Source organism: Pseudactinotalea suaedae, assembly GCF_009733815.1.
GTDB lineage: Bacteria > Actinomycetota > Actinomycetes > Actinomycetales > Beutenbergiaceae > Pseudactinotalea > Pseudactinotalea suaedae.
Genome location: NZ_WNXY01000002.1, coordinates 1 through 57,671 on the forward strand (window position 1 = coordinate 1; position 57,671 = coordinate 57,671).

At 71.1% G+C, this 57,671-nt stretch carries 45 protein-coding genes, 1 tRNA gene and 2 pseudogenes (1 of these 48 running past the window's edge); 15 read left to right on the forward strand and 33 right to left on the reverse strand.

The features are described from left to right. Window positions 1–132: pseudogene (locus GPA04_RS03430) on the forward strand (IS481 family transposase); the annotation flags it as partial. Window positions 133–432: 300 nt separating this feature from the next. Here the strand turns inward: GPA04_RS03430 and GPA04_RS03435 are convergent. After that, a complete protein-coding gene (locus tag GPA04_RS03435; RefSeq protein WP_156222448.1) occupies window positions 433–795 on the reverse strand; it encodes a helix-turn-helix domain-containing protein in 363 nt (120 codons plus the stop codon). A gap of 311 nt (window positions 796–1,106) precedes the next feature. On the opposite strand from GPA04_RS03435, the gene GPA04_RS03440 reads away from it, so the two are divergent. The 3 genes from GPA04_RS03440 to GPA04_RS03450 are packed head-to-tail and all read left to right on the forward strand — an operon-like array spanning window position 1,107 to window position 5,337. Next, entirely contained in the window at window positions 1,107–2,117 is a 1,011-nt protein-coding gene (locus GPA04_RS03440; protein WP_156222450.1) for a nucleotidyltransferase domain-containing protein, read from the forward strand. After that, window positions 2,114–3,580 carry a ThiF family adenylyltransferase gene (locus GPA04_RS03445; RefSeq protein ID WP_156222452.1) on the forward strand — a complete coding sequence of 489 codons (1,467 nt, stop codon included), beginning with the start codon at window positions 2,114–2,116 and terminating at the stop codon, window positions 3,578–3,580. Before GPA04_RS03440 ends, GPA04_RS03445 begins: the two co-directional genes overlap by 4 nt. Beyond that, window positions 3,577–5,337 (forward strand): SAVED domain-containing protein, encoded by a 1,761-nt coding sequence (locus GPA04_RS03450; protein WP_156222454.1) that lies wholly within the window; start codon window positions 3,577–3,579, stop codon window positions 5,335–5,337. Before GPA04_RS03445 ends, GPA04_RS03450 begins: the two co-directional genes overlap by 4 nt. 66 nt (window positions 5,338–5,403) lie before the next feature. Here the strand turns inward: GPA04_RS03450 and GPA04_RS03455 are convergent, their stop codons facing one another. Then, a complete protein-coding gene (locus tag GPA04_RS03455; protein ID WP_241680578.1) occupies window positions 5,404–6,408 on the reverse strand; it encodes a tyrosine-type recombinase/integrase in 1,005 nt (334 codons plus the stop codon). Window positions 6,409–6,576: 168 nt separating this feature from the next. Next, window positions 6,577–7,470, reverse strand: coding sequence for a hypothetical protein (locus GPA04_RS03460; RefSeq protein WP_156222458.1), 894 nt, complete (start codon window positions 7,468–7,470; stop codon window positions 6,577–6,579). 1,108 nt (window positions 7,471–8,578) lie between these two features. Here GPA04_RS03460 and GPA04_RS03465 point away from each other — a divergent pair. From GPA04_RS03465 to GPA04_RS03480, 4 genes and pseudogenes are all read left to right on the forward strand, one after another. Then, window positions 8,579–8,722: a hypothetical protein gene (locus GPA04_RS03465; RefSeq protein ID WP_206674110.1), complete on the forward strand. Its 144-nt coding sequence runs from the start codon at window positions 8,579–8,581 to the stop codon at window positions 8,720–8,722. Further along, window positions 8,719–9,573, forward strand: a complete 855-nt coding sequence (locus GPA04_RS03470; protein ID WP_156222462.1) for an IS3 family transposase — start codon at window positions 8,719–8,721, stop codon at window positions 9,571–9,573. Before GPA04_RS03465 ends, GPA04_RS03470 begins: the two co-directional genes overlap by 4 nt. Before the next feature lie 73 nt (window positions 9,574–9,646). Next, window positions 9,647–10,360: pseudogene (locus GPA04_RS03475) on the forward strand (integrase core domain-containing protein); the annotation flags it as partial. A gap of 154 nt (window positions 10,361–10,514) precedes the next feature. Continuing rightward, entirely contained in the window at window positions 10,515–11,720 is a 1,206-nt protein-coding gene (locus tag GPA04_RS03480; RefSeq protein WP_156222464.1) for an integrase core domain-containing protein, read from the forward strand. A gap of 56 nt (window positions 11,721–11,776) precedes the next feature. On the opposite strand, the gene GPA04_RS03485 is transcribed toward GPA04_RS03480, so the two are convergent. Next, window positions 11,777–11,850: transfer RNA gene (locus GPA04_RS03485), tRNA-Pro, on the reverse strand. A gap of 454 nt (window positions 11,851–12,304) precedes the next feature. Between GPA04_RS03485 and GPA04_RS03490 the strand changes: the two genes are divergently transcribed. From GPA04_RS03490 to GPA04_RS03505, 4 genes are read left to right on the forward strand one after another with little or no spacing between them, the layout of a single operon-like run. Beyond that, entirely contained in the window at window positions 12,305–13,837 is a 1,533-nt protein-coding gene (locus GPA04_RS03490) for a S8/S53 family peptidase (protein WP_156222466.1), read from the forward strand. After that, entirely contained in the window at window positions 13,834–14,418 is a 585-nt protein-coding gene (locus GPA04_RS03495; protein ID WP_241680580.1) for an RNA polymerase sigma factor, read from the forward strand. Before GPA04_RS03490 ends, GPA04_RS03495 begins: the two co-directional genes overlap by 4 nt. Further along, window positions 14,415–14,900 (forward strand): hypothetical protein, encoded by a 486-nt coding sequence (locus GPA04_RS03500; RefSeq protein ID WP_156222469.1) that lies wholly within the window; start codon window positions 14,415–14,417, stop codon window positions 14,898–14,900. Before GPA04_RS03495 ends, GPA04_RS03500 begins: the two co-directional genes overlap by 4 nt. Window positions 14,901–14,945: 45 nt before the next feature. Next, window positions 14,946–17,486, forward strand: coding sequence for a CHAT domain-containing protein (locus tag GPA04_RS03505; RefSeq protein ID WP_156222471.1), 2,541 nt, complete (start codon window positions 14,946–14,948; stop codon window positions 17,484–17,486). Between the two features lie 24 nt (window positions 17,487–17,510). Here the strand turns inward: GPA04_RS03505 and GPA04_RS03510 are convergent, their stop codons facing one another. The 13 genes from GPA04_RS03510 to der form a co-directional block, all read right to left on the reverse strand. Then, window positions 17,511–18,443 (reverse strand): FHA domain-containing protein, encoded by a 933-nt coding sequence (locus tag GPA04_RS03510; RefSeq protein ID WP_156222473.1) that lies wholly within the window; start codon window positions 18,441–18,443, stop codon window positions 17,511–17,513. Then, window positions 18,440–19,717 (reverse strand): VWA domain-containing protein, encoded by a 1,278-nt coding sequence (locus GPA04_RS03515; RefSeq protein ID WP_156222475.1) that lies wholly within the window; start codon window positions 19,715–19,717, stop codon window positions 18,440–18,442. The genes GPA04_RS03510 and GPA04_RS03515 overlap by 4 nt, the downstream gene beginning before the upstream one ends. A gap of 57 nt (window positions 19,718–19,774) precedes the next feature. Then, on the reverse strand, window positions 19,775–21,064 hold the full coding sequence (locus GPA04_RS03520; protein WP_241680581.1) for a protein phosphatase 2C domain-containing protein: 1,290 nt from the start codon (window positions 21,062–21,064) through the stop codon (window positions 19,775–19,777). Beyond that, the gene (locus GPA04_RS03525; protein ID WP_156222477.1) at window positions 21,061–23,370 is read right to left on the reverse strand and encodes a serine/threonine-protein kinase; all 2,310 of its coding nucleotides are present in this window, start codon (window positions 23,368–23,370) and stop codon (window positions 21,061–21,063) included. The genes GPA04_RS03520 and GPA04_RS03525 overlap by 4 nt, the downstream gene beginning before the upstream one ends. After that, window positions 23,367–24,503 (reverse strand): hypothetical protein, encoded by a 1,137-nt coding sequence (locus GPA04_RS03530; RefSeq protein ID WP_241680582.1) that lies wholly within the window; start codon window positions 24,501–24,503, stop codon window positions 23,367–23,369. Before GPA04_RS03530 ends, GPA04_RS03525 begins: the two co-directional genes overlap by 4 nt. Then, window positions 24,500–25,495 carry a glutamate ABC transporter substrate-binding protein gene (locus GPA04_RS03535; RefSeq protein ID WP_156222479.1) on the reverse strand — a complete coding sequence of 332 codons (996 nt, stop codon included), beginning with the start codon at window positions 25,493–25,495 and terminating at the stop codon, window positions 24,500–24,502. The genes GPA04_RS03530 and GPA04_RS03535 overlap by 4 nt, the downstream gene beginning before the upstream one ends. Further along, entirely contained in the window at window positions 25,492–26,796 is a 1,305-nt protein-coding gene (locus tag GPA04_RS03540) for a GlnX family signal transduction membrane protein (RefSeq protein ID WP_156222481.1), read from the reverse strand. The genes GPA04_RS03535 and GPA04_RS03540 overlap by 4 nt, the downstream gene beginning before the upstream one ends. Then, window positions 26,793–28,448 carry an AAA family ATPase gene (locus tag GPA04_RS03545; RefSeq protein ID WP_156223071.1) on the reverse strand — a complete coding sequence of 552 codons (1,656 nt, stop codon included), beginning with the start codon at window positions 28,446–28,448 and terminating at the stop codon, window positions 26,793–26,795. Before GPA04_RS03545 ends, GPA04_RS03540 begins: the two co-directional genes overlap by 4 nt. 2 nt (window positions 28,449–28,450) lie before the next feature. Continuing rightward, complete coding sequence (locus GPA04_RS03550) at window positions 28,451–28,963, reverse strand: hypothetical protein (RefSeq protein ID WP_241680583.1); 513 nt, start codon at window positions 28,961–28,963, stop codon at window positions 28,451–28,453. Between the two features lie 17 nt (window positions 28,964–28,980). Then, window positions 28,981–30,228, reverse strand: coding sequence for a toxic anion resistance protein (locus GPA04_RS03555; RefSeq protein ID WP_156222483.1), 1,248 nt, complete (start codon window positions 30,226–30,228; stop codon window positions 28,981–28,983). Window positions 30,229–30,360: 132 nt separating this feature from the next. After that, window positions 30,361–31,848 carry an FGGY-family carbohydrate kinase gene (locus GPA04_RS03560; protein ID WP_156222485.1) on the reverse strand — a complete coding sequence of 496 codons (1,488 nt, stop codon included), beginning with the start codon at window positions 31,846–31,848 and terminating at the stop codon, window positions 30,361–30,363. A gap of 218 nt (window positions 31,849–32,066) precedes the next feature. After that, window positions 32,067–32,717, reverse strand: a complete 651-nt coding sequence (locus GPA04_RS03565; RefSeq protein ID WP_156222487.1) for a DNA-3-methyladenine glycosylase family protein — start codon at window positions 32,715–32,717, stop codon at window positions 32,067–32,069. After that, window positions 32,714–34,198: a ribosome biogenesis GTPase Der gene (der, locus tag GPA04_RS03570; protein ID WP_156223073.1), complete on the reverse strand. Its 1,485-nt coding sequence runs from the start codon at window positions 34,196–34,198 to the stop codon at window positions 32,714–32,716. The genes GPA04_RS03565 and der overlap by 4 nt, the downstream gene beginning before the upstream one ends. A 141-nt stretch (window positions 34,199–34,339) precedes the next feature. On the opposite strand from der, the gene GPA04_RS03575 reads away from it, so the two are divergent. Continuing rightward, window positions 34,340–35,062, forward strand: a complete 723-nt coding sequence (locus tag GPA04_RS03575) for a hypothetical protein (RefSeq protein ID WP_156222489.1) — start codon at window positions 34,340–34,342, stop codon at window positions 35,060–35,062. An 82-nt stretch (window positions 35,063–35,144) separates the two neighbouring features. On the opposite strand, the gene GPA04_RS03580 is transcribed toward GPA04_RS03575, so the two are convergent. Genes GPA04_RS03580 through GPA04_RS03610 form a run of 7 tightly spaced genes read right to left on the reverse strand, consistent with a single transcriptional unit; the run spans window position 35,145 to window position 42,809 of the window. Next, window positions 35,145–35,846: a lysophospholipid acyltransferase family protein gene (locus GPA04_RS03580; protein ID WP_156222491.1), complete on the reverse strand. Its 702-nt coding sequence runs from the start codon at window positions 35,844–35,846 to the stop codon at window positions 35,145–35,147. After that, the gene (cmk, locus tag GPA04_RS03585) at window positions 35,843–36,544 is read right to left on the reverse strand and encodes a (d)CMP kinase (RefSeq protein WP_156222493.1); all 702 of its coding nucleotides are present in this window, start codon (window positions 36,542–36,544) and stop codon (window positions 35,843–35,845) included. The genes GPA04_RS03580 and cmk overlap by 4 nt, the downstream gene beginning before the upstream one ends. Further along, complete coding sequence (locus GPA04_RS03590) at window positions 36,541–37,674, reverse strand: prephenate dehydrogenase (RefSeq protein WP_241680584.1); 1,134 nt, start codon at window positions 37,672–37,674, stop codon at window positions 36,541–36,543. Before GPA04_RS03590 ends, cmk begins: the two co-directional genes overlap by 4 nt. Before the next feature lie 11 nt (window positions 37,675–37,685). Continuing rightward, a complete protein-coding gene (locus GPA04_RS03595; RefSeq protein ID WP_156222495.1) occupies window positions 37,686–38,384 on the reverse strand; it encodes a thymidine kinase in 699 nt (232 codons plus the stop codon). Between the two features lie 4 nt (window positions 38,385–38,388). Then, on the reverse strand, window positions 38,389–39,549 hold the full coding sequence (locus GPA04_RS03600; protein WP_156222497.1) for an alkaline phosphatase family protein: 1,161 nt from the start codon (window positions 39,547–39,549) through the stop codon (window positions 38,389–38,391). Further along, window positions 39,546–40,130: a DUF5998 family protein gene (locus tag GPA04_RS03605; protein WP_156222499.1), complete on the reverse strand. Its 585-nt coding sequence runs from the start codon at window positions 40,128–40,130 to the stop codon at window positions 39,546–39,548. The genes GPA04_RS03600 and GPA04_RS03605 overlap by 4 nt, the downstream gene beginning before the upstream one ends. 21 nt (window positions 40,131–40,151) lie before the next feature. Then, the gene (locus tag GPA04_RS03610; protein WP_156222501.1) at window positions 40,152–42,809 is read right to left on the reverse strand and encodes a GNAT family N-acetyltransferase; all 2,658 of its coding nucleotides are present in this window, start codon (window positions 42,807–42,809) and stop codon (window positions 40,152–40,154) included. An 87-nt stretch (window positions 42,810–42,896) separates the two neighbouring features. Between GPA04_RS03610 and GPA04_RS03615 the strand changes: the two genes are divergently transcribed. After that, complete coding sequence (locus GPA04_RS03615; RefSeq protein WP_156222503.1) at window positions 42,897–45,359, forward strand: DNA gyrase/topoisomerase IV subunit A; 2,463 nt, start codon at window positions 42,897–42,899, stop codon at window positions 45,357–45,359. Here GPA04_RS03615 and GPA04_RS03620 read toward each other — a convergent pair. From GPA04_RS03620 to GPA04_RS03630, 3 genes are all read right to left on the reverse strand, one after another. Then, window positions 45,333–47,258 (reverse strand): ABC transporter ATP-binding protein, encoded by a 1,926-nt coding sequence (locus GPA04_RS03620; protein ID WP_156222505.1) that lies wholly within the window; start codon window positions 47,256–47,258, stop codon window positions 45,333–45,335. The genes GPA04_RS03615 and GPA04_RS03620 overlap by 27 nt on opposite strands. A gap of 79 nt (window positions 47,259–47,337) precedes the next feature. Next, the gene (locus GPA04_RS03625; RefSeq protein ID WP_156222507.1) at window positions 47,338–48,372 is read right to left on the reverse strand and encodes a GNAT family N-acetyltransferase; all 1,035 of its coding nucleotides are present in this window, start codon (window positions 48,370–48,372) and stop codon (window positions 47,338–47,340) included. A 109-nt stretch (window positions 48,373–48,481) separates the two neighbouring features. After that, complete coding sequence (locus tag GPA04_RS03630; RefSeq protein ID WP_241680585.1) at window positions 48,482–50,626, reverse strand: DNA gyrase/topoisomerase IV subunit B; 2,145 nt, start codon at window positions 50,624–50,626, stop codon at window positions 48,482–48,484. A 152-nt stretch (window positions 50,627–50,778) separates the two neighbouring features. On the opposite strand from GPA04_RS03630, the gene GPA04_RS03635 reads away from it, so the two are divergent. Further along, window positions 50,779–51,000, forward strand: a complete 222-nt coding sequence (locus GPA04_RS03635) for a DUF7455 domain-containing protein (RefSeq protein WP_156222511.1) — start codon at window positions 50,779–50,781, stop codon at window positions 50,998–51,000. A 454-nt stretch (window positions 51,001–51,454) separates the two neighbouring features. Here the strand turns inward: GPA04_RS03635 and GPA04_RS03640 are convergent, their stop codons facing one another. The 6 genes from GPA04_RS03640 to gcvT all read right to left on the reverse strand — a co-directional run. After that, window positions 51,455–52,048 carry an AAA family ATPase gene (locus GPA04_RS03640; protein WP_156222513.1) on the reverse strand — a complete coding sequence of 198 codons (594 nt, stop codon included), beginning with the start codon at window positions 52,046–52,048 and terminating at the stop codon, window positions 51,455–51,457. Next, a complete protein-coding gene (locus GPA04_RS03645; protein ID WP_156222515.1) occupies window positions 52,045–52,239 on the reverse strand; it encodes a hypothetical protein in 195 nt (64 codons plus the stop codon). Before GPA04_RS03645 ends, GPA04_RS03640 begins: the two co-directional genes overlap by 4 nt. A 113-nt stretch (window positions 52,240–52,352) precedes the next feature. Next, window positions 52,353–53,666, reverse strand: coding sequence for an RNA polymerase sigma factor (locus GPA04_RS03650; RefSeq protein ID WP_156222517.1), 1,314 nt, complete (start codon window positions 53,664–53,666; stop codon window positions 52,353–52,355). A gap of 164 nt (window positions 53,667–53,830) precedes the next feature. Further along, window positions 53,831–56,671 (reverse strand): aminomethyl-transferring glycine dehydrogenase, encoded by a 2,841-nt coding sequence (gcvP, locus tag GPA04_RS03655; protein ID WP_170299339.1) that lies wholly within the window; start codon window positions 56,669–56,671, stop codon window positions 53,831–53,833. Window positions 56,672–56,674: 3 nt separating this feature from the next. Further along, entirely contained in the window at window positions 56,675–57,046 is a 372-nt protein-coding gene (gene gcvH, locus GPA04_RS21090; RefSeq protein WP_170299340.1) for a glycine cleavage system protein GcvH, read from the reverse strand. Between the two features lie 37 nt (window positions 57,047–57,083). Then, window positions 57,084–57,671, reverse strand: the 3' portion of a protein-coding gene (gene gcvT / locus GPA04_RS03660; RefSeq protein WP_156222519.1) for a glycine cleavage system aminomethyltransferase GcvT. 519 nt of this gene lie beyond the right edge of the window; 588 of the gene's 1,107 nt are visible here — the last part of the coding sequence; its start codon lies off the right edge, out of view; its stop codon occupies window positions 57,084–57,086.

Sequence of the window (57,671 nt, forward strand, 5' to 3'; positions counted from 1 at the left end):
AAACGAGCCGCCGCGATCGGCACCTGGAACATCCACTACAACTACCATCGAGCCCACACCGCCGCCGGCGACCAACCCCCAGCCTCACGACTACGCACCGGCGTCACCAACGTCATGAGCCAGAACATCTAGGACGACGTGGGCGGGTTCGTGGCACATGGTGGTGCGACGGCGGGTCATCGGCTGAGCGTCGTTCTCAAGGATGACCGTGCCACTCCCGTTCGGGATCAGCGCCCCGGACAGTGCGCTTCCGTCCGCCCGTAGGAAGTGGTCGGGCGCGGCGCCATCGAGGTCGCTGAGTTGTACAACGGAGATGCCGTACTCAGATGCGAAGGCATAGGGGTCGAACGGCGCGTGGGCGTCGAGACCGATCTCAGCCCTGAGCTCCAACGCGAGGGTCTTCGCCTCGGTCTTGAATCCTCGACGCACGGGTCATCCCTGGGCCCGCGCACGTTCGATGGTCGCGCCGATCACCTGTTGCAGGTACTTGACGTCAGTCTCGCTGAGGTCTTTCCGGGCGCGCAGGAGCGGTGCAAGTTGCGCCATGAGGTCGGGTTCGCGTGAGTCGTCGTGCTGCCCCTCGTGCTCGAAGAAGTCCTCCGCCGGGAGTCGAAGCCAGGCAATGATCGTGGCGAAGCCGTCGGTGTCCGGCTTGAGGCCGTTGCCGAGCCGAGAGAGTAACGAAGGACTCACCCCTACTTCACCGGCGAGTGCTCGCCAAGAAAGCTGCCTCTCCTGACGCGCGGCGTCTAGGGCGGAGTACAGCGCGGCCGTGTTGATCGTGGTCTTGGCCATACCTCAGTGTGTCACATCTGCGACGGCACGTCGCCTCCGACACCGAGTGTGTTAGAATTGAAACGCAACATCGAGTCTGGAACATCAAGGAGGTGAGGAGCATGGCAGGCAAGAGAGGGCGCAGCGCGGTCACGGGTCGGTTCGTGAAGCAGTCCACGGTGAAGCGTCACCCGAAGACCACGACCAACGAGAGCACCGGCAAGCGCGGCAAGAAGTAGTACGCCCCCTGCCCTTCGTACTCGCCGAAGTGTCGGTGGTGTGAGGCAGGCTCAGAGAAGTCCAAGACAATCACAACAAGATCGGAGGGCCCGATGGCTCACCTCAAGCAGCAGTTCAAGGATGCGCTGAGCTCCATCGAGCCCGGCGATGACAAGGCCAACGCGCCAGAGGCACACCGGCTGGTGCGCGATGCACTCGAAGCCGACACGAAGCTCGCCGAGTACGGAGTGGACCCGGTGCTGATCGGCTCGTACAAGAGGAACGTGTCGATCAAGCGAGTCAAGGACGTTGATGTGTTCGTGCGTCTCCCCGACCTGCCGAACGATGTCACGTCGAAAGACATCCTCGACCGATTCTTCACCGTCCTGCATGCGGAGTTCGGCAGTGATGACGATGGTCACCGGCGAACCAAGCGCCAGGATCGCAGTCTGCAGGTGTCGTTCCCCGAGTACGACCTGTATGTCGACGCGGTGCCTGCCCGCCCCTACTGGGACGGTGACACGTGGGAGATCCCGCAGAAGGGCGATGAGGACGAGTGGGTGCGTACCAATCCGGAGAAGCTCACGTCGCTGTCGAGCGAAATGAACGCAGCGCATGACGGCTATTACGTTCCCACGGTGAAGCTGCTCCGTCAGACCCGACGTTCGATACTTGGCTCCGGCAAGAAGCCTGGTGGGTTCTTCATCGAGGTCGCGGCGTACCAGGCCTTCGCCTCCGGCCTGGTCTCGGGCAACGATCACGCAGAGTATTACGTCTCTGCTCTCGAAGAGGTCAGCAAGATCGTTAACGGCTACGTCACCTTCGGCATCAGGGTGAACGACCCCACGCTGCCGGGGCACACCATCAGCATTCGTGCGACAGATGATGAGCTGGAAGCAGCCAAGACTCGTTTCGCTGAGGCTGCGGAAACCGCACGCGACGCGCTCGGCGAGGAAGACGAGGGCAAGGCAGCGCTGGCGTTCCAGAAACTGCTGGGCAAAAACGGCGACGACGAGACAGTGTTCCCGATGCCGCCGGGATTCAACGAGGATGGGTCGAAGCGTGCGTCCGCCATCTCGGCTGGCGCACGGACCGTCCCGGCGGGAACGAGGACCTTCGGGTGACCCTCACCGAGTACGACGACTACGTCGCATACTCACGGCAGCACTTCGAGGAAGGGCTGATCCGAGCCGGCTTCACGGAGGATGACAACGGCTGGCGAGGGACAATCGTTCACCCTGGCGGTGCGACCGAGGTTCTCGTAACGTTGCGTTCCCGCTACCCCTTTCAGCCTCCTCGCGTGGTTCCGCTCGACTCAGATGCGGTCGCGTGGTCCTGGCACCGGGAGTTGGACGGGGCGCTGTGCTTGGTCGCCGAAGACGATCACGAGGGACTGTGGTGGACGGAAGCGCCGGCGTTCCTCGAACATGTCACCGCCTGGTTCGAACAGGCGGCAGCAGGCTGGCCAGACGATCGACCCGACCTCGACCTCGACCGCTACTTCGATCCTTCTGGGGATGAGCGACTTTATCTTTACGATGACCTGACCCGATATCCGAGCGGATTCGTTCGGTTCCGCCCGGCAGCGAACAACCTGATGCGGATCGCCGGCGGCACCAAGCCAGCGAAGTCCTCGAAACACAGCAAGGATCGCTTCGGATTCGTTGCCGACCTCGGCGATGTAGACGTGCCCCCAAGATCATGGGCCGACATCTCCGCTCTTATCAGCCCTAGCGTCGACCTCGACCGCAGAATCCGTGAACACACGATCGAGATCGTGGTGCTGATCTACAGCCGCGGCTCTCACGACGGCGCAATCACACTCGAAGTGTGGCCTACCGCCGATGGCGGCATCGCAGTCAGACGCGTGAGCTCAGGTGCCGACACTGATGCCGCCAAGGCCGCGCGCTCAGGTCTGCTCGCTCCCGAGCTTCGCGGACGTCGAGTCGCAGTTGTGGGCGTCGGAGCCCTTGGCTCGTTCATCGCGGACATGCTCGTGCGCTCTGGTGTTCAGAATGTCACCCTGCTCGATGGCGACGTCGTTATGCCCGGGAATCTTGTCCGTCACCTTGTCGGCCCTGAAGCTGTGGGGCGGTCAAAGGTTGAGGCGGTCAAGCAGCATCTGGTTGACCGCCGTGGGATTGCAGCTGCCGACATCACGGTGGTCGATCACGCACTCACCTCGGGTGACGAGGCTGTCGAGCTTCTGAGCGAGCACGATCTCGTGGTGAACGCCACCGCCGATTTCGCCACCACTGCACTCCTCCATGTCACTGCACGGGCATTGTCCAGGCGAATCGTCTCAGCGGCGATCCAGAGCGGCGGCACGAGCTATCGAATCGATGTGCTGCCACCGCTCGACGGAGCCGACCCGCTGCCGTCCTCGTCCGTCGTTGTCGATCAGCCTGAGCCTGAACTGTTCGAATCCGGCTGTGGCAGTCCAATCTCTCCGACGCCCCCTTACGCGGTGATCGAGGCGGCCGCAGCGACCGTGCGTCACGCCGTCGGCCTGCTCGTCGATCGTCCTCTCCACCCAGCGGGGGAAACGCGAGACCTGTCGATCGGCGCAATGAGGAGTCACGAATGACTCGACCATCGCCGCGTATCGATCTGCGGGTCGATGCCTATGAGACCATCGCCTTCGAGACAGCGAACCACCTTCCTCGGGAGACCGGTGGCATCCTCCTCGGCTATCAGGAGAACGGCACCATCGTGGCAACTCACGCCCTGGTTGTTGAAGGGCAAGGGGCAACGACGAACAGGTACGTTCGCGCGGACGAGCTCTTGCAGGAGTTTCTGGCTCAACGAGCTGACGATGATCCGATCGGCTACGTCGGTGAGTGGCACAGCCACCCAGCCCCATCCGGACCGAGCACGGTAGATCACGTAGCGATGCGCGCGACCGCCAAGATCAGTCCCAACCCGATCGCGCTGCTCGTCTTTGCGCCTGACGCAACCGGTGCGTTCCTCGGACTCATCGCCCGGCGCCAACGGTTCGGGAAGACCACAACGAAGGAAGCAGTCGTCTCGCTTCCTCCTTCGAGATTCCCTCCCCTCGGTCCTTTACCGGACGGTGCCGTCCGCGGCGACGGCCCAGTATTCATCTCCTACCGCCAATCAGACGGCACCGCGCAAGCCGACGCCCTCGAAGATTTGCTCAGGGCTGCCGGGCTTGTCGTGTGGAGGGACCATACCGACCTGCGACCCGGCACGACCACCGACCGCCTCGAACAGGCGCTCACCCGAGGTCTCTCGGCAGGCGTGCTCGTTGTCACCCCCGACATCGCGCACAGCGACATCGTCCGTGAACGCGAACTGCCACGGCTGCTCCAGCTCGACGCCGATCCCGAATTCAGTTTGTGCATCGCGAACACGGTCAAACGGGCAGGCGAGGAGTTGAAGTGTGACTACGATGCCCCGGATCGGCTCCTGCGACTCGCGCCAGCGCGGACCCTGGCTGACAAGAAGCAGGCGAACATGCGCCGGCCGTCTGGCGAAGTCGAGATCGTGCGCGACCTTCTGATGCACCGTATCGAGCAACGAAAGCCGATCATTCGCGCAGAAGGACGCGATTTCACAATTCGCGTGCAAAGCCGCCCCGCATCATCTGCCCTTGACGCCGACGAGGAGGACCTCCACATCCGACTTAAACCGTCGGACGACGGGCGGCTTCCTTCCCGCGCAGGGCTGGAGCTGTTCCAGAAGACTCTTCCGCTGACCAGCGATGCGGTGTACGCGGCCGGCGCAAAGAGCGTGCGCGTATCGGGCGGAGCCCACCTGTCAGTTGGGCTAGCAGTTGGCGCGGCGCTGCCTGAAACGAAGAACGGCAGGGTGGTCGTGGTTGATCCAGAGGACAATGCCTGGACATCCGCCGCGCCCGATGACGACCCGCAGACCACCGAGCTGACCATCGAGCCCACCCAGATCGAACAGGATCAAGCGGCAGAACTTAAACATCGCGTGGCGGTCTTCGTGACGTTGACCCCACATGCAGATCGGACCGCTTTCGAACAGCTTGTGAACGACTCGGCCGATGGGTTCGACGCGGCCGAGGTCATCTCACTTGGGGATACAGACCGAATCGACCCACGAGAAGCAGCTCGTCTCAGCGCGGCCATCGCACGACAAATCAAGAGACTCTCTGCCAGTCAAGGACGAGCCGAGGTACACCTCGCCCTCCACGGTCCTTACACGATGGCCGTACTCATCGGGCGCTACCTGAACACGCTGCGAACCGTCATCTATGAATGGGATGGCAACAAGAAGGATGAGCCCCGCTACAAGCCCGTGCTGGTCCTCGAACCTGGTGTGACGGGCGGACCGATCACTGATGTCTTCCCGTAAGGATCGGCACGACGAGCGTCGGTGATGTCTATACGCGATCCCTCCGCAGGCATCGTTTTCCCGCCATCATCCAGCCTTGCCAAGAGCCCGCTCGAGATGCTCAGCGGTGACGGGGTTCACGATCTCGTTGCGCTGGATGTAGTGCTGCACTGTGATCCGCGGGTCGGTGTGTCCGAGGAGTTCGGAGGCGAGGAGCGCGCCCTGGGCGACGGTGCGGCGGAAGCGGTGCGGGGTGACGTTCTCTATCCCGAACTCGTTCATCACATCGCGCAGGAGACGGCGGATGTTGTTCGTCGTATGCGGCGTACCGACCCGCGTGCTGAACAGGAGCGCGCCCGCTTCGGCGTCGCCGGTACGGAGAAGGCGTGAGCGGATCGCGTGCAGCGCGAACGACGGTAGCGCGACGCGGCGAACCGAGCGATCCGTCTTCGGATGGTCCTGCCGGTGGGTCGGCTCGCCTTTGCGGCTGACGATCGTCCCGGCGATCCGTGCCGTCGGGATCGGGCCGTCCAGGTCGAGATCCTGGAGGCGGATGGCGAGGACTTCGCCGATGCGGGCGGAGGTGCCGAGGATGACCTCGACGATCTGCCCGAGTTGCCGATCGGGCCTCGGTCCCGCCAGAATCCGCCGTGACTCCCATGCCTTGATCGCTGCTCGGATCTCCTGCACCTCGCCGATCGTGAACGCGTCCGGGATGGTCTTCTTCCGGTGTAGCCGGGAGACGTGGTCCATCGGGTTGCGGGGCAGGATTTCGTGGCGGACGGCAAGCGCGAGGGCGAGACGGAGGACGACGCGGGCGTGCTTGGCTCGGCTGTAGCTGCGTCTGGCGAGTTGCTTGAGGAAGTAGTCGCAGCGGGCGACGCCGATCTCCCGGAGTGTGAGTTCCTTGAACGCGGGGAGGACGAGGGTGCGCATGTCTCGCTCGTACAGGTTTCTGGTGGTTCGTGAGAGTCGGTCTTCGACCCTCATGTCTTCCAGCCAGTAGGTGACGAGTTCCGGGAAGGGGCTGTCAGCGCTCATGCCGTTGAATCCGGGCTGGTACAGGGAGCGTTCGGCGAGTTGCTGCTTCAACTTCCGTTCGGCGGCGGAGCGCGAGGGGCCAGGTGTGCATTCGCGTACGAGCGCCAAGCGAGGGCCCATCTACTCCTGCCAAGCAGAATCGACTAGGGCGGGGTGGTCGCGCGCTTCAAGTTCAGCGCGAGAGCGCCGCGGGGGGCCGCCTGAGGTGACCGCGCTCAGTTAGGAGGTGGTCTCGTCGCGACGTTGTTCGGAATTATCTGCGCTTCGCGAGAAATGGTGCGACCATGGGGCGCCCTCGGGCACGTTCGCGGTTGGCTCAAGCATCGACACAAGATCGTCCATGGACTCGATCCAAGGCGGCAAATCGCGCCGTGATGGGGAGTTCCCGATCTTAACTTGCATGGCGTCATGGACGCCGTCGATATAGAGCACCATTGCCGTATATCCCGCGACTATCTGCTTCTTGGTCGGAACGACGAGCCGACCAACTTCAGCTGGGTGTCCTGGCCACTCTCGAAGGAACTTCGCATCAGCACGCCCTGCCCGATGCGCATGAAGATTCCTCATCGCCTTGATCCGGAAAAGCGTTGTGCGGACAGCGTCGTCGACCTGAGGTGAAACTCCCAATGGCTTGAGTATGGATTCAAATTGGCCGATGCCTGTTCGAAGCGAGGCCGCGTCTGATCGCTGAAGCTGAAGCAGGAGCCATTGCCAACGGTCGTCGTCGTCCAGACTGAGGTACTCCCCCATCTTCACCCGTGCGCCCGCTAACGCCTCACCCAAGCTACGGCGATCCATACACTGAAGCCAAAGCAGGCACAGGTCATTAATGCAGGCTTCTAGAGCTCCCCAAAGACCCACCAGAGCGTTCGCGTGCAGTAGCGGAAACTCATTGTCTATCTCGCGCTGGAGACTCTCTGACATGTACCCCACAGAGGTCTCTTCAAACCGCTCGTTAGGGCTAACGGGCGACGAACGCATAAACGAAGCAACATGCAGACTGAAATGCGCGGATTCGGAGATCACCTCGAGCAAGTTTCGCGTCGATGTGACGTAGAGAAGGAAGTCTCGCACCGGGAGCGCAGCAACCAACTCTTCTCGGACACTAGTCATGGTTGGTACCTTCTCACGTTTGTAGCCCTGCATCGATCTGCAAGAGGCGTGGTGGCTCCGATGCAGGCGGAACGGTGGCTCCGATGCAGGCGGTACGGTGGCTCCGATGCAGGAGGAACGAACACTCCGGCAAGGCCGGTCGCGGCGGTCGGGAGGTGCGGGAGCCGCGGCGAGCACCCGGCAGGTGTCCAGCCCGGTCAGTAGTCGTAGCGACGGCGACCGGGTATCACCGATCTGCCGGAGTCCTCATGCCGAACGTCGCGACGAACCAGGCGATCCTCGCTCAGAAGCGATGACATCGTCCGCATCCCTGGCACCGGCAGCACTGCGCGTGTCGCTCAGAACATCGTCGCAGCCGACGTGTCCCTCTCCACTGAAGACCTCGCCCGCATCACGAACATCATCCCCAACGGCACCGTCGGCGACCGCGGAATGTCGTCACCCTGCCAGCGGTGCAAGCTGAGCGCGGGCAGGACAGCTGAGCGCTTCACGATTGATCGCGACAGGACTGCTCCTCGCTATCACGGTCTGCGGCTGCGGGTGGGTGTGGCTGTGGTAGCGGAGATTCTTGCTCGGCCGGTGTGACGTGCGTGTCAGCACGTCGCTGAGCGAGGTATCGTGCGTGCGCGATCTCTAGGTACATCAGCAAACCGCTGCTCTCCTGTCGCTCGTGGCGTCCTCGGGCTCGGCCCGTTTCCCGCTTTGTGTGTCTCGTCCGCATCGCGAATCGGTCCCGCCCTCTGGCTGACCCTGCACGCGCGGAGTACGTCGCAACCGGCAGCGCACTGGCCTGAATCGCAAGGGGGATCCTTGCGGATACGGCCACCTCCGGGACGTGAATTCTCGCTCTCCAAGTCGGCGGAGGATGCTGGCTCGCCTGGTGTGTCCTGGGTTCCACGGAGTGCAGATTTCTTGGATTCTGGTGCTCTTTGAGTACAGGAGGACGAGATGGGACGACGGGTTACCCGGCCGAGTTCAGGCGCCGGGTGCTGGATCTGCTCGCTTCGGGTCGTAGCGTGGCGAGCGTTGCTGCCGATCTGGGATCAGTGATCAGACGATCTACGGCTGGCGGCAGCAGGAGCGCATCGGCCGCGGCGAAGCCGTCGGGTTGAGCAGCCCGGAGAAGGCGGAGCTCGCGGCCGCCAGGCGGAAGATCGCCGAACTGGAGACCCAGCTGGCGGTGGCCACCAAGGCGGTGGAGGCACTCAAGGCCGACGCGGACCCAAAAGACGGTACGCGGCGGTCGAAATGATCGCCGCCGCGGGACTTCCGGTGCAGGTCGCCTGCCGAGTGCTCGGTGTCTCCGAGTCCGGGTACTACGAGCAGCGCTCTCGGCCGCCGTCGGAGCGGGCGGTGCGGCATGCATGGTTGACCGATCTGATCACCCAGATCCATCTCGCCTCGCATGGCCGCTACGGCGCCCGCCGGGTGCACGCCGAACTCACGATGGCCCGCGGGATCGCCGTGGGGCACCAGCAGGTCGAGCTGCTGATGCGGCGCGCCGGCTTGCAGGGACTGGCAGGCCGGCGCAAGTGGAAGCGGATCATCCCCGACCAGATCGCCACCGACCTGGTCGAACGCAACTTCACTCGGGCTGAGCCGAATCAACTCTGGGTCACCGATATCACCGAGCACCGCACCCGCGAGGGCAAGGTCTACTGCTGCGTCGTGCTGGACACCTTCTCCCGACGGGTCGTGGGGTGGTCGATCGACTCCTCACCGACCGCAGCGCTGGCGACCAACGCGCTCGGGATGGCCATCGAGACCCGGCTCGGTGGCCATCCCGCGCCGGGCACCGTGATCCACTCTGACCAGGGCGTGCAGTTCGGGTCCTGGGCCTTCACGACTCGGGCGAAGCAGGCCGGGCTGCTGCCCTCGATGGGATCGATCGGCGACTGCTACGACAACGGAATGATCGAGGCGTTCTGGTCCCGGATGCAGGTCGAGCTGCTCGATACCCAGACCTGGGACACCCGGATCGAGCTCGCGAACGCGATGTTCACCTACCTCGAGATCTGGCACAACCGGCAACGCCGCCACGGCCAGCTCGGATGGCACACGCCCCTAGAGTACGAACGCAACCGCATCATCACCGTGGCATGAGATCCACGAAATCTCGACTCCGTGGAACCCAGGACACACCAGAGCCTCCACGAAACCCGGGGCGGTTCACACCGATGTCGAGATCATCACCTGGCTCGATGACTGCACCCGATACGCCCTACACCTGTCCGCACACACCCCGATCACCACCGCCATCGTCACCGCGACCTTCCGCCAAACCGCAGCCCAGCACGGCATCCCCGCATCCACACTGACCGACAACGGCATGGTCTACACCGTCCGCCTGGCCGGCATCGGCCGCCAAGGCGGCCGCAACGGCTTCGAAGCCCAGCTACGCACCTGGGGCGTGATCCAGAAGAACTCCCGACCCAACCACCCCACCACCTGCGGCAAAGCCGAACGCTTCCAACAAACGATGAAGAAATGGCTCCGAGCCCAGCCCGACCAACCGGCGACCCTGGCCGACCTCCAAACCCTCCTAGAGCGGTTCCGACACCAGTACAACACCACCCGCCCTCACCGCTCCCTGCCTCACCGAGCCACCCCAGCAGCGCTCTATGACACCAGGCCCAAAGCCCTCCCCGGACCCAGCCGCGACACCGACACCCACGACCGCGTCCGCCACGACATCGTCGACAAGTCCGGCACCGTCACCCTGCGCGTCCATGGCCAGCTCCGCCACATCGGCATCGGCCGAACCCACGCCCGAACCCACGTCATCCTGCTCATCCAGGACCTGCAAGTCCGCGTCATCAACGCCACCACCGGCGAGATCCTCCGCGACCTCACCATCAACACCAACCGCGACTACCAACCCCGAAAATGACCAAGGCCCGAACCCACAACCGTGGGTTCGGGCCTTGCAGATGTCCTGCGACATCACAACGTCGGGCTGACAGTGTGCTGGTTCAGGACATCGGAATGGGGTGTCTCACGACATCGGCATAGCGTGTCTCAGGTCATCGGCATGAGTCTCGGGCATGTCGAAGCGTCGTCTTGTGATCACTGCCGTGCTCTCGGGTCAGTCCCAGTCGGAGGTGGCCCGCCGCTACGGGGTCTCTCAGGGCTGGATCAGCAAGCTGATGGCCCGTTACCGAACCGAAGGCGAAGCCGCGTTCCAGGCCCGGTCCCGACGACCGAAGACCAACCCGAACGCCACCGCACCACCAACCGTCGACCTCGTGCTCGACATCCGGCGCCGGCTCTCCCGAGCGGGCCTGGACGCCGGCGCTGAGACCATCGCCTGGCATCTGGAACACACCCATAGCACCACGCTGTCCCGACCCACGATCAACCGCATCCTGTCCCGCGCGGGCCTGGTCAAACCCGAACCAGCCAAGCGTCCCAAGTCCTCCTACATCCGCTTCCAAGCCGACCAGCCCAACGAGTGCTGGCAATCCGATTTCACCCACTATCGCCTGACCCGCCCCGACGGGCGAGCTGGCACCGACATGGAGATCATCGCCTGGCTCGATGACCATTCCCGCTACTTGCTGCGGGCCAGCGCTCACCAGCGCATCACCGCCAAGATCGTGCACGCCACCTTCTGCCAAGCCGGCGACCTGCACGGATACCCCGCCGGCACCCTCACCGACAACGGCATGGTCTACACCGTGCGCCTGGCCGGAGCCAAGAACCGCGGCGGCCGCACCGCACTGGAAGCCGAGCTGCACCGGCGCGGCATCACTCAGAAGAACGGCAAGCCCAACCACCCCACCACCCAGGGCAAGATCGAGCGCCTGTGGCAGACGATGAAGAAGTGGCTACGCGCCCAACCCGACCAGCCCGCCACCCTCACCGAGCTGCAGACCCTGCTCGATGCCTTCACAGACCAGTACAACAACCACCGCCCCCATCGCTCCCTGCCACACCGCGCCACCCCCGCCACCGCCTACAACAACAGGATCAAGGCCACCCCTGGCACTGCTCTGGCCACACCCAGCCACGACCGAGTGCGCACCGACCGCATCGACGCCTCCGGTGTCGTCACCCTGCGCGTCGCCGGCAAACTCCGCCACATCGGCATCGGCCGAGCCCACGCCCGAACCCACGTCAAGCTCCTGATCCACGACCTCGACGTGACCGTGATCAACGCCAGCACCGGCGAGATCCTGCGCGAGCTCACCATCGACCTCACCCGCGACTACCAACCCACCAGCAAGCCACCCAGCCCCACAAAGAACTAGCCCGAACCCACGATCCGTAGGTTCGGGCTATTCCGATGTCCTGAGACATCACAACGTCGGGCTGACAGGATTTGAACCTGCGACCCCCTGACCCCCAGTCAGGTGCGCTACCAAGCTGCGCCACAGCCCGCTGGCCCCGAAGGGCCTGGACGAGCCTACCGCAGCGGCAGAGCTGCTTCGGCCAGGGCACACCCCGTGACGGGTCTCGCGCGCGAAGGGCGCTGAGCGGCCCCCGCGGCGCTCAGCCCCTCGATCCTCACCACCTGCCCCAGCCATCCCGGACCGGGCGCCGGCGGTCCCCGCACCGCCCGTCTCAGCGGTGATGAGCGACCGAGGATGCGCTCTGATACCTCCGACGTGATCGCGGGGCGGGAGGCGATTCCCCGGAAGCGTCGGTCGGGACATCCAGAGCTGGGTCGCCGTCGCGATCCGGCGGCCCAGCCCCGGTCCCGATGTGTGAGCACCTCAGATCTGCGTGTATCAGGCACGCCCGTCCTGGGTCCTTCCGTTCGACCGACCACGCAGCCCCGGGACCCCTACGCTGAGCACCACTCCGGCCACGAGTCCCGACTACTCGGAGAGCCATGTCCGACAGCACGCCTCCTCGCCCCCGACCACGCCGCAACGCCGCTCAGCGCTTCCGGGTCCTCGACCCGGTGAACGCCGTGCGCCGCGGCAGCCGCCGGCTCTCAGCCACCGCCTACGTGGGTGATTCGCTGCTCCTGACCGGCGCCGACGGACCCGACGACGAGGCCGTCGCGGCGATCCGGTCCCTCCTCGACGGCGAGCTCGAGATCGACTGCTCGTGCCACGCGGCCCGCACCACGGCCCGCGCCCGGGGCGGCTCCGGTCTGCTCAGCACCCGCCTGACGCTGACCCGCTGCGACGACCGGCTCGGCAGCGGCGTCGACGCCTGGCAGGTGCTCCAGACCGTCCTCACCCGCCACCCCGACCTGGAAGGCCGCATCGGCCTCAACCACGTCATGGTCGCCGCGCCCTACTGGGACCCCGTGCCGTACTGGGACCCGGTCCCCTACTGGGACCCGGTCCCGTACTGGGACCCGGTGCCCTTCGGCGGCCGCCAGGCGCAGGGCCTGGGTGAGTACGGCGCCGCCGGCATCGGCGGCCGCACCCCGGTGGTCTGGCAGGCTGCGGACCCGCGCCTCCACGCGCCACAGCCCTCGCGCACCCCGGTGGTGGCGATCCTCGACACCGGGCTCGGCATCCATCCGTGGTTCCCCGACGGCGATCCCGCCGTCGAGCGGTGGGACCCGATCGTCGAGGACCTCCTCGTCGACGGCCGCGACACCGGCGTCATCGACCGCCTCACCGGCACCGTGGGTCCGCTGGCAGGCCACGGCACGTTCATCGCCGGCGTGGTCCGCCAGCGCAGTCCCCGCACGCGGCTGCTGTCGATCCCGGTGCTCGGTGCCGACGGCGTCGTCGAGGAGTACCTCGTCCACACCGCGCTGCGGCGCCTCCTCGATCGCCAGCTCGACGCCTTGGCGACCGGCGAGACCGACCAGCTCGTCGACGTCGTCTGCCTGTCCATGGGCTACCACCACGAGGAGGACTCGGCCGAGGAGGACATCGCCTCCACGTCCAGCCTCGGCCGGCTGCTGCGCGAGCTCGCCGAGGCGGGCATCGCCGTCGTCGCCGCGGCCGGCAACGGGGCGGTGGCCGACCCCTTCTACCCCGCCGCGCTCGCGCTCCCCCGCGGACGCGCCGTGCCCGACGAGGGACCTCCGCCCCTGGTCAGTGTCGGCGCCACGAACCCGGACCAGGCGAGCATCGCGCTGTTCACGAACGACGGACCCTGGGTCACCACCTACCGGCCCGGCGCGGCCATCGTCAGCACGGTCCCGACCGCGCTGCAGGGCGGACGCTCCCCCAGCGTCGTCGTCGGCGATCGCAGCACCGTCGACCGTGACGACTACTCCTCGGGGTTCGCCGTCTGGAGCGGCACCTCCTTCGCGGCCCCGGTGCTCGCTGCCGAGATCGCGACCGCCCTCACGAGGGATGACGCCTGGCTCGCCGGCGGCACCGGCCCCGAGCACACCCGCCGCGCGCTGGCCGCCGTCCTCGACCGGGCGGGGCCCGCCGAGGCCACGCCGTGACCGCGCCTGGCGCACCCGACTCCCTCGCGGTCCGCGCGGGGCGGGCCTTCGCTGCGTACCGCGCCGGCGAGAGCCACCGCATGGCGGAGGTGGTGGAGCTGCTGAACCCGTTGCTGTGGCGCATCGCCCGCAGCCAGGGCACCGATCCCGAGACGGCCGCCGACGTGGTCCAGGTCGCCTGGCTGCGGCTCGTCGAGCACGCCGACCGGGTCGCCGACCCGCAGGCGCTGCTCAAGTGGCTCATGGTGACCGTGCGCCGCGAGTGCTGGCGGCGCACCGGCCGCGACCGGCGCGAGGTGCCCAGCGATCTCGACGACGAGGCGCCGTCGCCGGACCTGTCGCCCGAGGCGCTGGCCGAGCTCGACGAGGACCAGCGCGTGCTCTGGAACCACGTCGCCCGGCTGTCGGAGCGGTGTCGCACCCTGCTGCAGGTGATCGCGTTCGCCGACCGACCCGACTACGCCTCGATCAGCGCCGCACTCGGCATGCCCGTGGGCAGCATCGGCCCCACCCGGGGGCGTTGCCTGGACGCGCTGCGCCGAGCTCTGCGATCCGACACGTCCTGGGGGGCACCGACATGACCGACGAACCGACCTTCGACCATCCGCTCGACGAGATCGACGCTGCTCTCCTCGACGAGCTCCGGACTACGCTCCAGACCGCCGACCCGATGCCCCCGGACCTCGATGAACGGGTTCAGCTCGCCCTCACCGTGCAGGCCCTGCACGCGGAGATCGCCGAGCTGCAGCGCCTGCCGGGCGAGCTCGCGGGGGTCCGCAGCCGGGACTACGAACGCGTCGACACGGTGACGTTCACGAGCGGGTCGATGTCCGCCGTCGTGACGATCACGCGCGTCGATGCCGACTCGGCCCGGGTCGACGGCTGGGTCGACGGCGACCTCGCCGAGGTGGAGCTGCGCGAACGCAGCCGGACCTCGAGCGTGACGGTCGACCCCGAGGGCCGGTTCGCGTTCGCCCGGGTCGAGCGCGGGCTCGTCCAGTTCCTGTTCCGGTTCGTCGACGTCGAGATCAGCCCCGTCATCACCCCGTCCATGGAGGTCTGAGCCGATGGCCTAGGCTGGCGCGCAACCTCAGAGGATCCGAGTGCGATGGTCGCCGAACCCGTCCCGGTGGCCGAGCTCATCGAGCGGGCCCGCGCGGCCAGCTCGATGGGACGGCCCTCCGCCGCGGAGCAGATGCTGCGCCGTGCCATCCGTGTCCTGTCGCGACCCAGGGCCACCCCCGAGGACCGGGTGCTGCGTGGGTTCGCCACCATCACGCTGGCCTCCCCCGTGTTCGAGCGGGGCGGTCTGGACCCTGCGCTCGCCCTCCTCGACGAGGCCGACGCCCTCGTCCCCGGGCGAGCGGGTGACGGCGTTCGCGCCCTCGGTCTGGTCCAGCGGGCCGGGCTGCTCGCCCGCTGTGGTCACTGGCGGGTGGCGGTCGACCTGCTGAGCACGCTCGGTCCCACGAGCGAGTGGTTGACGCCTCGCCAGCTGGCCTCCGTGCATCTCAACCGCGCCACGGCACGGCTGTACCTCGGCGACCACCGCCGTTGCATGGTCGACCTGCAGACCGCGCTCGACCTCGCCGAGACCGCGGGGGCGCCCGACCTGGAGTTCAAGGCGCGCCACAACCTCGGCTACACCCGTTTCCTCACCGGCGACGTGCCCGGCGCGCTTCACGCGATGGGCGAGGCGGACCGCATGGACGTCGGTGTCGCTCGCGCCACCGCCAAGCGCGACTACGCGCGCGTGCTCATGAACTCCGGCCTGGCCGACGAGGCCGCACCGCTGCTGCAGGAGGCCGTGGCGATCGCCACCGAGCTGCGGCTGCACCACGAGGTCGGCGAGGCGCTCGTCGACACCGCACGCCTCGAGCTGCTGCGCGGGCATCCGGACCGGGCCGCGACGGCCGCCACCCGCGCGGGTCGCCTGTTCCGGCGTCGGGGCGCCGACGGCTGGTGGGTGCAGGCGGAGATCCTGCGCGCCGAGGCCGCCCTGGCCGCGGGGCTGCGGCCCCGGGCGGCCGCGCAGCTGGCCGAGCGGTTGCAGGAGCTCCCGACCCAGTCGCGCGTCGTCCGCCGCGCCGCGCTGCTGGCCGCGACCGAGGCCAGTCTGGCCGCCGGTGACCAGGACCGAGCCACCCGGTTGCTCGCCCAGGTGCGCGGCACGGCGACCTCGCCGGCCGGTCGTCTCCAGCAGGACTGGCTGGCGGCGCGGCTCGCGCTCGCCGCGGGCCAGCGCACCCGTGCCCGGCGCCGGCTCCGCGACGCCGCTCGACGGATGGCCGAGCAGCAGGCACGGCCCGCCTCCCTCGATGCCCGCACCGCCTTCGCGCTGCACGCGGGCCGGCTCGTCACCCTCGACGTCGATATCGCCCTCGCGACCGGCTCGCCCAGCCGCGTGCTCACCGCGACCGAGCGCTGGCGCGCGGCCACCACCCGCATGCCGAGCCTGGTCCCGCACCAGGACGGCTTGCTGGACGAGCTGTTCACCCAGCTCCGGGTGCTCCGCTCACAGCTTCGCGACGGCGCCGACGCACCCGGGACCGACGCGCTGACCTGGCGCGTGCAGGAGCTCGAACGGGCGATCCGGCAGCGTGAGTGGGAGCTCGCCGACGACGACGGGAGCACCGGGCTGCTGCGACCGGTGCGGGCCGCCGAGGTCAGCGCGTTCGCCGCGCAGAGCGATACCGACGTGATCGCGCTGTTCGCGGCCGCGGGCCGGCTCGGTGCGGTGACGATCGATGCACGCGGCACGCGCCTGCACGATCTCGGCGACGCCGACCACGTCGCCGAACAGAACCGGCTGCTCCTCGCCGACGTGGCGATGGCCGGGCGCCGGTTGCCCTCCTCGCTCGCCGCCGTCGTGCGTCGTTCCCTCGCCAGGAGGCTCGACGGCGTCGCTCGGCTCATCCCGTGGCCGATGACCCGGTCGAGACTCGTCGTCGTCCGGACCAAGGTGCTGCGATCCCTGCCCTGGCGGCTGCTCCCCGGGCTGGACGAGCGACCGCTGGTCGTCGCCTTCTCGCTGACCGCGTGGGTGGCGGGTGAGCGCGACCCGGCGCAGGTCGACCGCGTCGCGGCGCTGGCCGGTCCCGGGCTGGAGCGCGGCGAGGACGAGGCGGCCGCCGTCGCCCGCGCCTGGGGCGAGCACGGCTCCGCGGTGGCGCACGCCACCGGCACCGATCTCACCGAGGCGCTCGTGAGCGCCGACGTGGTGCACGTGGCGGCGCACGGCCACCACCATGAGCAGAACGCGCTGTTCTCCTCGGTCACGATGCACGACGGCCCGCTGTTCGCCTACGAGCTGCAGCGCCGCGGCGTGCGGGCGGGGCACGTGGTGCTCTCGGCGTGCGACACCGGTCGGGCGTTGATCCGGCCCGGCGACGAGTCGATCGGCCTGACTGCGAGCATGCTGGCCTGCGGCGCCCGCAGCGTCGTGGCCGCGGTGGCTGCGGTGGACGACGGCGTCGCCGCCCGGCTGATGGGCGCCTACCACCAGCGGCTCGCGAGCGGGCTCACGTCCTCCGAGGCGCTGCACCGCGCCACCGCGGACGTCGATTCCGCCGCGGCAGCCCGCCTGTTCTCGACCTACGGCTCGGACTGGCAGATCGGCGCACGGCCCGACCGGGTCCAGGGCGGGTGAGGGCGCACCCGCAGGTGCGTCGCCTCAGACCTCGCCCGGCAGCGCCAGCCGGATCACCAGGCGGGTCCAGCCGCCGATGAACACCCGGTCGTCCTCGGCCAGCTCGCGCCGGTCCCCGGGGGTCAGCGGCGTGGTCGGCAACGGGTCGCCGGTGTGGCTCACGTAGGTGCCGTTCGCGGAGTCGAGGTCCTCGACCCACCAGCGCAGCCCGTCGGTGGTGAGCTGGCAGTGCCGGCGCGAGACGCCGGTGTCCTCACCGGCGTCCACGTCGGGCTTGATGCCCCGCGAGGCCGACGGCCGCCCGACCAGCACGCTCTTCGCGCGCAACGGCACCACGTGCGGCGAACCCGGCGCCGGCATCCGGTCCTCGGGATCCTGGGCCGCGTACCAGTCCGGGTCCACCCAGACCTCGGCGACCCACTGGTCCGGTCCGGGTGCCGGCGGCGTGGGCAGCCCACCGCTGCTCGCCGGCTGCTCCGACCCCGGGTCCGCCTCACCCGGGGCGACGGCGGCAGGCTCGTTCTCCGCCGGGTCGCCCTGGGCCGGGTCGCCCTCGGCCGGGTCCGGCTCGGCCGGGTCGGGGCCGCCGGGCTCAGGGTCGCTGGGACCGGGGTCGCCGGTGCCCGGGTCGCTCGGCTGGGGGTCGCCGGGCTTGGGGTCGCTCGGTCGGGGACCACTGGGCCCCGGATCGCTCGGCAGCGCCCAGGGGTCGGCGTTGATCGGCTGCGGGGCCGTGCCCGTGGTGAAGTCGTACCCGCAGTTCTCGCAGAACAGCGCGCCCGGGGCTGCGGGCGAGCCGCAGTGCGGGCAGGTGGTGGCAGCGGTGGACGCCTCGGTGGGCTCGGCCGGGCTGGGCACCGCGGGGCCGGCGCTGGTCGCCGCCTCGATCGGCGCGCCGCAGATGTCGCAGTAGTCCTCGGACTCCGAGGTGTGCCCCTGCGGACAGACCGCGCTCACTTGCGCACCCGGGTGGTCTTGGTCGACGCCGTGTCCAGCGCCATCTCGTCCAGTTTGTCGGTGTTCCGCTTGAGGCGCACGGTGCCCTGCTCCTCGTTCTCGATCTCGACGACGCGCCGCAGGCGCGAGGTGGCCTCGTCGTTGCCGGTCTCCTTCGCGAGCTGGACGGCGCGACCGAGCTTGACGGTCGCCGTCGCCTCGTCACCGGCCGCCTTGGCGGCCAGACCGTCCTGGATGGCCTCCGCGAGCTCGGCCTGCCCCGTGTAGTGCGCGACCTCGGGGTTGATCCGCGCGGTGAGGTTCGAGTCGCTCGACCACATCGCCTTGACCAGACCCGATGCCTGCACCTGGTCGCCGGTGACGATCTGCACGCGCGCGGCGAGCTGCTCGGCGCCGACCGGCTTCGAGCCCACCCGCACCGCCACGTGGTACTCGCGGCTCTCGTCGCCCCAGCTGCCGGTCGGGAAGCCGCTGGTCAGCGGGTTCACCACGGTCTTGCGGGGCGTCAGGTCGTCCAGCTTGGGCGAGACCTGCTTGACGAACAGCAGCTGCGAGCCCTGCGGCGCCCACACGCGCAGCTGCGCCTCGGCCACGCCACGGGCCATCGACTCCCCCAGCATCTGCCGGAAGCTCGCGGCGATCTGGGAGGGGTCGCGGATCAGCTCGTCCGAGCCCATCAGCGCCGAGGCGATCTCACGGACCTCGGCCACCACGTAGCGAGAGCCGACGCCGCGGGCGTCGCAGCGGAACTGACCCTGCAGCCGCTCGAGCGTCGCGGTCAGCTGGGACTTGGGCTCGGACTCGTTCTTGCCGTCGGTCAGCAGGATGGCGTGCCGACGGGCGCCGTGCGGGACGGTCGTGAACAGCTGGCCCGCCAGCTGCAGCCAGGTGCTCATCGCGGTGCCACCACCGGCGCGCATCATGCCGATCGCGCGCTTGGCCTCGGCCCGGGCCGCCGGCTCCATCCGGACCATGGCCGACGGCGCGTTCGGGTACGGGAACACCCGGTTCGCGACGTGGCTGCCGCCGACGATCGCGAACCACGTGCCGTCCACGATCACGTCGAGCGCGACCTTGGCCGCCTCCTGTGCGGCCGCGAAGCTCGCACCCGCCATCGAGCCCGAGGTGTCGATCATGATCACCTCGGCGGCCTCCAAGGACCCTGCCGACGCCGCACCGGCGCCCGACGCGGTGACCCGCACGATCGCGTGCACGTCGGTGGCGCCCTCGGCCAAGAACTCGTTCTGGAACACCTCGGCGGTGAAGCTGGCCATCGTCTCTCCTGTCCTTCGCCCTGCAGGCTATCCGGTCCGTGTGCCGTTGCCCGGCGGTCAGCCGGGAAGCCGTGCGAGCACGGCCGTGATGTTGTCGCGACCACCCTGGTCGTTGGCCCAGGACACGAGCGCGCCGGCGACGTCGGTCGCGATCGCGCCCTCCCCTGCCGCCGCGACGGTTGACCGGACCAGCTCGCCCAGGTCGTCCGCCTCGGCACAGTAGTTCCACAGGCCGTCCGAGCACAGCAGCAGCCAGCCGGGAGTCGTCGCCATCAGGGTGTCGGTGCGGGGCTTCAGCTCGGGCGCGTCCGGGCCGAGCCAGCGCGTGATCGCGTGCGCGTGCGGCGAGGACTCGACGCGGCTCGCCGGCACGCCGAGCTCGAGCATCTCCTGCGCCCACGAGTCGTCGATCGTCAGGCGGACCCCTCGGCCCTCGTCGGGCAACCAGTACGCCCGCGAATCACCGACGGAGGCGACGACGACCCGCTGGTCGTGCACCACGGCAGCCACGTAGGTGCACGACGGCGCGTCCGAGGGCTGCTCGACCGGGACCGCCAGCACCGCCTCGTTGGCGCGCGCGGCCGCGTCGTCGTGGAGCACGCCCCAGGCGCTCGTCCGTGCGCCGCCGGGAGGTTCGGTGACCTCGCGCGGTCCACCTGGCGCACCCTCGGCGAGCGTGGCCAGCGCGGCCGCGCAGGCCGCGAGGCTGGCCTGGTCCGACAGCGGCGCGGTCGAGACGCCGTCGCACACCACGATCATCGTGACGCCGCCGACGATGTCCAGCGCCATGGCGTCCTCGTTGCGTGCGTGGGTGATGCCGCGGTCGCAGACCCCACCCACGGTCGCGCTCGGCGAGACCTCGAAGTGGTCGCGCTCGCTCATCGCCGGAGCGCCGCACTCCTCGCAATAGCCGTCCGCGGCCACCCGCCCGCCGCACCGGGCGCACGGACGTGCGGGAGGCGCGGCGGCCGCCGCGACGACCGGCTCAGGCTCCGGCGCGGCACCGGTCATCGGGGACCCGCACACCTCGCAGAACTTCGAGCCCGCGGCCACCTGCGCACCGCACGACGGGCAGGCGACGTCGGGCTCGCTCTCGGACTCACCCGTGGACTCGGGCTCGACCGCACGCGTCGCCTCGGACGCGGGCTCGACCGCAGGCGCCGCCGGGGACTCGGGCTCGTCGACCGGCCCGGCCTCCGGGCTCGTCCGGGTCTCGGCGGGCGCCCCCGGCTCGTCGGGGTCGGTGATCTTCACGTGCTCCGGCACCGGGAGCCCGCTCTCGGGCAGCCCCTCCGCGGGCACCTGGCCCGCTGGTCGCTGCGCGTCGCCGGTCGTCGGTTCACTCACCACAGGGTCCAGTTCCGTACAGCGTTGGCGCGGTCGACGAGCGCGATGCGCTCGCCGCGGGTGTCGGCGATGCGGGCCCGCTCGCGGTAGGCGGCCTCGACCGCGTCACGCAACGGACGCTCCTGCGCAGGCACGTCGGCGATCTGCGCACCCATCGGTGCGTTCGTCCGATGCACCTGGGCGAGCGCGGCCTCCAGCACCTCGATACGGAGGTCCGCCCGGGCTGCAGGACTGAGCGGGACGCCGTCGATGCTGCGCAGCGCGTCGTCGAGCGCCTGCAGACCGCGACCGGACGCCGTCAGCGCACGCGCCCGCTGCAGCCGTGCCGCCGGGTAGGAGCCACGGGTCGGTGCCACCAGGTCGAGCGAGCGCAGCACGCCGTCGAGATCCTGCCTCCTGCTGCGGATCCGGGTCAGCCCGAACGCCGACGGCGCGGTGTAGTTGGCGTCGGAGCGCGCGCACACCACGTAGAGCGACTCGGCCACGTCCAGCTCGCCGGAGACCTCGCAGGCGGTCGCCAGCGCCAGCTTGGGCGCCAGCTCGCCGGGTACCTGCCCGTACACGGCGTTGAAGGACGCGACCGCCGTCGCGGCGTCGTTGCCGGCCAGGTCGGCCAGCCCGCCGATCCACAGCGCCCGCCACTCCCACGGGTCGTCCGCGAGGATCTCCCCGATCAGCGAGCGGGCCACGTCGATCCGGTTGGCCGCCACGGCCGCCTGGGCGATCGCGAGCTGGACCTCGACCGTGCGCTCCGGTGCCTTGTTGAGCGCGGTCACCCGAGCGACCGGGTCGGCCACGTTGACGCCGGCGAGGAAGCTCGCCATCGGGTCGGAGGGGTCCACCTCGAGCTCGGGAAGCTCGTGCCACATCAGCGGCCGCTCGGGCACGTCGACCGTGGGGGCGGTGAACAGCGCCGACGCCGACGAGGTGGTGGCGGGGTTGCCCGGCCCGCGGTCGGCGGAGACCACCTCGCGCAGCACACCGAGCAGCTGCACGCGCATCTCGTCCACCGACCCGAACCGGTCGTCGGGGTTGGGCGCGCAGGCCTTGGCCAGCAGCCGGTAGAACGAGTCGTACGTGCCGAACACCGGGGTGTCCGCGACCGGCGGCAACGACGCCACGTAGGTCGAGGTGTTGCCGCGGAAGTCCAGCACCAGCGTCGCGAGCGTGCGGCCGATCGTGTAGATGTCGGACGCGACCGAGGGACCGAGCTCGGCGACCTCGGGTGCCTGGTAGCCGACCGTGCCGAAGATCGCCGACACGTCGTCGTCGACCCGGCGCACACCGCCCATGTCGATGAGCTTGACGCCCTCGCCCTGCTGGATGATGTTGTCGGGCTTGAAGTCGCAGTACAGCAGGTTGTGGTCGTGCAGGTACGCGAACGCCGGCAGCACCTCGAGCACGTAGGCGAGCGCCTGGTCGACCGGCAGCGGGTCCACGACGCCGTGATTGGCGTCGCGGCGGTCCTTGAGGATGTCCTTGAGCGACTTGCCGCCCACGTACTCCATGACGGTGTACCCGGCGTCGTCGTGGACCACGAAGTTGTAGATCTCGACGATCAGCGGGTGCTCGACCTCGGCCAGGAACCGCTGCTCGGCGATCGCGGCCGCCGCGGCATCGGCGTCGTCGGCGTTCAGCAGGCCCTTGAGGACGACCCAGCGCCCGGACACGTTGCGGTCCCGTGCCAGGTAGATCCATCCCAGGCCGCCGTGGGCGAGGCACCCGACCACCTCGTACTGACCGGCGACCAGCTCGCCCGGCTTGAGCACCGGGTCGAAGTTGAACTTCGCGCCGCACGCCGGGCAGAAGCCGGAGGACCGGCCCTGCACCTCGCCGCGCGACCGACCCACAGGGCCGCCGCAGGAGGCGCAGTAGCGCTTCCGCTCGGGCACCTCGGCGACCGGCATGATCGCCTGCAGCGGGTCGGCCACCGGGACCGGCGGCACCGTGGTGAGCCCGGCGCCCAGGCGGTGCCCGCGCAACCGGGTGGAGCCGGTGCCGACGCGGCGCGTCGTCCGCGACCCGGTGCGCGCGGAACCGATGGCGGTCGAGGCCAGCCGTGCCGACGATGTGCGGGTCGAGTCGCGGTGCTCCGGTCCGCGCATCGCCGAGGTCTTGCCCGAGTCCGGGCGTGCCTCCGGCATGCCGGCGCCGAGCACCGCCGACGGCGAGGCACCGCCCGTCGGCGTCGCCGCCGCGGCGGAGGCCGCCGTGGCACCTCCGCCCGAGGACTCGGGCGAGCCGCAGACGTTGCACCAGCCGTCCTCGTAGGTGCCGGTGCAGCCCGGTTGCGTGCAAGCGGTCACGGGGTCCCTCCGATCCTCGTCGTGGTCGGACCTCGAAGGTCCAGCGGCGCCGCGAGCCTCTCGTACTGCGCGACCAGCGCGCGTGCCAGCTCGACGTCGCAGGGTGTGGTCATGACGGCGTCGGAGGCCTCGGTCCAGCCCGCCTGCACCGTGGGTGAGGTGTCCCGGCCGTGCGCCCGGGCGTCCGACTGCGCCTGCGCGAGCCGGTAGCGCAACGACGCCCGCTCCCGCAGCGGGGTCGCGTACGCGTGCTCGGCGGCGTTCACCGCGCGGGCGGCGGCGTCGAGGCGTGCCAGGTAGGCGTCGACACCGGCGCGGTCGCGCGGCGGCTCGCCCAACCGCATCGGGTCGGGGACCGCCAGCCGCGGCGGGCGGGCGATCTCGCGCCGGCAGCGCGCCTCCAGGTCCAGCAGCACGGGCCGGCGCTCCGCCAGCGCGTCGCGGAGCTCGACGGCGCGCTCGCGGTCGCGGCGCAGCTCACCCGAGCGGGAGCTGGCGATCAGCAGGTCCCGGTGCGCGCGGGCCACGTCGGCCTCGAGCTCGCCGAGCGGACCGGTGACGTCGGCGCCGCGCTGCGCCTCGGCGATCAGCTTCGCCTGCCGCTTCGCGAGCACCTCCACGCGGTCGGTCACCGCCGCGTCGGCCATCGACCGGGCCAGGTCCTCGCACCGGACCACCTCGGCGCGCACCTGCCGGAGCCGGGCCACGAGCTTGACGGTCGAGGGGTCGATCGCCAGCTTCTCGCGGAGCTGGCCCACGAGGGCGTCGACCAGGCGCGCACCCTCGGGGAGCGAGACGTCGAGCGCGCCCGAGCCCAGCCGCCCCCAGATCTGTGTGGAGATCCGCTCCCGGGCGGCCGTGTCGGCGCGACCGGAGTCCCACTCCTGGTGGATCGCATCGGTCCGGCTGCGCAGCGCCTGCCACAGCGCCATCGCCAGCACGACGTCGCTGCTGTGCGAGGAGGCGTCCTTGGCGCGCTGGGCGACCTCGTCGAGACGGTCGAGCTCGCCGCGGGTGCGAGCGAGCCACTCCTCGAGCGCGGTCAGGAAGTCGAGCAGCTCCTCCGGTGTCGCGGCGCGACCGAGGCTGCCGGGAGGCGTCGGCAGCCCGGCGCTGACCCCGGTGGCGGTCACGCGGTCCGCCCGTAGACCGGAACCGGCGGCTCCGGTGCCGGGCCGAGGGGCTCACCGAGCCAGCGCTGGTAGATCTCGACCCAGGTGCCGTCGGCGACGATCTGGGCCAGCACCGTGTTGACGAACTGGACCATGTCGGTGTTGGCGGCCGGCACGCCGATCCCGTACGGCTCGTCGCTGATCGGCTCGCCGACCACGACGGCGTACGGGTCCTGGGCGGCGAAGCCCGCGAGGATCGTGTCGTCACCCGTGATCGCGTCGACCTGGCCCTGCTGGAACAGCGCCAGGCACTGGCTGTGCGTGGGTGCCGGCACCGCCTCGACCTCCGGGTACTCCTCGAGCCGGGTCAGGGTGGTGGTCCCTGCGGGCGCGCAGACGCGCTGACCCGCCAGGTCCTCCAGACCCTGCGCCTCCGAGCCCTCGGCCACGAGCACCTTCTGGCCGGCGTGGTAGTACTCGGCCGAGAACGCGATGCTCTCCCACCGCTCGCACGTGATCGTGAAGGCGCGAGCCACGAGGTCCACCTCGCCCGACTCCAGCACCTGAAGGCGCTGGCCCGAGGTGATGACGCGGAACTGCAGCCGGTCCGGGTCGCCGAAGATCGCACGCGAGATCTCATGGAGCATGTCGATGTCGAAACCCTCGATCGCTCCCGTGAAGGGGTTGCGCGAGCCGAGCAGCAGCGTGTCGGCGGAGACGCCGACGACGAGGGTGCCGCGCTCGCGGATCTGCGCCATCGTGCTGCCCGAGGGCAGCGCGTCCGGCGCGGGGAGCGCCTCGAGCGGGGCGTAGGAGGCCACCGGGTCGTCGCACGTCACCGGTGTGCTCGGGCCGGTGTCGGTCGGCTCCTGCGTGGGCTCGTCCGTGGCGGTCTCCTCCGCGGCCTGTCCCAGGTCGTCGGCACCGCTGCCGCCGGAGCAGGCACCCAGTCCGAGCAGGAGCGCGAAGGCCGCGCCGACCGCCAGGCCGCGGCGGGTGGTCGTCGCTCTCATCGGTACTCCTCCCGCCGCGCGGCCAGACCGCGCCAGCACGCGATCGCCGCCACGATCCCGGTGATCAGCAGCACCCAGGCCGCCAGCCGGGCCTGCGTGACCGCATCGGACAGCTCGTTCGTGACGTCCTGGGACCCTGCGCCGATCTCGGCCGCGGCCGCCTCGACGAGCTGCGTGTAGGCGGCGCTGGGCCCGCTCTCGTCATCGGTGACCGCCAGGGCCACCGCGCCGTCCCAGTCACCGCTGTCGTCGAGCTCGCGGATCTCGGCGTGGCGGTCCAGCCACGTCTGCAGCAGCTCCGGCAGGTCGCCGCCCTGCTCCTCGAGCAGCGCCGCCGCGGCCTCGGTGCGCTCGACGAACGCCTCCTCGAAGGCAGCACCGGATCCGCGCTTGATCAGCGTGAAGGACTCCAGCGTGCGCGCCTCGGCGGCCAGCACCGAGGCCTGCGCGACCGCGAGCGTGGGCCGGTAGTCCTCGGTGCGGACCGCGGCCGCGGTCTCCGCGGAGGACCGGGCACCCATGGCGCCGGCCGCGAAGGCGACGACGAGCAGCACCGTGGCCAGGGCGAGCCCAGGGTTCAGTCGCCGTCGAGTCATCGCGGCCAGGCGTACCTGGCAGACGATCAGCACCACCAGCGCGACCACGACGACCAGCACGACCACGTACGAGAGGTTGCCGACCCCGAAGTCCGACGCCGCGTCGTCGGCGGCCATCGACAGGACCGCGTCGAGATCGGCGAGCATCTCCTCGCGCACGAGCGTCGAGGCCTGGTCGAGGTACGCGGCGCCGACCGGGAAGCCCTGCCGGTTGTTGACCCGGGCGGCCTCGACGAGGCTGGTGTACCTCGTGAGGTCGGCGTTGAGGTTCGCGATCAGCTCGGCGTCGGCGTCCGCACCCTCGGCGAGCTCGGCCAGCCCTGCGGCGGCAGCCGCGATCGCCTCGTCGTAGACCACGCGACGCGGCTGCGGCTCGAGGCCGCCGACGAGGAAGGCGTTGGTCGCGGCGCCGTCGGCGTCGAGCACCGCGCTGCGCACCGCCATCACGGTCAGCACGCGGTCGGCGCGCGCCCCGGCGCGGTCGAGACCGGCAGCCTGGTTGAGCGCGAGCACGAAGCCCAGGGCCGCGACCAGCAGCGCGACGACCACGGTCACCACCGAGATCTGCATGATCCGTTGCGCCGACGTCGCGGGGGGCCGCTGCTGCTGCTGCGCCACCGGAGCCGGCGGCTGGAGAGCGACCTGCCCTGCGGGTTGCTGGGGCGGCGTCGCCTGCTGGGCAGACGCCGGTGCGGTCGAGGTCACTCGTCCTCCTCGGTGGTGGCCGGGGGCAGCGGCGCTGCCGCCGGCCGCTCGGGATCGTCGGGTGCGGCTGCCGGGCCGACGTCGTCGCTGTCGTCGGTGTCGCCGCCCTCGGCTGGGGCGTCGACGAGGACCGACGGCGGCGCGGGCTCCTCGTCCTCGTCGGCGACGAGGTCCTCGGGCAGCAGGGTCTGCAGCTCCTCGATGGTCGGCGCCTCGACCTCGCGGAGCCGCCAGGCGTGCCGGGCGATCGCGGCGTCGAGCAGGTTGCGCACGAACCGGGCGTTGCCGAACGAGGCGTCACGCAGCTGCACCGAGCAGATCTCCTCGAGCCGTTCCAGCGTCTGCGGCGTGGGGATGAAGTCCGCCTGGTCCGCCATCAGCTCGAAGATGCCGCGCAGCTCGTCGTCGGCGTAGTCCTCGAAGTGGATCGTGGTCGAGAACCGCGACTCCAGCCCGGGGTTCGCCGCGACGAACTCCGCCATCGGTACCGGGTACCCGGCGACGACCACCACGAGGTCGTTCCGGTGGTCCTCCATCTCCTTGACGAGCGTGTTGACCGCCTCCTGGCCGAAGCTGTCCGCGCCCATCCCGGTGCTGGACTGGGTGAGCGCGTAGGCCTCGTCGATGAACAGCACTCCCCCGACCGCGCTGGCGACCACCTCGGCGGTCTTCATCGCGGTCTGCCCCACGTAGCCCGCCACCAGCTCGGAGCGGTCCACCTCGACCAGGTGGCCCTTGTCCAGCAGTCCCAGCGCCCGGTAGATCCCGGAGACCAGCCGTGCCACGGTCGTCTTGCCGGTGCCCGGGTTGCCCACGAACACCAGGTGCCTGGTCAGCGTCGGTCGCGTCAGCCCCGCCTCCACGCGGAGCTTCTCGATGCGCAGCAGCTCGACCTGGCGGCGCACCTCGGCCTTGACGCGCTTCAGCCCGACGAGGCTGTCGAGCTCCTCGAGCAGCTCCTCGAGCGACTTCTCCGGCTCGCCGGGCTCCTCGGCCGCGGCGGCCGCGGTCTCCTGCGCCTGCGCCACCGGGGCGGCGCCCGGCTCACCGGGTGCCGGTGCCACCGTCGTCGGCTCGCCCGCGGCTGCCGACCCGGTGCCACGGTTCAGCGCGGCCAGGATCCCCTCGACGCTCGGGACCTCCGGCTGCCGCTGGTCGGGCCGCAGCGCCGTCAGCCCGCCGTCGAGATCGGGGGTGAGCTGCCGCAGCAGGTCGGCCGTGGCTCGTGCGATCGGCGCGGACGCGACCGTGCGCGGCACGTCGGGCGAGGGCTGCGCGCTCGACGCGGCGAGCTGCACCGCCGCGGTGGCGGCCGCGCGGGCCGCGACGTGCGGTCCGGGGGTGCCCAACGTGGCACCCGCGCGCACCACGGCCGCCAGCGCCTCGGCGTAGGGCACCGCGTGCGGCCCGCCCGCGAGCGAGACCAGCACGTCGGTCGGGGCGCCGCGCCACCGACGCCCGGCCGAGCCGGCCGCGAAGAACTCGACAGTCGACCCGCCGTCGACCTCGCTCAACCATGCCGCCGGCGCCCCGGGAGAGGACTCGGCCACAGCGGCCGACAGCCGCATCCCCTCCTCCCGCGTGACGGCGGCAGGCACGCCCGCGGCCTCACCGGCCTCGACGAGGCCGGTGAGGGCGGCGCGCAACGACATGGTCACAGGTGCTCCGTGGGAGGGGTGGTGAGCGAGGAGCTGGTGAACTTCTCCTCGAGGAACGCGCCGTGCGCGATCAGGGCGTTGGCATCCTGGCGAGAGACGGCGTCGGAGATCTTCGTCAACGTCGCGCTGAGCAGGTCGAGCTGGTCGACCAGCAGCATCAGCGAGGTCTTGCCGTCGGCGACGATCCTCCTGTCGGCGAAGTCGCGCGGCAGCCGCAGGTAGGCGTCGACGGCCTCGGGCAGGTAGCTGGTCGCGGTCGAGACCACGGTGTGCGCCTGCTGGCTGCCCAGGCCGGGCCGGTCGAGCCGCGGCACCATCACGGCCACCGTGCGGGCGATCTTGTCGACCCGCGCGGCGATCGCCGGCGGCACCCGCCCGGCGACCCGCGCTCGTACCGCCTCCACCGATCCGAGGATCTCCTCGCCCGTGGGTGGGGGTGGGAGCTCGGGCAGCACGACAGGTTCGGGCTCACCCCGTAGCTTCCGCCCCAGCTCCGACCACCACGACACGTTGTTGCAGACTCCGATCAGCGGTTGTTGTTGAGGTTCAGCCCGCCGATGTCGAGCGAGCCGCCCTGCAGCTCAGAACGGTCGGAGTTGCGCGATCGTTCCAGGTACTCGGCGGCCTTGGTGGTCTCGGTCTGCAGCACGCCGACGGTCTGGGCCATCGAGTCCAGCGCACGGATCTTGAAGTCGGAGATCGTGTCGAGCGTGGTGTAGATGTTCGCGAACGCCTCCTGCAGCTGCTCGATCCCGATGGTCGCGCTGGCGGCCTGCTCCTGGATCGTGGCCGAGTTGTCGGCGAGCATCTTCGAGGTCGCCACGATCATGTTCGAGGTCGTGGTGTTGAGCGCCGTGATCTGGTCCAGGACCAGCTTCTGGTTCGCCAGCGCCTGCGCCACGATCACGGCGGTGCGGAGCGCGGACAACGTCGTCGTGGTGGCGCGGTCGACGCCCTTGATGAGCTCGAGGTTGTTCTTGATGATGATGTCCATCGCCAGGTAGCCCTGGATGGAGACCGCGAGCTGGGTGAGCAGGTCCTGGTGCTTCTGCCGGACGTAGAACAGCACGTCCTCGCGCATCACCTTCGCGCGCTCGGGGTCGGTGACGTCGAGCTCGGAGATCGTGGCCGAGAGCTGGGTGTCGATGCGCTCGGCCATGAAGATGTACTGGTTGAGGCGGCCCATGGTGTCCCACAGGTTCCGCTTCTCCAGGTTGAGCGCGGCGTTGTCCTTCCGCAGCTCGTCCTGACCGTTGTAGAGGGCGCGGATGATCGCGTCGAGCTGCTTCTGCGCCGACTCGTAGCGCTGGAAGTAGTCGCTGATCTTGTCGCCGAAGGGGATGAACCCGAGCAGCTTGCGCCCGAACGTCTCCTCGGAGGGGTCGAGGTCCTCGACGGCGCGGCGCAGCGCGAGCAGCGACTGCCCGACCGTGCCGGACTCGGACAGGCCACCCTCCTTGATCTCCTTCACCGGCGTCGCGAGAAGCCGGTTGGAGACGTCGGCGGCGCGGCGGATGTCCTGGTCGCCCATCGTGCGGACCGAGTCGGCCTTCGCCGTGAACTCCGGCGACTTGGCGTCGCTGCTCATCAGGGAGGCGACGTAGGCGTCAGCCTTCTGGGTCAGCGCCGGGACCATCTCGGGATCGACCTTGGGCGCGAGCGCCGGTGCCTGGGTGGCTGCGACGGCGGCGACGGGCGGCGGCGGCTCGAGCGAGAGCCCGAAGCTCTCCTCCGGCGGCTCGAGAGGTGCTGCGGCAGCGGCCTGTTCAGTCATGGTCGTCCTCGGCTGTGTTTCGAACGGAGAGCAGGAACAAGGAGTGGAACGGATGGGCAACAGGAAGGAGGCGGAACGCCGGGCGATCTGTCGATCGGACGGATCTAGAGATGGTCAAGCGAGTCTCTGTCATTAATCTACGGCAGCCGAGCGGCCTGACGAGCCGTCGGGAGCGGGCAGGGCTGCCCGTACGCTCCGGACGAACGCGGCACAGGCCTCGGCGTGCAGGTCCCGACCCGGCGGTGCCGGCGTCTCGGCGTCCAGGGCCGGCGCCGTGCGCACCGCGTCCGCAGGAGCGCCCAGGGCTCCCGAGCGCGCCAGCGCCAGCACCGCGGCACCGGTCGCCACCGGCTCGGCGGCGCGCACCAGCGCCACCGGCCACGGCAGCGTGGCGGTCTTGAGGGCGGTCCACAGCGCGGGCAACCGGGAGCCCGCGATCACCGCGACCCGCTGCGGCACCTCCTGCGCCGGCTGGGACTCGATCATCCACCGGGCCTGGTAGCAGATGCCTTCGACGACGGCGCGGGCCTGGCGCTGCCTGGTCCAGCCCGCGGGTGGCCGGCCGGCGCGCGCCTCAGGATCGGGCTCGGGGCTCTGCCGCCCGCGCAGGTACGGCGCGACCGCAGCCCCGGTGGGCTGATCGTCGGCTGCCAGCTCGTCCGCGGCGGCAGCCAGCACCGCCTTGTGCTCGGCCGCGGGGATGCGGGAGAGCCAGTCCTGGAGCATCGCACCGGCGCTGGAGGAACCGGCGACCACCGCGTCGGCGTCGCCGGCGGCGGTGCGCACCAGGCTCATCCCCTGCCGCCGCACCTGCTCCGGGTCCGGTCGCCGTGCCAGCACGGTGAGCACGGCCTCGGCCGTGCCGAGCGAGTCGGCCACGTCGCGCGGGGAGCGCGTGCCCGCAGCCCAGGCAGCCACCTGGTGGTCGTGGCCGGCCACCACGACCGGGAGCCCGGCCGGCAGCCCGGTTCGTGCCGCGGCGGCCGCGCTGAGCCGGCCGGCGATCTCGTCGGCGCCCGCCACCCGCGGCAGCCGGTCGCGTGCCATGCCGGCGAGCGAGAGCAGGCTGACGTCGAAGGCGGTGGGCGTGGCCCGCCCCGGAGCGGCGAGCCGGTACCCACCCGTGCGCCCCGCGAGCGTGTGATCGGTGACGCGCTCACCGGTGAGCCCGTGCACCACGAGATCGGCGGCACCGAGCCAGCAGGCCATGAGGTCCCAGATCTCGGGTCGCGCCCGGCGCAGCCACCGCCACGTCATCAGGGGTGTCTTGGCCGACAGGCGCACCCCGGAGCGCGCGAACACCTCCGGCGCCAGGTCCTGCAGCTCGCCCGCGTCGGAGGCGCCCAGGCCCTCGTCCCAGCGCAGCAGCTCGGTGAGGGCGTCCCCGTCCGCCCCGATCGGGGCGCCGGTCTCGGCCATCGAGGCCACGCCCACAGCCTGGACGTCGCCGCCGTCCGCCATCAGGGAACGGCACCCCGCCTCGACGACCTCGAGCAGGCTCCGGACGTCGCGCGGTGTGGCCGCGGCACGGGTGGCGACCTCACGCACACGCCCGTCGACGATCTCGGCCAGCACCACCTTGGTGCTGCTCGTCCCGACGTCGATCCCCACCGCGCGCATCCCGACATCCTCCCGCGCCCCGCGACCGGCGGCTCCCGGGGTGCCGTGCCGGTGTCACCCACGCCCCAACACGCCGAGTTCGGTGCTACCCGTCGAGATCGGTGGGTGCACCCGCCGACCTCGACGCCGAGCACCGAACTGGGTAGGAGGACGCGTGGGCTGGAGTGCTCAGGACCGCGCCATGGCGCCTCAGGGAAATGGGAAGCGGGTGGCGAGGGTCAGACCGGGACCGACGTCTCCTGGCGGCCGCGGCGGCGGAGGTAGCCGTGCCAGAGCAGCCGAGCGGCGGTGGACCGGTGCGGGCGCCACCGGTCACCGATCTCGGTCAGCTCGGCCTGGTCCGGCGCCTGCGCGAGCCCGAGCGTCTCGGCGGCGGCGACCTGCAGCGCGCGGTCGCCGACCGGCCACAGGTCGGGGCGGGACAGGCAGGCCAGCAGGTAGACGTCGGCCGTCCAGCGCCCGATCCCCGGCAGGGCCGTCAGCCGGGCCCGCACCTCGTCGTCGTCCAGGTCGGCGAGCTCCGCGAGGTCGAGGGTGCCGTCGTCGACGGCCGCAGCCAGCGCACGCAGGTACCGCTCCTTCTGCCGCGAGACGCCGTCGGCGCGCATGTCGGGATGGGCGAGCACCGCCGTCGGGCTCATGGTGCCCAACCGGGCGAGCAACGTCCGGTACGTCGCGGCGGCCGAGGCGAGCGAGACCTGCTGCTCGAGCACGAACAGCACCAGGCTCGGAAAGCCGGCCGGGCGCGACCAGAACAGCGGCGGCCCGTGCTCGGCGACCACCGCGGCGAGTGCCTCGTCGGTCTCGGTCAGCCAGGCGAGCGCCTCGAGGAACTCGCGCTCCGCCGTCGACGTCCCGGACGAGGTCATCGGGTGCGGCGGCGCTTCTCGCGCACGCGCACGCTGATCTCGATCGGGCTGCCGGTGAAGTCGAACGTCTCGCGCAGCCGCCGCTCGATGAAGCGGCGGTAGCCCGGCTCGAGGAACCCGCTGGCGAACAGCACGAAGCGCGGCGGGCGGGTCGAGGCCTGGGTCGCGAACAGGATGCGCGGCTGCTTGCCGCCACGCACCGGGTGCGGGTGCGCCGCGACCAGCTCGCCGAGGATCGAGTTGAGCCGACCGGTCGAGATGCGGGTGTCCCAGGACTCCAACGACCGGTCGAGCGCCCGCACGAGCCGGTCGACGTGCCAGCCGGTGCGCGCCGAGATGTTGATGCGCGGCGCCCAGGGCACCTGCACCAGCTCCTTCTCGATCTCGCGCTCGAGCAGCTCGCGCCGGTCGTCGTCCATCAGGTCCCACTTGTTGTAGGCGATCACGAGCGCACGTCCGGCGTCGATCACCTGCTGGATGACGCGGATGTCCTGCTCGGTCATCGGGACGCTCGCGTCCACCAGCACCACGCCCACCTCCGCCTTCTCGAGCGCGGTCTGGGTGCGCAGCGAGGCGTAGAAGTCGGCGCCGTGGGTCTGGTGCACCCGGCGCCGGATGCCGGCGGTGTCGACGAACCACCACTGCCGATCCCCCAGCTGCACGAGCTCGTCGACGGGGTCGCGCGTGGTCCCGGCCACGTCGTCGACGACGACGCGCTCGGTGCCGGTGATCGCGTTGAGCAGCGAGGACTTCCCCACGTTCGGGCGACCCAGCAACGCGATCCGGCGGGGCCCGCCGTCACGGATCGGCCCACCCGTCTGGGAGACCGGCGGCAGCATCTCCATCGCCGCGTCGAGCAGGTCGCCCGAGCCACGGCCGTGCAGGGCGGACAGCGCGAAGGGCTCACCGAGCCCGAGGTTCCACAGCGCGGCGGCATCGGCCTCACCGCGTTGGTCGTCGACCTTGTTGGCGACGAGGATGACGGGCTTGCCCGAGCGACGCAGCAGCCGGACGACCTGCTCGTCGGTCGTGGTGGCCCCCACCGTGGCGTCGACGACGAACAGCACGGCATCGGCCAGCTCGATCGCGATCTCCGCCTGGTCGGCCACCCGCTCGTGCAACCCGCGGGCATCCTGCTCCCACCCGCCGGTGTCGACGAGCAGGAAGTTCCGGCCCGCCCACTCGGCCTCGTACGTCACGCGGTCGCGGGTCACCCCCGGCGTGTCCTGGACGACGGCCTCGCGGCGGCCGAGGATCCGGTTGACCAGGGTCGACTTGCCGACGTTGGGCCGGCCGACGACGGCGAGCACCGGCAACGGTCCCGCCGCGCCGGCGTCGCCGCCGCCCTGGGCGGCACCCTCGAGGAGCGCGAGGTCCTCGGGCGCGAGGTCGTAGTCGGCCAGGCCCGCGCGCAGGGCCTCGACGCGCTGCGCCTGCTGGTCGTCGGCATCCTGACCGTCGGAGGGCTGGGTCGGCTGCATGGGCTTGTCCGTCACCCCCGCATTCTTCCCCACGGATGGGGAGTGCTGCCCCCACGCCTGGTCACGAAGGTGTTTTCACCTTCACTAACCTGTTCAGCGGCAACGGCGCCACTCCTCGTTCAGTCCCTCGAAAGGCACTCCGTGCGCACGTCTCGCCCCCTTGCCATCGCCGCCCTGCTCAGCGCCGGCCTGGTCCTCGCCGGTTGCAGCGGCTCCGGTTCCGACGACAGCCCTGAAGGAGCGGAGACCACCGCCACGGGTGGTGCCGAGAGCGAGCCCACCACCGAGGAGCCCACGCAGGAAGCGCCGGCCTACGACGTCGAGGCCATCGACTTCGGTGAGCCGGGCGAGACCGCGCCCGGCTCCACGGTCGCGATCGGCGAGCCCGCCTGGGTGGTCACCCACATGACGCCCGCGGACGCCGACGCGGCGGTCGAGGTGCGCGTCGGGCTCAGCCTGATCGACATCACCGAGGGCAGTGCCGACATCTGGGCCGGCTGGGAGAACGAGGACGAGTTCGCGGGCTTCACGCCGTACCTGATGGTGCTGCAGTACGTCTACCCCGACGGCCTGCCCGAGGGGTTCGACGAGCCCAAGGCCCCGGCGATCTTCCCGCTCCTCGAGGACGGGTCGGGCGCCAGCTTCATCGAGGCCCAGAACTTCGGTATGGGCACGGGGGCGTCCGACGTGTGCGGGTACACGCTGCAGGGCTGGGACCCGGAGACCAACACCCTCGTGGTGTGCGCCGTCGGGCTCTCGGACGCCGGCCCGGTGACCGGTGGCCTGTTCAACGGCGATAGCTGGTCGGGCTTCGTGCAGGGCCTCGACCCCGTCTACGGCGAGGCGAACATCCTCTGGCAGTGACGCAGTCCCACTGAGCTCAGGGCCGGTCCGCCTCGCGCGGGCCGGCCCTGAGCTCGGCCGGGCGGTCGCGCCCGGCAGCGAGTCACTCCGCCGGCAGGTCGACCCCGGTGCGAGCGATGGCCGCCTCCACGTGCCGGCTCATCTCGGCCTGCACCCGCTCGGCGGCCGCCTGCACGGCCGCGCGCCCGCTGACCGCGTCCTGCGGCGCCGCCTCGAACGGCTCGCCGAACACGACGTACAGCTTGGCGCGGAAGCCGGGGATGTGCCCGCGCTTCTGTCCCTGCATCCGGGTGCCGAGGATCGCGACCGGGAGCACCGGCGCGTTCGCGCGCACCGCCAGCCAGGCGATGCCGGCCTTCGCCGAGCTCACGTCGCCGCGCCCCCGGGTGCCCTCGGGGAAGACGGCGACGACGCGGTCCTCGTTGAGGAGGGCCAGCGCCGTCTGCAGCGCCGCGCGGCCGGTGCCGCGGTCGACCGGGATCTGGCCGGCGTTGCGCATCAGCGGACCCGTCCAGCCCTGGAACGCCTCCTCCTTGATGATGAAGTGGGAGCCGCGGGGGATGGCACCGTGCAGCAGCGGGCCGTCGATGATGCCGGTGTGGTTCGCCGCGAGCAGCACGCGGCCGGTCCGTGGCACGTTCTCGGCGCCGAGCACCCGGGTGTTCCAGACGCCGTGCGCGAGCAGCTGGCCCACGCGGCGCGACCACGTCGGGCCCCACCGCTTGATGTGCTCGGGCTTGATCTCCTGGCCGGGTGTGCGGCGCGGGGTGTCCTTCTGGCTCACCGCCCGCTCCTCCGGGTCGCCTCGACGAGACCTCTGACGGCGTCGACGGTCTCCTCGAGCGTCAGCTCGGAGGAGTCGATGGTGACGACCCCGTCAGCGGCGCGATGAAAGCTCGAGACGGTCGAGTCGTCGGCGTCGCGCCGCAGCACCTGGTCGCGCGTGGCGGCCAGGGCGGAGGAGTCGTCGGCACCGTGGATCTCGCGGGCGCGGCGCGCGAGCCGGGCTTCCTCGCTCGCGACCAGCAGGATCCGCACGTCGGCGTCGGGGGCGACCACCGTGGTGATGTCCCTCCCCTCGGCGACGATGCCGCTCTCGCGTCGTGACGCGTCGATGATCTCGCGCTGCCGCCTGCGAAGCTCGTCCCGCACCTCGAGGTTGGTCGCGACCGCGCTCACCACGGTGGAGATCTCGGTCGAGCGGATCACCACCGAGACGTCCTCGCCGCCGACGGCGACACCGGGGTCTGCCGGGTCCGTCCCCATCACGAGGGGCAGCTCACGCACCGCCTGGGCGACGGCGCCGGTGTCGGTCAGGTCGATGCCGTCGCGCACGCACCACCAGGCCGCCGCGCGGTACATCGCCCCGGTGTCCAGGTAGGCCATCCCGAGCTGGGCCGCCACCCGTCGGCTGATCGTCGACTTGCCCGAGCCCGACGGGCCGTCGATCGCCACGATCGTGTGGTTCCTGGGCGCGCTCACTCGACCACCACCCGCCACTGCCGCCTCTCGAGCTCGGTGACCAGCGCGTCCGCGGCACCCGGAAGCACCGACAGCGTCGCCATCCCCACCTTCTGGCGCGGTGAGTGCTCCATCTGGAAGTCCTCGATGTTGACGCCGATCTCCCCCACCTCGCTGAACAACCGACCCAGCTCGCCGGGCCGGTCCGGGACCAGCACGGTGACCTCGACGTAGTGCTTGCGCGCACCGCCGTGCTTGCCGGGGATCCGGGCGACGCCGTCGTTGCCTGCCGAGACGAGCCCCGCGATACCGGCCATCGCCCCCAGGGCGAGCGGGCCGTCGTCGGCCGCCCGGTCGAGCGCGCCGAGCAGGGAGTCGACGTCGTCGCGGACCGCTCGCAGCACCGAGCGGATCGGCCCGGCGTTGCCCACGAGGATCGAGGCCCACAGCTGCGGGTCGCTGGCCGCGATGCGGGTGACGTCGCGCAGGCCCTGCCCGGCGAGCCCCAGCGCACGCTCGGGGGCGGAGACCAGCCGGGCCGCGAGCAGCGAGGAGAGCAGCTGCGGCAGGTGGGAGATCAGGGCCACGGCCTCGTCGTGCTCGGCCGCGCTCATCTCGACCGGGCTCGCACCGAGGTCGACGGCGAGCGACCGCACCGTGCGGAGCGCGGCCGGTGAGGTCTCCGGGCCCGCCGCGAGCACCCAGGGGCGGCCGGCGAACAGGTCGCTGTCGGCGGCGGCCGCGCCGTGTCGCTCGCGCCCGGCCATCGGGTGGGACCCCACGTACCGGCTCAGGTCGAGCGTCGCGAAGCTCTCGAGCTCGTCGCGGATCGTGGCCTTGACGCTCGCGACGTCGGTGACCACCGCGTCGGGGTAGGTGTGCAGGGCGGCGCCGACGATCCCGGCGGCGACGTCGGGAGGGGCGGCGACCACCACGAGGGCGGGCGGGTCGTCGTCGGGACCCTCGGGGTCACCGGCGCCGACGTCCCGGGCCAGGGCGAGCGCGGTCGGGGAGCTGTCGCGGAGCCGGACCGGCACGCCGTGGCTGGTGAGGGCCAGCCCGATGCTGGCGCCGATCAGACCGGTACCGATCACGAGGACGGGGCCACGAGTGGTGAGACCACCTGAGGTGGCTTGACGTGCCTCGATCACGATCGGCCACTCTAGCCGGGTCGTCGGGGCGGCACCGAGCACACGTCGAGGTCGAGCGGCAGCCGGTCCAGCGGCAGCGGGTCCGGTGAGGGGCTGACCGCGCGCGCCGAGGTCGCCGTCATGCGACGCATGTGGTGACGGCGGCACAGCACCTCGTAGCCGACCACACCGGTCTCCAGCTCGGCGGTGTCCCCCACGAGCACCTGCTCGCCCTGGGTGACCATGACGCCGTCGATGGTGCGCGCGTTCTGGGTGGCGCGGCGCCCGCACCAGCACAACGCCTGCACCTGCAGCACCTCCACGCGGTCCGCCAGCTCGACCAGCCGTGCCGAGCCGGGGAACAGGCGGGTGCGGAAGTCGGTCGTGATGCCGAACGCGAAGACGTCGACCTCGAGCTCGTCCACGACCCGGGCCAGCTGCTCGATCTGCAGCTCGCTGTAGAACTGCGCCTCGTCGCACACGAGGTAGTCGACGACCACGCCGCGGGTCCGCCGGCCGATCACCTCGTCCCAGAAGTCGGTCGCGTCCGTGACCTCGACCGCGTCGTGCCGCAGCCCGAGCCGGGAGGAGACGACGCCCTCGCCGGCGCGGTCGCTGCGTGTGAAGATCACCCCGCGGCGGCCCCGCTCGGAGTGGTTGTGGTTCATCTGCAGCGCGAGCGTGCTCTTGCCGGAGTCCATGGTGCCCGCGAAGTAGGTGAGCGTGGCCATGCGGTCAGCCGGCCATCCGGATCAGCGGGACGGTCCGCTCGGCCGCGGTGCCGGAGCCGTGCATCCCGATCAGCTCGAGCGAGGCCGCCGTCTGTGTGCGCGAGTCGAAGACGGCGATGTCGCCGCGCATGGCGGCCACCACGTCGCCGACGACCGGCCGGAACCGGTCCTCGACCGGCCCGAACCAGCCGGCGGCGATGGCCTCGTCGCGGCTGCGCACGTCCGCACGCTCCCCCAGCTCGGCCCGCCACGCCTGCAGCACCGCGGCGGCGGCACCGGGTTCGGCGTGGACGTGGCAGATACGGGGCTCCCCCGCCACGAGGCCGACGCCGTCCGCGAGCACCGGGTTGCGCGCGACGTCCAGCCGTGCGGGGCCGCCGAACTCCACGGACTCCCCCAGCGGGATGTCGACCATGCCGTGGTCGGCGGTCACCAGCAGCAGCGTCTCGGGTGGCACCGCGGCGGCCAGCCGGGCCAGCTCGGCGTCCAGGTGGGCCAGCGCCTCCCGCCACTGCGGGCTGCGCCAGCCGTGGTGATGGCCGGTCTTGTCGACGTCGCCCCAGTACGTCGTCACGACCTTGACGTCGGGCTCGCCGAGCACGTCGATGGTCCGGTCGACCCGTTCCTCGAGACTCTCCGCAGCGTCGTACTCGGCGCCGCGCAGCGCTGCCCGGGTCAGCGGTGAGGACTCGAACTCCCACGGGCCCACGCTGACCGCGAGATGACCCTGCTCGGCCATCAGCTCGAAGATCGTCGGCTGCTGCTGCCAGGTCTCCGGTTCGGGTCCGTCGCGCCAGGAGATCAGGTTGAGGAGCCTGCCGGTGGCCGGGTTGCGCACGGTGTAGCCGAGCATGCCGGTGCGGCCCCCGGGAAGCCCGGTGCCCAGCGCGGCCATGTTGGTCGCGGTGGTCGAGGGGAAGCCGGACTGGAGCGGGCGGTGCGGTGCACCGGTGAGGGCCGGGGCCACCTCGGCCGCCGCGAGCAGGTTGTGGAGACCGAGGCCGTCGACGAGCACCACGCAGGCGCGCCGGGCGGGCGGCAGCTCGAGGCGCCGGGCCGCCGCGGCCGAGCTGCCCGCGTGACCGCTCGGGTCGACGACGACCTCCACCCCGGCCGCACCGGACGCGCCCAGCAGGACGTCGCCGAGCCAGTCCGCCGTGCTCACACCCGGGCCGTGGCCGCCGAGAGCGCCGCGGCGAAGTCGATGGCGGCACGCACCGCGGCCGGGCCCTCGGCATCGGCGCTGACGCGCACCACGAGGTCGTCGGGCAGCAGCGAGCCGGTCAGGCCGTGGTCGGCCTCGCAGCTCGGGTCGCCGCAGGTGGCGGGCTCGAGCTCCACCCGGCTGACCGCACCCCACGAGAGGGCCAGCGTGACCTCGCTGACCGCCGAGCCGCGCCGATAGCCGACCGGGTCGGCGACGCCGTGCGTCAGACCGACCGTGCGCAGGTGCCGGATCGCGATCGACTCGGTGGTGGCCGCTGCGGCGGGGACGGCCTCGGGGTCCTCGCCCGGCAGGTCGTCGACGTGCGCCAGCACCAGCCGGGTGTCGGTCAGCACCAGCACCGTGATGTGACGCCGCACCTCGGCGCGGTCGAACATCGTCTCCACGTGCACGAGGTGGGAGATGACCTCCTCACCGGCGAGCGCGAGGTCCAGCACGTCGGCGACGATGTCCGGGTAGTACCCGGCGCGCTCGACGTCGGTCCGCAGGCGGCGCAGCGCAGTCGAAGACGATGAAGGCACCCGGTGAGTATGCCGTAACGATCAGGGCAGCGTGCGACGGGCCGTGTCGCCCCGTTCGGCGGCGAGCAGGTCGACGGTGGCCGACAGGATCGCCAGCCCGCGCTCGCTCACCAGCACCGGGTTGAGCGACACCGAGCGCACCTCGGGCAGCTCCTCCTTGAGGACGCTGAGCCGCTCGATCACGTCCTCCAGCGCCGCGACGTCCAGCGGCGGGAGGCCGCGGTAGCCGAGCAGCCGGGGTGCGGCTCCCACCGCGCGCACGAGGTCGGACACGTCCGCCTCGGTGAGCGGCGGGATCCGGTAGGCGACGTCGTCGAGCAGCTCGACGGCGTCCCCGGCCAGTCCGAAGCCGATGATCGGCCCGTAGAGCTCGTCCTCGAGCCCCGTCACGACGCATGCCGCCCCGGTCGGCGCCATGCGCTGCACCTCGAGCCTGACGTGGTGCCGTCCGAGCGCAGCGAGACGGTCCGTGATCGCGGTGTAGGCCTCGGTCAGCTCGGCATCGCTGGACAGGTCCAGCCGCACGCCGCCGAGGTCGGCGCGGTGCCGGAGCAGGTCGTCGCTCGCCTTGAGCGCGACCGGCCACCCGATCGAGGCGGCGGCCGCGCGCGCCTGCTGCACGTCGCTCACCCTGGTCGCGGGCCAGACGTCCAGCCCGTACGCCGCGAGCAGCTCGGTGGCCTTGTCGTGGGACAGCCGGACCGAGGTCCCGGTCGGCACCCCGACCAGCTCGGCGTGCGCGAGGGCGCGCGCGTGGCGGCGCCGCACGCCGACCACCTCGACCCGCGGGCTCACCGGATCGTCCTGGTGCCGTGCGTAGCCGCGCACGGCTGCCAGCGCCCGCACCGCGTCGGCGCCGTCGTGGAACCCGGGGACCTGCACCACGCCGCCGCCGGGGCTCGAGACCGAGAGGTCGGGGTGCAGCCCGGTGCGCCCCAGGATCAGGGCTGCCACCGTGCGGCCGCTGTCGGCGGCGAGCTGGGCGGTCGCCTGCGCGGCGTCGGCACCGATGTCGACGCCGAAGGGTCCGTAGGCGACCAGGGCCATGTCCCAGTCGTCGCGTCCCGCCGCATCGGCCAGCACCGCCCGGAGCTCCTCGGCCCCGACGGTGGGTGCCAGCGCCACCGGCTCGCCGGCCACCCTCAGCCCGTGCTCGGTCACGAGATCCCCGAGCACGGCCGCGTGGCTGCCGGAGCTGCTGACCACCAGCACCCGGTCCCCGGCGGGCAGCGGCTGCGAGGACAGCAGCGCGGCCCAGTCGAGCTGCTGGGAGACCGACGAGGCGAGCAGCACCCCCGCCTGCCGCATCATCTGCTCCAGCACACGGCGCGGCGCCGTCGAGGACCGCACGGGGTGGCCTGGCAGCTGCCGCTGGCCCGTGGTGCCGGCGATCGCCACGACCACCGGCTTGGTCGCCGCGAGCCGTCGCGCGACCCGGGAGAACTTGCGCGGGTTGCCGATCGACTCCAGGAACAGGCAGACCACGCGGGTGCGCTCGTCCGTGGACCAGTACTGCATGGTGTCGTTGCCGCTGATGTCGGCGCGCTGCCCGGCGGCGAGGAAGCTCGAGAGCCCCAGCCGGCGCGCGGTGACCTGCGACAGCAACGCCCGAGCGGCGGCGCTCGACTGGCAGAACACCCCGACGTCGCCCATCGGTACCGGGTCCGGGGCGAGCGTGGCCGGCAGCGGTCCGGCGGCGCCGTGAACCAGTACACCGAAGGAACGGGGCCCGACGAGACGCAGGCCGTGCTCGCGCAGCGCGCGCATCAGGCTGCGCTGGGAGGGACCGGAGGCTCCGCCACCCGTGCCGAAACCTGCCGTCAGCAGCACGAGCGCGCGCGTGCCGCGCTCCGCCAGCAACGGCAGCGCGGCCATCACGTCCTCGGGGGCCGCCGCGACGACCGCCAGCGTGGGGAGGTCGGCGTCGGCCAGCTCGGCGACCGAGCCGGCGGTGACGACCCGGCCGGTGAATCCGGAGCCAGCGATGGCGGCCAGCACCCGCTCGCCGAGCATCTCGCCCTCCTCGCCGCGGGCCAGCACGAGCACGCCCTCGGCGGCGAGCAGTGCCGTCATGCTCAACGCCTCGGCGCGCCGCTCGCGCTCGGCCAGTACGGCGAGCGAGCGGTCGGTGGGTCGGATCGGGATCGAGACCTCGACCACGCCGTCGGCATACTGCTGGGTGGTGTCGTAGCCGGCGTCGGTGAACACCCGCAGCATCCGGGTGTTGCTCGGCAGCACGTCGGCCGAGAACCGCCGGATCCCGATCTCCCGCCCGGCCGCCGCGAGGTGCTCGAGCAGGATCGAGCCGAGCCCACGCCCCTGCGCGGAGTCGGCGACGTTGAAGGCGACCTCGGCGACGTCGCCGTCCTCCTCGAGCCTGTCGAACCGCCCGACCGCCAGGATCTGGTCGTGGCCCTCGCTGCGCTGCACGAGCACCAGCGCCACCCGCTGGTCGTGGTCCACGTGGGTGAAGCGACGCAGGTCGCGCTCGCTCAGACGCTCCATCGGGGCGAAGAACCGGAAGTAGGTCGACTGCTCCGACTGGGCGCGGTGGAACGCCTGCAACGCTGCGGCGTCGTCGGGCCCGATCGGGCGGATGTGCATCGTCGAGCCGTCACGGAGGACGACATCGGCCTCCCAGTGCGCCGGGTAGGAAGGTGCGTCCGCAGCCGACGTCATGCTCGAGCATGGTAGTCGCGCCACCTGGACGCGTCGGTCCGGTGTGGGCTCCACGGCTGCGGGCGCGACCTCGGCGACAATGGCAGCATGGCCCGCCGTCCCTCCGCTGAACCACCCCCGCAGGACACGAAGATCATCGACGTCGACGTCTCCACGGAGATGCAGTCCTCGTTCCTCGAGTACGCCTACTCCGTCATCTACTCCCGGGCGCTCCCGGACGCGCGGGACGGGCTCAAGCCTGTGCAGCGCCGGATCCTGTACCAGATGGCGGAGATGGGCCTGCGGCCCGACCGGGGCCACGTGAAGTCGGCCCGCGTGGTCGGCGAGGTCATGGGCAAGCTCCACCCGCACGGTGACACCGCGATCTACGACGCCCTCGTCCGCATGGCGCAGCCGTTCACGCTCCGGCTGCCGCTCATCGACGGTCACGGGAACTTCGGGTCGCTCGACGACGGCCCCGCGGCCCCGCGGTACACCGAGGCGCGCCTCGCTCCCGCCGCGCTGGTGATGACGGCGGACCTCGACTCCGACACGGTCGATCTCGTCGCCAACTACGACAACTCGCTGATGCAGCCCGAGGTGCTGCCCGCCGCGCTGCCGAACCTGCTGGTCAACGGGGCGTCCGGGATCGCCGTCGGGATGGCCACGAACATGCCGCCGCACAACCTGGTCGAGGTGGTCGCCGCCGCCCGGCACCTCATCGAGCACCCCGACGCCGATCTCGAGGCGCTGATGCGCTTCGTGCCCGGCCCCGACCTTCCCGGCGGCGGCAAGATCATCGGGCTCGAGGGCATCCGCGACGCGTACGCGAGCGGCCGCGGCAGCTTCCGGACCCGGGCCACGACGCGGATCGAGAACATCACACCGCGGCGCAAGGGCATCGTCGTCACCGAGCTGCCGTACCTGGTCGGTCCCGAACGCGTGATCGACAAGATCAAGGACGCCGTCCTCGCCAAGAAGATCCAGGGCATCGCGAACGTCACCGACCTCACCGACCACGAGCACGGGCTGCGGCTGGTCATCGAGATCAAGAACGCGTTCAACCCCGAGGCCGTCCTGACCGAGCTGTACCGGCTGACGCCGCTGGAGGAGTCCTTCGGCATCAACAACGTGGCGCTCGTCGAGGGCCAGCCGCGCACGCTCGGGCTCAAGGAGCTGCTGCAGGTCTACGTCGCGCACCGCATCGACGTGGTTCGACGGCGGACCAGCTTCCGGCTGCGGAAGCGGCGGGAGCGGCTGCACCTGGTCGAGGGTCTGCTGATCGCGATCGCCGACATCGACGAGGTGATCGCCGTCATCCGCAGCAGCGACGACGCCGAGACCGCGCGTACCCGCCTCATGACGATCTTCGACCTCAGCCAGGAGCAGGCGGAGTACATCCTCGAGCTGCGGCTGCGTCGGTTGACGAAGTTCTCGCGGATCGAGCTGGAGGCCGAGCGCGACGAGCTGAAGCGCGAGATCGAGGAGCTGGAGGCGATCCTGGCCGACGAGGGCCTGCTGCGCCGGGTCGTCTCGGACGAGCTCGGCGCCGTGGCCGCGGCGCACGGAACCCCTCGCCGCACCGTGCTGCTCGAGGCGAGCGGCGGCACCGCCACCGCCGCGACCGTGGACCGCCGCAAGGGCCCGGTCGACCTCGAGGTCCCGGACACCCCGTGCTGGGTGCTGCTGTCCGCCACCGGTCTGCTGGCGCGGACGGCCGACGAGCGCCAGCCCTCGCGCGAGGGCCGCCGCTCGGCCCACGACGCCCTGGTCGGAGCCGCTCCCGCGACCGCGCGGGGCGAGGTGGGCGCCGTCACCTCCCGAGGCCGGGTGGTGCGGCTGTCCGTCGTCGAGATCCCCGGCCTGCCACCCACCGACGGGCCGCCGAGCCTGTCGGGCGGGGTGCCGGTCCAGGAGATGGTGATGCTCGCCGCGGGCGAGCGCGTCGTCGGGCTCGTCAGCCTCCTCGACGGCGACGAGCGCGGCGTCCTCACGCTCGGCACCGCCGCGGGCATGGTCAAGCGGGTGACGTCCGACCGCCCCGGGCGCGCCGACGAGTGGGAGGTGATCTCCCTCCGCGACGGCGACGAGGTCGTCGGTGTGGGGACGGCCCTCGACCAGGACGAGATCGTGTTCGTCACCAGCGATGCCCAGCTGCTGCACTTCCCGGCGAGCACGGTCCGCCCGCAGGGACGCGGTGCCGGTGGCATGGCGGGCATCCGCCTCGCGGCGGGCGCCAAGGTCGTGCACATGACCGTCATCCGGGCCGAGGACATGGACGGCGCCGTGGTCGCCAGCATCGCTGCCTCCTCGGACGCGCTGCCCGGCACGGTGCCGGGTTCGGCCAAGTCGACACCGCTGGCCGTCTACCCCGGCAAGGGCCGCGGCACGGCAGGCGTGCGGGTGCAGCGGTTCCTGCGCGGTGAGGACACGCTGTACGCGGCCGCCGTCGCGCCCGAGCGGGTGCGTGCCGTCGGCTCCGGCGGTCAGCCCGTCGAGCTGCCGCCGCTCGACGAGCGCCGCGACGCCTCGGGAACGGCGCTGTCAGCCCCGGTCGCCGGGCTGGGCTGAGCTCGGCACGATCGCCGGCTCCGCCGGCGCCGACTTCTCGTCGGTGTCGAACTGCGTGCGGTAGAGATCGGCGTACCGTCCGCCGAGCGCGAGCAGCTCGGCGTGGCGGCCGCGCTCGACCACGCGGCCCTCCTCCAGCACCAGGATCAGGTCGGCGGCACGGACGGTCGAGAGCCTGTGCGCGATCACGATCGCCGTGCGCTCGGTCAGTGCCTCGGCCAGGGCTGCGGTGACGGCGGCCTCGTTGGCCGAGTCGAGGTGGGCGGTCGCCTCGTCCAGGATGACCGCACGCGGCTCACGCAGCAGCAGCCGCGCGATCGTCAGACGTTGCCGCTCACCGCCGGAGAGCCGGTAGCCACGCTCCCCCACCACGGTGTCGAGACCGTCCGGGAGGGTCGCGACCATCTCCGCGAGCCGCGCCCGCTCCAGGGCCTGCCACACCCGCTCCTCCGACGCGTCTGGAGCCCCGAGCACCAGGTTCTCGCGGATCGTGCTGTGGAAGAGGTGGCCGTCCTGGGTGACGAGCCCGATCGCGGTGTGCAGCTCCTCCGAGGACATCTCACGCACGTCCACTCCGCCGAGACGGATGGCACCGCTGTCGACGTCGTACAGCCGGACCAGCAGCTGCGCGAGCGTCGACTTGCCCGCGCCGCTGGAACCGACGAGAGCGACGAGCGCCCCTGGCTCGGCGCGGAAGCTGACGTCGTCGATGACGGTCTCGCCGCCACGGGGGTCGAGGACCGCGACGTCCTCCAGCGACGCCAACGACACCTGGTCGGCCGAGGGGTAGGCGAAGGAGATGCCGTCGACCTCGATCGCCAGCGGGCCGCTCGGGGCCGGCACCGGCTTCGCGGGCTCCCGCACCATCGGCTCCAGCCCGAGGATCTCGAAGACCCGGTCGAAGGCGACCACCGCACTCATGATGTCGACGCGGGCGCTGGCCAGCGCCGTCAGCGGGGCGTAGAGGCGCGTGATGAGCAGCGCGAGCGAGACGACGGCACCGGTGTCGAGGCCACCCGAGAGGGCGATGGTGCCGCCGAGTCCGTACACCAGCGCCAGCGCCAGCGCCGAGACCAGCGTGAGAGCGGTGACGAAGACCGTCTGCAGCATCGCGCTGCGCACCCCGATGTCGCGCACCCGGCGGACCCGGTCGGCGAACGCGCGCGACTCCTCGTCGGGCCGTCCGTACAGCTTGATCAGCGTCGCTCCGGGCGCCGAGAACCGCTCGGTGGCCTGGTCGTTCATCGCCGCGTTGTGGTCGGCCGCCTCGCGGCGCATCGAGGCGAGCCGGCGCCCGACGCGGCGGGCCGGGATCACGAACACCGGCAGCAGCACGAGCGCCGCCACCGTCACCTGCCACGACAGCGTGAGCATCGCGACCAGGGTCAGGGTCAGCGTGACGACGTTGCCCACCACGCCCGAGAGCGTGCTCGAGAACGCGCTCTGCGCAGCGATGACGTCGTTGTTGATCCGGCTGACCAGGGCACCGGTGCGGGTGCGGGTGAAGAACGCGATCGGCATGCGCTGCACGTGGTCGAAGACCGCGGTGCGCAGATCCGCGATCAGGTCCTCGCCCAGGCGTGCCGAGAACCAGCGCGCGACGATGCCCAGGCCCGCCTCGGCGACCGCGATGGCCGCGATCAGCAGCCCGAGCCGGATCACGACGCGGGCAGGCTCATCCCCGGTGATCGCGTTGATCGCATCGCCCGCCAGCAGCGGTGTCGCCACCGCCAGCGCAGCGACGACGACGCTCAGACCCACGAACGCGGCGATGCGTGCGCGGTAGGGCCGCGCGAACCGCCAGATCCGGGACAGCGACTCCTTGCTGAAGGGGTGGTCGTCGATGGTCCGGCTCTGGGCACGCCACATCGCGCTCCAGGCAGCGCTCTCCATGCTCATGTCGCGGTCAACAGCCGGCGCGGCCAGGTCGGTACCGGCGAACGCCCTGCTTCGCTCTCGGCGAACGCACCACGAGCGGTCAGAGGTCGATCGTGTACATCGTGGAGCCGCGGGTGGGCTCGAACTTCAGCTTGCTGTACAGCCCGAACACGACGCCGGGTCGCTGCGTGTCGACACCGAGCGAGGCGTACTGCATGCCGGACTCGGCGTAGGCCTGCAACGCTCGCGCGACCAGGGCCGTCGCGATCCCGCGACCACGCCAGTCCGGTCGCACGCCCAGCAGGTCGATGTATCCCTCGCTCCACCCGAGCGAGGGCCAGTCCTGCTCGTAACGGCTCGAGAGCAGGTAGCCGACCACCTGGGCGCGGTCCGTGGTGCGGTCCAGGACGATGAAGCTCCACTCCGGCACGAAGTAGGTGCGGCCCTGCGTCCAGGTCTCCTGCGTCTGCGGCTCGGAGACCCAGTGCTCGGCGAAGGCGACGTTGTGAGCGAGCCGGACCTGCTCGTCGAGCTCACCGGACCACGGGACCAGGTCGAGCGGCCGCTTGAGCGTGACCTCGGGCAGCGGCACGCTTAGGTCGCGGCGCAGCTCGGTGTAGTACCGGCTGGCCCGGAAGCCGCGCGAGGTCAGCATGTGCACCGAGTCCGGCATGTCGTCCTCGACGTGCACGACCAGGCGGGCGGGCACGTCGCGGTCGGACTCCGCGAGCAGCTGCCGGGCACGACCGAGCTCCCAGTCGAGCACCGCCGAGCCGATGCCGCGGGTGCGGTGATCGGGGTCGACCCCGCCCTCGATGTGCACGCGCAGCGTGCGGGTGTCGGTGGGCGAGAGCGCGACAGCGCCGAAGGCCACCAAGGTGCCGTCCGGATCGAAGCCGCCGAGGACGTTCTGCGGCTCGCTGTGCCACTCGGCCACGTACCGCTCCTGCGTCTCCTCGAGCGCGGTGCGGTAGGGCGTCTGGTCGTGCTCCTCGATGCGGTGGAACAGGTCGTGGAGCGCCGGCATGTCGGCCAGCTCCATGCCGCGCCAGTGCAGGCCGAGCTCAGCGGGCGGCGGGTCCAGCCGGGCGGGCGGGTCCACGCGCTCGCGCAACGGCGGCAGGGAGCGTGTCATGAGGTCCAGGTGTCGGGGGGCACCGGCGAGCGGTCTCCGGGTACGGACCGGCGCACGGCCCGCATCCAGTGTGCCCCATAGGTGACCCGATCGCGGTCCAGGCCGCGGATCAGGCGTCGATGCGGCCCCGGTCGAGCTGCTCGGCACCGGCGACGATGAAGTCCTTGCGCGGTGCCACGTCGTTGCCCATCAGCAGCTCGAACACGGCCTCGGCGTGCTGCAGCGCCGCCTCGTCGGCCATCGTGATCTTCCGCAGGGTGCGGCGACCCGGGTCCATGGTGGTCTCCGCCAGCTGCCTTGCGTCCATCTCGCCGAGGCCCTTGTAGCGCTGGATCGGCTCCTTGTAGCGGCGGTTGGAGCGCTCGAGCCGCGTGAGCACCTTCTGGAGCTCGGGCTCGGAGTAGGTGTAGACCAGCTCGTTCTTGGCACGACCGTGCGCCGGGATCTCCACCCGGTGCAGCGGCGGCACGGCCGCGAACACGCGACCTGCCTCCACGAGCGGGCGCATGTACCGGAAGAACAGCGTCAGCAGCAGCGTGCGGATGTGGGCGCCATCCACATCGGCGTCGGTCATCAGCACGATCTTGCCGTAGCGCACCGCATCGAGGTCGAAGCTGCGCCCCGATCCCGCACCGATGACCTGGATGATCGAGGCGCACTCGGCGTTCTTGAGCATGTCGGCCAGCGAGGCCTTCTGCACGTTGAGGATCTTGCCGCGGATCGGCAGCAGCGCCTGGAACTCGCTGGACCGCGCCAGCTTGGCGGTGCCGAGCGCCGAGTCGCCCTCGACGATGAACAGCTCGGAACGGCTGACATCGTCCGTGCGGCAGTCGGCCAGCTTGGCCGGCAGCGTGGAGCTCTCCAGCGCGGTCTTGCGGCGCGAGATCTCCTTCTGGGTGCGTGCCTGGATCCGCGCACGCATCTCGCCGACGACCTTCTCGAGCAGCAGCGCCACCTGGGTCTTCACGGACCGGCTGGAGGAGGTGAGCAGCTTCGTGAGCTCGGTCTCGACCACCTTGCTGACGATCTGCCGGACCGGTCCGGTGCCGAGAACCTCCTTGGTCTGCCCCTCGAACTGGGGCTCGGGGACCCGGACGGTGACGACGGCGGTCAGGCCCGCCAGCACGTCATCCTTCTCGATGCGTTCCTTGCCATCCTTGGCCGAGATCTTCAGACGCCGCGCGTTGTCGTCGATCTGCTTGCGCAGCACCTTGAGCAGGGCCTGCTCGAAGCCGGCCAGATGGGTGCCGCCCTTGGGTGTGGCGATGATGTTGACAAAGCTGCGCACCTCGGTGTCGTAGCCGGACCCCCACCGCACCGCGACCTCGACCTCGCAGGTCCGCTCGACGTCCAGCGGACGGAGGTGACCGTTGTCGTCGAGAGACTGCACGGTCTCGTTGAACCGGCCGCTGCCGCGCAGCATCCAGGTGTCGGTGGCCGCGGCGTCCGAGGCGAGGTGGTCCACGAAGTCGGCGATCCCGCCGTCGTGCCGGAACACCTCCTCGACCGGGCCGTTCTCGCCCGGGGTGCCCGGCAGCCGGCGCTCGTCGCGCAGGATCAGGGTGAGGCCGGGCACGAGGAACGAGGTCTGCCGGGCGCGCGTGACCAGCTCGTCGTAGGAGAACGCCGAAGAAGTGGGGAAGATCTGGGGGTCCGCCCAGTAGCGGATCCTCGTGCCGGTGCGGCCGCGGGCGACCTTGCCGACCACGCGCAGCTCGGAGTGGTCGGTGAACGCCTCGAACGGGGAGTCTGGCGAGCGGCCCGCGGTGTCGTCGAAGACGCCCGGCTCACCACGGTGGAACGACATGGCGTAGGTCTTGCCACCGCGGTCGACCTCGACGTCGAGGCGAGCCGAGAGGGCGTTGACGACCGACGCCCCGACGCCGTGCAGACCACCCGAGGCCGCGTAGGAGCCGCCGCCGAACTTGCCACCGGCGTGGAGCTTGGTGAAGACGACCTCGACGCCGGAGAGGCCGGCCGCGGTGTTGTCGACCGGGATCCCTCGCGCCTGGTCACGGACCTCGACCGAGGAGTCCGGGTGCAGCACGACCTCGATGCGGTCACCGTGGCCCTCCAGGGCCTCGTCGACCGAGTTGTCGATGATCTCCCAGAGGCAGTGCATGAGGCCGCGGGAGTCGGTCGACCCGATGTACATGCCGGGGCGCTTGCGGACCGCCTCGAGCCCCTCCAGCACGGAGAGGTGGCGGGCGGTGTAGCTGTCCGGGCGTTGCTTGGAGGCGGAGGTCGACGGCACCTCAGCATGGTAAGTCGCTGCGCTGACAACGGTGCGTTCCGGCACGCAGCAGGTGGATATTCCTGCCCCCATGCCTGTACGCGGTCAGCGGAATCGGCGCGTGCTGCGGAAGGGAGGTCGGTGCCGGGTGGTTACATATCAACGTGAGCACAATGACCCCTGAACAGGTGACCCCGTCCCTGACCGCCAACGACAGGTGCGACGCCTGCGGTGCGCAGGCCTACGTGCGAGTTGAGCTGGCCTCCGGTGGCGAGCTGAACTTCTGCGCTCACCACGCGCGCAAGCACGGCAGCGCTCTCGAGCCCGTGGCGGCGCACATCCACGACGAGACCGAGCGGCTCCACGCCGACGCCTCACCGACCGCCGCTCGCTGAGCGGCCCGGTCGCAGACCGCAGCACACCGCACGCGACGACCCGGCTCCCCTTCCTGGGGGCCGGGTCGTCTGCTGCTACCGGGCTTCCGCACGGCCGGGCCCGGGCTCGCTGCCGAGGAGTGCGCCCCTGGTCTGCTCGGGCTGGTCTGCTCGGGGCTGATCTGCTCCGCCTGCCCGGCCGGCCCCTTCCCGCTGCCCAGCCACGCCCACTGCCCAGCTCCTGCTGCCCGGCCACGCCCACTGCCCAGCTCCTGCTGCCCGGCCACCGCTGCGGGTCGCCCCGCTCTCCCGTGCCCGCGCACGAGATCGGACCCCCGGTGCGAGATCGCACCCCCGGGAGTGCGATCTCGAGCCCACAGTCCGATCTCGTGGGCGCTGGACGACTCCCGGCTGCCGGTCAAGGCCCGAGCCGGTCGGATCAGCGGACCAGCGGATCAGCGGACCAGCGAACCCGTCACCGAATCACCGCGGCGGCGACCCTGAGCCGGCGGAGCTGCCCTCGCCAGGCGGGCAGTGGTGGCTTCGTCAGCGGCAGCCCCGCGTGCTGCGCGACGTGTTCGACGACGGCGTCCAACCCCACCCGGTCGTTGTCCACGCGGTGCGCGTCCATGTCCGACAGTGCGCTCACGCACCGGCCGATCTGCTGCATCGCCCAGCTCTCCCGCCCGCTCAACCCCTCGAGCCGCCCGCGCAGGCGCCGCCGCAGCGTCTCGGGTGACGCGACGAGCGCGATGTGCCGGACGTCGTGACCCAGCGCGCGCAGACCGCCGTGGATCTCCTCGAGGTAGGCGGGCTCCACGAGGGTCATCGGCACCACGGAGGCGATGTGCTTCTCCGACCGCTCCACGCGGTCGAGGATCTCGACGACACCCGCCCGCCAGGCAGCGATGTCCTGGAAGTCGCACCGCAGCCCCGCCGGCAGCGTGCGCTGCAGCCCGAAACCAGCGATCTCCGGGTCGACGAGCACGGTCCGCTCGGTGCGGCGCACCAGCTCGTAGGCGGTGTGGGTCTTGCCGCCGCCGAACGCTCCGTTGATCCAGACGATCACTCGCCGTCGGACCTCGAAGGGTTCCCGACGGCCGCGGCGGGCGGCGACGCAGCAGCCCCGGTCGTGACGTCGCGGGCGTTCTCGCGCAACGCGTCACGCGTGCCGAGCCGCACCGCACGCCTGATCAGCCGATAGCCACCCAGGACCAGCGCCCCCATCAGCACCACGGTCAGGATCTCTTCGACCGACATCACGCCGCTCCTCTGCTCGCCGTGGTCGTCACGGTATCGGTCGCGCGCTCACGGAGACGGCGAACGGCCCGACTCCCTCGCGGGTGTCGGGCCGTTCGTGGTGCTGGCGTGCGTCAGTCCAGGTAGTCGCGCAGCACCTGGCTGCGGCTGGGGTGACGGAGCTTGCTCATCGTCTTGGACTCGATCTGGCGGATCCGCTCGCGCGTGACGCCGTAGACCTTGCCGATCTCGTCGAGGGTCTTGGGCTGACCGTCGGTGAGCCCGAAGCGCATCTGCACCACGCCGGCCTCACGCTCGGACAACGTGTCGAGCACCGAGTGCAGCTGCTCCTGCAGCAGCGTGAACGAGACCGCGTCGGCGGGCACGATCGCCTCGGAGTCCTCGATGAGGTCGCCGAACTCGGAGTCGCCGTCCTCGCCCAGCGGGGTGGCGAGAGAGATCGGCTCGCGGCCGTACTTCTGGACCTCGACCACCTTCTCCGGGGTCATGTCCAGCTCCTTGGCCAGCTCCTCCGGGGTGGGCTCGCGGCCCAGGTCCTGGAGCATCTGGCGCTGCACGCGGGCGAGCTTGTTGATGACCTCGACCATGTGCACCGGTATGCGGATGGTGCGGGCCTGGTCGGCCATGGCGCGGGTGATCGCCTGCCGGATCCACCAGGTCGCGTACGTGGAGAACTTGTAGCCCTTGGTGTAGTCGAACTTCTCGACGGCGCGGATCAGACCGAGGTTGCCCTCCTGGATCAGGTCCAGGAACAGCATCCCGCGGCCGGTGTACCGCTTGGCGAGCGAGACGACCAGACGCAGGTTGGCCTCGAGCAGGTGGTTCTTGGCGCGACGGCCGTCCTGGGCGATCCACTCCATCTCGCGGCGGACCTTGCCCTCGAACTTGTTCGCGGGGTCGTTCAGCTTCTCCTCGGCGAACAGGCCGGCCTCGATGCGCTTGGCGAGCTCGACCTCCTGCTCGGCGTTCAGCAGCGCGACCTTGCCGATCTGCTTGAGGTAGTCCTTGACCGGGTCGGCGGTGGCGCCGGCGGTGACGACCTGCTGCGCGGGGGCGTCGTCGTCGTCGGAGTCGGAGTAGACGAACCCCGCGGACTCGGGCTCGTCCTCCTTGCCCTTGACGGCAGGGGTGGCCTCGTCCGACTCCTCGTCGATCTCGATCACCTCGACGTCGACGGCGGCGTCGGCCACCTCGGCGTCGTCCTTGCCGCCCTTGGGGGCGCGGCTCGTCTTGGCGGTGGCCGCCTTCGACCGTGCGGGCGTCTTCGCCGCAGCGGTCTTGGTGGCGGTGGACGACGGCGCAGCCTTGGTCGCGGCGGCGGTCTTGCGCGCCGGCTTCGCGGCAGCGGTCTTCGCGGCGCCGTTGGTACGGCTCCGGGTCGTCTTCTTCTCGGCGGTCTCGGTCACGACAGTGGCGTCGTCAGGCATGGCGGAGGGAAACCTTCTTCTTCACGGCGGGCACGACGAACTCGACCCCGGGACAGGTGTCCCGAGACGGGCGGCGCTGGGGCGTTAGCGGCGGACTGGCGACTTGTGAGTCGCGTGCGTTCACCATTATAAACGCGAGGCCCGTGCTGCTTTGTTCCACGGGCTCAGGCGTAGTCCTCGACCGGTGGGCACGAGCACACCAGGTGGCGGTCTCCGAAGGCCCCGTCGACGCGTCGGACGGGCGGCCAGTACTTGCCGGTCTCCATGCCTGCGATCGGGAAGACGGCCTCCCGGCGCTCGTACGGGTGGTCCCAGTCCGCCACCAGGCTCGCGGCGGTGTGCGGGGCGTTCACGAGCGGGTTGTCCTCGCGGGGCCACTCGCCGTCGGCCACCTTCTGGGCCTCGTCGCGGATCGCCAGCATCGCGTCGACGAACCGGTCCAGCTCCCTGAGGTCCTCGGACTCGGTGGGCTCGACCATCAGCGTGCCGGCCACGGGGAAGCTCATCGTGGGTGCGTGGAAGCCGTAGTCGATCAGGCGCTTCGCGACGTCCTCGACCGTGATGCCCGAGCGGGCGGTGAGCGGGCGCAGGTCGAGGATGCACTCGTGCGCGACCAGGTCACCGTCGCCGCGGTAGAGCACCGGATAGGCGTCCTCGAGACGTGCGGCCACGTAGTTGGCGGACAGCACCGCGTGCGCGGTCGCCGACCGCAGCCCTTCGCTGCCCATCAGGCGGATGTAGGCCCAGCTGATCGGGAGGATCGACGGCGACCCGAACGGTGCGGCGCTCACCGCGCCCTCCGTACGCCCACCGCCGGGGGTGAGCGGGTGCCCGGGCAGGTACGGCGCCAGGTGCTCGGCGACCGCGACCGGCCCGACGCCGGGCCCGCCACCGCCGTGCGGGATGCAGAACGTCTTGTGCAGGTTGAGGTGCGAGACGTCGCCACCGAAGGCTCCAGGCCCGGCCACGCCCACGAGGGCGTTGAGGTTCGCGCCGTCGATGTAGACCTGGCCGCCCGCCGCGTGCACCAGCTCGCACAGCTCGCCGATCCCGTGCTCGTACACGCCGTGCGTCGAGGGGTAGGTCACCATGATGGCGGCCACCCGACCCTCGTGCTCGGCGAGCACCCGGCGCAGGTCCTCGAGGTCGATGTCGCCGGTGGGCGCGGTCGCCACCACGGCCACGCGCAGCCCGGCGAGCACCGCGGACGCAGCGTTGGTGCCGTGCGCGGAGGCGGGGACGAGGCAGACGTCACGCTCGAGATCGCCGCGGCCCTGGTGGTAGCCGCGGATCGCGAGCAGCCCGGCCAGCTCGCCCTGCGAGCCGGCGTTCGGCTGCACGCTGACCGCGGCGTAGCCGGTGAGCGCGGCGAGCCAGCCCTGCAGCTGCTCGATCAGCTCGAGGTAACCGGCGACGTCCTCGGCGGGCGCGAACGGATGGATCCGGGACAGCTCGGGCCACGTGACCGCGGCCATCTCGGTCGCGGCGTTGAGCTTCATCGTGCAGGAACCCAGCGGGATCATGCCGCGGTCGAGGGCGTAGTCGGAGTCGGCGAGACGCCGCAGGTAACGCATCAGCTGCGTCTCCGACCTGTGGGCGCTGAACACCGGGTGGGTCAGGTAGGACGTGGAGCGGGACAGGTCCGCCGGGATGCCCCGCTCCTGCGCCGCCGGCTCCGGCGCGCTCGCCCCCAGCGCCTCCGCCACCGCCGCCAGCACGTCACGCACGGTCGCGGTGCTCGTCAGCTCGTCGGCGGCGATGCTGACGAGGTCCTCGCTGCCGCGCCAGAGGGTGATGTTGCGGCGCAGCGCCGCCGCGACGATCGCATCGGCGGCCGGTGCCCGCACCGTGACGGTGTCGAAGAACACCTCCGACGTGGGCATCAGGCCCAGCTCCTGCAGCCCCGCGGCGAGCGAACGGGCGTGCCCGTGCACCCGTTCAGCGATCGCTCGCAGCCCTTCGGGGCCGTGGTAGACGGCGTACATCGACGCCATCACCGCGAGCAGCACCTGGGCGGTGCAGATGTTCGATGTCGCCTTCTCGCGGCGGATGTGCTGCTCGCGGGTCTGCAGCGCGAGCCGCAGCGCCTGCCCGCCGTCGGCGTCCTTCGAGACCCCGACCAGCCGCCCGGGCAGCTGCCGCTGGAGCCCCTCGCGGACGGCGAGGTAGCCCGCGTGCGGGCCACCGAAACCCATCGGCACGCCGAACCGCTGGCTCGTGCCGGCGACCACGTCGGCGCCCCAGCTGCCCGGTGCCTCCAGGATCGTCAGCGCCAGCAGATCGGCGGCGACCACCACGAGCGCGCCGGCCTCGTGCGCCGCGGCGACCCAGCGGTCCAGCGACGCGCGCGGGTGCACCGCCCCGCTGGCGGCCGGGTAGGACAGCAGCACGCCCACAGCGCCCTCGAACGCGTCGGGCGCGACCGGGCCCTGGACGTCGATCTCGGTCAGCTCGATCCCGAGCGGCACAGCGCGCGTCTCGAGGACGGCCTTGGTGGCGGCCAGCGTGTCCGCGTCGACGAGAAAGCGGCTGCCGCGCTTGTTGACCCGGTGCGCCAGCAGCATCGCCTCGGCCACCGCGGTGGCCTCGTCGAGCATCGACGAACCGGCCACAGCGGTCCCGGTGAGGTCGATGACCATCGTCTGGAAGTTGAGCAGCGCCTCGAGGCGGCCCTGGGAGATCTCGGGCTGGTACGGGGTGTACGCCGTGTACCAGGCGGGGTTCTCGAGCACGTTGCGCTGGATCACCGACGGCGTGACGGTGTCGTAGTACCCCTGCCCGATCATCGAGGTGCGGACCGTGTTGCGGGACGCGATCGCCCGCAGCTCGGCGAGGACCTCGACCTCGCTCTCGGCGGCCGGCAGGTCGACCTGCTCGGTGATGATGCCGGCGGGAATCGCCGTCGTGATCAGCTCTTCGACGTCACGGTGCCCGAGCACGCCGAGCATGTGCTCGCGCGCCGCCTGGTCGATCCCGATGTGCCGGTGGACGAACTGGCCCGCCATGCCTCAGCCCTGGGTGAGCGCGGTGTAGGCCTCGGCGTCGAGCAGCGGTCCCTCCGCCTCGACGGTCACGGCGAACAGCCATCCCTCGCCGTAGGGGTCGGTGTTGACGACCTCGGGCGTCTCGACGGCCGCCTCGTTGATGCTGGAGACCGTGCCGGTCACCGGCGAGTAGAGGTCGCTGACCGACTTGGTCGACTCGATCTCGCCGCAGGCCTGGCCGGCGACGACCTCGGTGCCGACGGCGGGGAGGTCGAGATAGACGACGTCGCCGAGGGCGTCGGTCGCGTAGGCGGTGACACCGATCGTGGCGGTCCCTGCAGCGAGCACCACCCACTCGTGCTCGGCGGTGTACTGGCGGTCGCTGGGGATGCTCATGTCAGATGCGTCTTCCGTGCTGGAGGTCCACCCGGAGTCATGCCGGGCGTCGGTAGAAGGGTAGTTCGGTGACGGTCATCGGCTGGCGGGTGCCCCGCACGTCGACGTCGAGCTGCTCACCTGCGGCGGTGGGCACGTCCACGCGTGCCAGCGCGATCGGGTGACCGAGCGTCGGGGAGAGCACACCGGAGGTGACCACCCCGATCTCGGCCGCGCCCTCTCCCCCGCTGCCGCTGAGCACCGTCGATCCGGCACGAGCCGCGCGGCGACCGGACCCGACCAGACCGATCAGGTGCGTGCCGGAGCGCGCGGCGGCGCGCGCCGCGAGCGCGTCGCGGCCGACGAAGTCGTGGTCGAGCTTGACGAGGCGGTCCAGGCCCACCTCGTACGGGGTCGTCGCCCGCGTCAGCTCCTGCCCGTACAACGGCATCCCGGCCTCGAGCCGGAGGGTGTCGCGGGCGGCGAGCCCGGCAGGCACCAGCCCGGCGGCCTCACCCGCGCCGAGGAGCAACCGCCACAGACCGGCCGCGCCCTCGGCAGGCACGGCGAGCTCGAAGCCGTCCTCGCCGGTGTACCCGGTGCGCGCGACCAGGGCGGGAACGCCGTCGATGCGCCCCTGGACGCT

Bases quoted from the DNA above. Each gene is read 5' to 3' on its own strand.
- GPA04_RS03535 (WP_156222479.1), bottom strand. From the start codon at position 25,495: ATGAGAGCGACGACCACCCGCCGCGGCCTGGCGGTCGGCGCGGCCTTC.
- gcvP (WP_170299339.1), bottom strand. From the start codon at position 56,671: ATGGCGGGCCAGTTCGTCCACCGGCACATCGGGATCGACCAGGCGGCG.
- gcvH (WP_170299340.1), bottom strand. From the start codon at position 57,046: ATGAGCATCCCCAGCGACCGCCAGTACACCGCCGAGCACGAGTGGGTG.
- GPA04_RS03545 (WP_156223071.1), bottom strand. From the start codon at position 28,448: ATGTCGTTGCGCGCCGCCCTCACCGGCCTCGTCGAGGCCGGTGAGGCC.
- GPA04_RS03645 (WP_156222515.1), bottom strand. From the start codon at position 52,239: ATGTCGGTCGAAGAGATCCTGACCGTGGTGCTGATGGGGGCGCTGGTC.
- der (WP_156223073.1), bottom strand. From the start codon at position 34,198: ATGCAGCCGACCCAGCCCTCCGACGGTCAGGATGCCGACGACCAGCAG.
- GPA04_RS03625 (WP_156222507.1), bottom strand. From the start codon at position 48,372: ATGACACGCTCCCTGCCGCCGTTGCGCGAGCGCGTGGACCCGCCCGCC.
- GPA04_RS03450 (WP_156222454.1), top strand. From the start codon at position 3,577: ATGACTCGACCATCGCCGCGTATCGATCTGCGGGTCGATGCCTATGAG.
- GPA04_RS03460 (WP_156222458.1), bottom strand. From the start codon at position 7,470: ATGACTAGTGTCCGAGAAGAGTTGGTTGCTGCGCTCCCGGTGCGAGAC.
- GPA04_RS03610 (WP_156222501.1), bottom strand. From the start codon at position 42,809: ATGACGTCGGCTGCGGACGCACCTTCCTACCCGGCGCACTGGGAGGCC.
- GPA04_RS03490 (WP_156222466.1), top strand. From the start codon at position 12,305: ATGTCCGACAGCACGCCTCCTCGCCCCCGACCACGCCGCAACGCCGCT.
- GPA04_RS03620 (WP_156222505.1), bottom strand. From the start codon at position 47,258: ATGAGCATGGAGAGCGCTGCCTGGAGCGCGATGTGGCGTGCCCAGAGC.
- GPA04_RS03560 (WP_156222485.1), bottom strand. From the start codon at position 31,848: ATGCGCGCGGTGGGGATCGACGTCGGGACGAGCAGCACCAAGGTGGTG.
- GPA04_RS03435 (WP_156222448.1), bottom strand. From the start codon at position 795: ATGGCCAAGACCACGATCAACACGGCCGCGCTGTACTCCGCCCTAGAC.
- GPA04_RS03565 (WP_156222487.1), bottom strand. From the start codon at position 32,717: ATGACCTCGTCCGGGACGTCGACGGCGGAGCGCGAGTTCCTCGAGGCG.
- GPA04_RS03650 (WP_156222517.1), bottom strand. From the start codon at position 53,666: ATGCCTGACGACGCCACTGTCGTGACCGAGACCGCCGAGAAGAAGACG.
- GPA04_RS03615 (WP_156222503.1), top strand. From the start codon at position 42,897: ATGGCCCGCCGTCCCTCCGCTGAACCACCCCCGCAGGACACGAAGATC.
- GPA04_RS03470 (WP_156222462.1), top strand. From the start codon at position 8,719: ATGATCGCCGCCGCGGGACTTCCGGTGCAGGTCGCCTGCCGAGTGCTC.
- GPA04_RS03480 (WP_156222464.1), top strand. From the start codon at position 10,515: ATGTCGAAGCGTCGTCTTGTGATCACTGCCGTGCTCTCGGGTCAGTCC.
- GPA04_RS03595 (WP_156222495.1), bottom strand. From the start codon at position 38,384: ATGGCCACGCTCACCTACTTCGCGGGCACCATGGACTCCGGCAAGAGC.
- GPA04_RS03555 (WP_156222483.1), bottom strand. From the start codon at position 30,228: ATGACTGAACAGGCCGCTGCCGCAGCACCTCTCGAGCCGCCGGAGGAG.
- GPA04_RS03500 (WP_156222469.1), top strand. From the start codon at position 14,415: ATGACCGACGAACCGACCTTCGACCATCCGCTCGACGAGATCGACGCT.
- GPA04_RS03635 (WP_156222511.1), top strand. From the start codon at position 50,779: ATGACCCCTGAACAGGTGACCCCGTCCCTGACCGCCAACGACAGGTGC.
- GPA04_RS03515 (WP_156222475.1), bottom strand. From the start codon at position 19,717: ATGGCCAGCTTCACCGCCGAGGTGTTCCAGAACGAGTTCTTGGCCGAG.
- GPA04_RS03505 (WP_156222471.1), top strand. From the start codon at position 14,946: ATGGTCGCCGAACCCGTCCCGGTGGCCGAGCTCATCGAGCGGGCCCGC.
- GPA04_RS03440 (WP_156222450.1), top strand. From the start codon at position 1,107: ATGGCTCACCTCAAGCAGCAGTTCAAGGATGCGCTGAGCTCCATCGAG.